A 57,671-nucleotide genomic window follows, 5' to 3' on the forward strand; every position below is an offset into this window, starting at 1 on the left:
TTATGTTGCCCTTCCCGCTCAAACGAGGTTTTTGTGACTGAAGAACAAGTAATCAAATCGGATCTTGCCGAGCTCACCGCAGATGTCGTCTCGGCCTATGTCGCCAACAATTCGGTGCCGGCCAACGAACTGCCGGCGCTGATCCAGCAAATACACCAGACGCTGTCCGCTCTGGTGTCGGGTGGTTCCGTCAAGGAACCCGAGGCGGAAAAGCAGAAGCCCGCCGTGCCGATCAAGAAGTCGGTTACGCCGGACTACATCATCAGCCTTGAGGACGGCCGCAAGTTCAAGTCGCTCAAGCGCTATTTGCAGACCAGCCACGGCATGACGCCCGACGACTACCGGGCCAAGTGGAACCTGCCCGCCGATTATCCGATGGTTGCGCCGAACTATGCGGCACAGCGCTCCGCGCTTGCGCGCAGCATGGGCCTCGGCCGCAAGCCGGCGCCCGCCAAGCCTGTCCGCAAGAAGGCCGCGGCCCGCAAGCCGGCCGGCAAGTAACGCGACAAAGCCGCAACGCCGGACCTGAAAGCAAGGGCCGCCTCCAACAGGGGCGGCCCGCTTTTGCTTTGCGGTGGTTGCGCCAAGCAGGGTAACGCCGCTCGCCCCGCCATGCTCTTGCGGCGTGCGCGATTTTCCCCATCTTAAATGCGGGTGCCGATTTCCCAAGGCTGTGCCGACCGAGGTCCCCATGATCGACAAGCTGGAATTCTTCATTGCGCTTGCCCGGGAAGAGCATTTCGGCCGTGCCGCCGAATTGTCGGGCGTCACGCAGCCGACGCTTTCGGCGGCGATAAAGCAGCTTGAAGATCAACTTGGCGTCATGCTGGTCAAGCGCGGCTCACGCTTCCAGGGGCTGACGCCGGAAGGCGATCAGGTTCTGGTGTGGGCGCGCCGCATCGTCGGCGACGCCCGCACGATGCATGAGGAAATGCGCGCCGCGCGCCACGGTCTCTCCGGCCGCATCCGCATCGCCGCCATTCCCACCGCACTCGCCATGATGCCCAAGCTCACCACCCCGTTTCGCGAAAAGCATCCCGGCGTCACCTTCTCCATCCTGTCGCGCACCTCGGTCGAGATCCTTTCGCTGCTCGGCAGTTTCGAGATCGACGCCGGCATCACCTACCTCGACAACGAGCCGCTCGGCCGCGTCGCCTCGGTGCCGCTCTACAGCGAGCGCTACCAGCTCATCACGGCTGCCGGAAACCAGTACTCCGACAGGCAATCGGTCAGTTGGGCCGAGATCAGCCGCCTGCCGCTCTGCCTGCTCACGCCCGACATGCAGAACCGGCGAATCATCGACCAGCACCTGGCCGAGGCCGGTGGAGAGGTACGGCCGACACTGGAGTCCAACTCAATGATCGTCTTGTTTTCCCATATCCGTACCGGGAAATGGTCGTCGATCATGCCCCTGACCCTTGCCGAAACGCTCGGGTTCAGCGAACCGATCCGCGCAATCCCCATTGTCGGGCCGGATGCCGGTCATTCCGTCGGGCTGGTCGTCGCCCCGCGCGAGCCGAATACGCCGCTGGTTTCGGCGCTCATCGACGAAGCGATGATCCTTGCCCGGAATTTTCAGGCGAAAAATTAGCTACAGTTTCCTGATAGTTAGAAGTTTTTACCCTGTGTTGATAGATATTTTCTATCGGCCGACGAAACACCTGTATTGATTCAGCCGTTTTTCTCTGTTTTCGTTATTACTTAGCGGGATAACGCTATGACGAGGGAGGGCGCTGCATGGTGTTGCAGCCGGCAAGTACCGAGATAGAGGCTCAGGCCGCATCGATCATCGATGGAATGAAGGACCTCGAGGGGCCGCTGCTGCCGATCCTGCACGGCATCCAGGAAGAATTCGGCTTCGTGCCGCAAGAGGTTCTTCCCGTCATCGCCTCGAAGCTCAATCTTTCGCGCGCGGAAGTCTACGGCGTCGTGTCCTTCTATCACGACTACCGCAAGCATCCGGCTGGACGCCACGTCTTGAAGCTGTGCCAGGCGGAGTCCTGCCAGTCCATGGGCAGCGATGCCGTCGCCGCCCGCCTCAAGCAGGCCCTTGGCATCGATTTTCACCAGACCACGACCGATGGCGCGGTGACGCTGGAGCCGGTATACTGTCTCGGGCTTTGCGCCTGTTCGCCGGCCGCGCTGCTTGATGGCGAGGTCATTGGCCGCATCGACGCCGAAAAGGTCGATGAGATCATCGCGGAGGTTCGCTCGTGAAACCTCGCATCTACATTCCCCGTGATTCCGGCGCGCTCTCGCTCGGCGCAGAGAAGGTTGCCAAGGCGATTGCTGCCGAACTGGCCGAACGCGGCATCAAGGCCGAGATCGTGCGCAATGGTTCGCGCGGCGCCTATTTCCTTGAGCCGATGGTTGAGGTCGAAACCGAGTCCGGCCGCGTGGCCTATGGCCCGGTCAAGCCGTCCGATGTGAAAAGCCTGTTCGACAGCGGCCTGCTTGCCGGTGGCAACCACAAGCTGTCGCTTGGCGATCCGGAAGCCATTCCCTTCATCGCCAGGCAGACCAGGCTGACCTTCGCCCGCTGCGGCATCATCGATCCGCTTTCGCTCGAGGCCTACGAGCACCATGGCGGACTTTCCGGCCTGCGCAAGGCCGTCGCGGTGACGCCCGCCGATGTTGTCGCGCAAGTGACGGAATCTGGCCTGCGCGGCCGCGGCGGCGCGGGCTTCCCGACCGGCATCAAGTGGAAGACCGTCCTCGACACCAATGCAGACCGTAAATACATCGTCTGCAACGCCGACGAAGGCGACTCCGGTACCTTTGCCGACCGCATGATCATGGAAGGCGATCCGTTCGTGCTGATCGAAGGCATGACGATCGCCGGCATCGCCACCGGAGCCACCAAGGGCTTCATCTACATCCGCTCGGAATATCCGCACGCCGTAGCAACAATGAGCAGGGCGGTGGAGATTGCCCGCAAGGCTGGCGTGCTGGGCATTCACGTGCTCGGATCGCCGAACACCTTCGACATGGAAGTGCGTGTCGGTGCGGGCGCCTATGTCTGCGGCGAGGAAACCGCGCTGCTCGACAGCCTGGAGGGCAAGCGCGGCATGGTGCGCGCCAAGCCGCCGCTGCCGGCGCACAAGGGCCTGTTCGGCAAGCCAACGGTGATCAACAACGTCATATCGCTGGCGTCCGTGCCGATCATCATGGACAAGGGCGCTGCCCACTACAAGGATTTCGGCATGGGCCGCTCGCGCGGCACCATCCCGCTCCAGATCGCCGGCAACATCAAGTATGGCGGCCTGTTCGAGACGGCATTCGGCCTCACGCTCGGCGAGATCATCGACGATATTGGCGGCGGCTCGGCAACGGGACGACCGGTCAAGGCTGTGCAGGTCGGCGGGCCGCTGGGCGCCTACTTCCCGCGTGACCTGTTCGACACGCCGTTCGACTATGAAGCCTTCGCGGCCAAGGACGGCCTCATCGGCCATGCCGGTATTGTCGTTTTCGACGACAGTGCCGATATGCTGAAGATGGCACGCTTCGCCATGGAGTTCTGCGCGGTTGAAAGCTGCGGCAAGTGCACGCCGTGCCGCATCGGCTCGACGCGCGGTGTCGAAACGCTCGACAAGCTTTCCGCCGGCATCGAGCCGCAGAAGCAGGTTGCGCTCATCACCGACCTTTGCAATACGATGAAGTTCGGCTCGCTCTGCGCACTGGGCGGCTTCACGCCTTACCCCGTCATGAGCGCGCTCACGCATTTCCCCGAAGACTTCAAGCCGGCGCCAGTTGCCGAAGCCGCCGAATAGGAGAAGCGGACATGGGTCTCATTCAAGAAATCGATTTTGGCACACCGGAATCCAAGGCTGCGAAGCAGGTTACCCTGACCATCGACGGCAAGTCCGTCACGGTTCCCGAGGGCACCTCGATCATGCGCGCTTCGATGGAAGCGGGCGTCGAAATTCCCAAGCTGTGCGCCACCGATTCACTCGATTCCTTCGGTTCCTGCCGTATCTGCCTTGTCGAGGTGGAAGGCCGCAACGGAACGCCTGCATCCTGCACCACGCCGGTCGCTGAGGGGATCGCGGTCCACACCCGCTCCGATCGTCTTGATGCCATCCGCAAGGGTGTGCTGGAGCTTTACGTTTCCGACCATCCGAGCGGATGGGACGAGCAGCGCGGCACCGGCCAGAGCGAGTTCGACCACGTCGCGGCCGTCGTCGGCCTCGATGAGAACCGCTACGGTCTCGATGGCCGCAACCACGTCGCGCCGGGCAATGGTTCGCTGAACATCGACTATCTCGTTCGTGACGAGTCCAACCCCTATTTCACCTACGATCCTTCCCAGTGCATCGTGTGCTCGCGCTGCGTGCGCGCTTGCGAGGACGTGCAGGGCACCTTTGCGCTGACCATCGAGGGCAGGGGCTTCGATTCCCGCATCACCGCGGGTGTCAGCGAATCCTTCATCGAATCCGAATGCGTGTCCTGCGGCGCTTGCGTGCAGGCCTGCCCGACCGACGCACTGCGCGAAAAGCCGGTGCTGGAAAAGGGCATGCCGGAAAGCTCGGTCGTCACCACTTGCGCCTATTGCGGCGTCGGTTGCTCGTTCAAGGCCGAGATGAAGGGCGAGCAGGTCATCCGCATGATGCCGTACAAGGACGGCAAGGCCAATCACGGCCATTCATGCGTCAAGGGCCGCTTCGCCTACGGCTATGCCACTCACAACGACCGCATTGTCTCGCCCATGATCCGTGAAAAAATCACCGATCCGTGGCGGGAAGTGTCGTGGGAAGAAGCGCTTACCCACACCGCGAACGAATTCCGCCGCATCCAGTACCAGTATGGTCGCGGCTCCATCGGCGGCATCACCTCCTCGCGCTGCACCAACGAAGAGACCTATCTCGTCCAGAAACTGGTGCGCCAGGGCTTCGGCAACAACAACGTCGACACCTGCGCCCGCGTCTGCCATTCGCCGACGGGGTACGGCCTCAACACGACGCTTGGAACCTCGGCCGGCACGCAGGACTTCGATTCCGTCGAAGAATGCGACGTGATGATCCTCATCGGCGCCAATCCTACCGATGCTCATCCCGTGTTCGGTTCGCGCATGAAGCAGCGGTTGCGCCAGGGCGCCAAGATCATCGTCATCGATCCGCGCCGCATCGACCTGGTCAAGAGCCCGCACATCAAGGCGGCTCACCACCTGCCGATCAAGCCGGGCACCAACGTCGCCATCCTGACCGGCCTTGCCCATGTCATCGTTACCGAGAAGCTCTACAACGAGGCCTACATCAACCAGTACTGCGATCGCGATGCGTTCGACGACTGGGCGGGGTTCGTCTCCGATCCGCGCTTCAACCCGGAGGAAACCGCCAGGATTTGCGGCGTTGATGCCGAATCCATCCGGCTGGCGGCCCGCCTTTATGCGACCGGCGGCAATGGTGCGATCTACTACGGCCTCGGCGTCACGGAGCACAGCCAGGGCTCGACCTCGGTCATGGCCATCGCCAACCTTGCCATGGCAACCGGTAATCTCGGCCGTCGCGGCGTCGGCGTGAACCCGCTGCGCGGACAGAACAACGTGCAGGGCTCGTGCGACATGGGTTCGTTCCCGCACGAATTCCCAGGCTACCGCCACGTTGCAGGCGACGCCGTTCGCAAGATCTATGAAGACCTTTGGGGCGTGAAGCTTGATCCCGAGCCCGGCCTGCGCATTCCCAATATGCTCGACGCCGCCGTCGAAGGAACCTTCAAGGGCCTCTATTGCCAGGGCGAGGACATCCTTCAGTCGGACCCCGACACCGGCCACGTCGCCGCCGGCCTTGCCGCCATGGAATGCGTTGTCGTCCAGGATCTGTTCCTGAACGAAACCGCCCGCTATGCCCACGTCTTCCTGCCGGGCTCGACCTTCCTCGAAAAGGAAGGCACCTTCATCAACGCCGAGCGCCGCATCAACCGCGTGCGCAAGGTGATGGAGCCGAAAGGCAAGTATGCCGATTGGGAAGCGACGCAGGAACTCGCCCGCGCGCTTGGCTTCGACTGGAACTACACCCATCCTTCGCAGATCATGGACGAGATCGCGTCGACCACGCCTACCTTCGCCGGCGTCAGCTTCGATTTCCTCGACGAGGTTGGCTCGGTCCAGTGGCCGTGCAACGAGAAGACCCCGATGGGCACGCCCATCATGCACACCACCGGCATCGTCCGTGGCAAGGGCAATTTCGTGCGCACCGAATATGTCGGCACGGACGAGAAGGTCGGACCGCGCTTCCCGCTGCTTTTGACCACTGGCCGCATTCTCAGCCAGTACAATGTCGGCGCACAGACACGCCGCACCGACAATATGGTCTGGCACGATGAGGACCGTCTCGAAATCCATCCGCAAGATGCTGAAGATCGCGGCATCCGCGACGGCGAACTGGTCAGGCTGTCCAGCCGTTCCAACGAAACGACGCTTCGGGCCCTGATTTCCGACCGTGTCGCGCCGGGCGTGGTCTATACGACCTTCCACCACCCTGATACACAGGCCAACGTCATCACTACGGACTACACGGACTGGGCAACGAACTGTCCTGAGTTCAAGGTGACCGCCGTCCAGATCGCTCCGTCCAACGGGCCAAGCGAATGGCAGCTTGAGTATGAGGAATTGAGCCGCAAGTCGCGCCAGATCGCGCCACTGGAAGCAGCGGAGTAACCATGGATGAGAAAATCGGGCAGCTTGCGGAAAGTAGCGTCGCGGTGACGCAACGGCCTGCGGTCGCCCGGATTTCGCGCATCGCGCACCGCGCCGCCGGTACCGGCGCCGCCAATCGCATGGTGCCGGAGGAAACGCCGATCGCGCTGTCCTATGGCGGCACGACCCATGCCGTCATGATGGCTTCGCCGGCGGATTTCGAAGATTTCGCGCTAGGCTTTTCGATCACGGAAGGCATCGTCGGCGAGCCTGACGAGATCGACTTCATCGAGGTCCAGGACCTCGGTGCCGGCATCGATATCCAGATCCGCCTGAAGGATACCGCCAACCGGCGTTTCGAGGCGCGCCGGCGTCGTCTGGCCGGCCCGGTCGGTTGCGGGCTGTGCGGCATCGAATCCATCGAAGAAGCCATGCGCAGCGTTGATGACGTCGATGCTTCCAGGGTTACTCTGACGGCTCAGGACATCGTGCAGGCGGTGCAGTTGCTGTCCAAGGTCCAGCCGCTACATTCGCAGACAGGCGCCGTGCATGCCGCGGGCTTCTACGTGCCCGGCGAAGGCATCGTCATGGCGCGTGAGGATGTCGGTCGTCACAACGCGCTGGACAAGCTTGCCGGCGCGCTGTCGAAGGCCGGCATCAAGGGTTCGACCGGCGCGGTCGTCGTCACCTCGCGCGTTTCCGTCGAGATGGTGCAGAAGACCGCCTCCATCGGCGCGCCCTTCATCCTTGCCGTTTCCGCGCCGACGGCGCTGGCCATCCGCACTGCCGAAAGCGCCGGCATGACCCTTGTCGCGCTGGTGCGCGGCGAGGATTTCGACATCTTCACTCATCCCGACCGGGTTGTTTTCGGAGCAGAAAAGAATGTCGCCTGACAAACTCGTCTACCAAGCCAACCAGATCGCGACCTTCTTCCGCTCAAAGCCGCGTGCCGAGGGCGTCGCCGGCTTCGCGGATCACATCAACAAGTTCTGGGAGCCGCGCATGCGCCGCCAGTTCTTCGAGATGATTGCTGCCGGCGGCAAGGGTTTCGACGAACTGGTTATCGAGGCTGCTCCCTCGATCAGGCAGCCGCCGCCGGCGGAAGTTCCGCCGGGCGCTGCGGAAGCCAGGCCCTCCAGCCACCACTAAGACCAAATCTTGCTATGCGCCGCCGCTTCTTGAGCGGACGGCCAGCAGCTTCCGTAGCTCCGCCTACTTCTTCTTGGCGCGCTCGATCGCCTCGACGATCATCTGCTTGGCGCGCGAGGCATCGTGCCAGCCGCCGATCTTCACCCACTTGCCGGGCTCCAGATCCTTGTAGTGCTCGAAGAAGTGCGAAACCTGCTCCAGCGTTATCTGTGGCAGGTCGGTGTAGTTGAACACCTTCTCGTAGCGCTTGGTGATCTTGGCCGACGGCACGGCGATGATCTTCTCGTCCTCGCCGGCATTGTCTTCCATGATCAGCACGCCAATGGGGCGCACATTGATGACGCAGCCCGGCACCAGCGCGCGTGTGTTGCACACCAGCACGTCGATCGGGTCGCCGTCGCCCGACAACGTGTGCGGCACGAAACCGTAGTTTCCGGGATAGCGCATCGGCGTGTAGAGGAAGCGGTCGACGAACAGCGTGCCGGCCTCCTTGTCCATCTCGTACTTGATCGGCTCGCCGCCCACCGGCACCTCGATGATGACGTTGACGTCTTCAGGCGGGTTGTTCCCGATGGCTATCGCGTCGATACGCATGGCTGATCCCTCTCGGCGTTGAAGCAATTCCGGCAAAAATGCCAGACCGGTCTTGCAACGGCAATTGTGTGAAAACTATGAAGCGAGGTCACCGCACCGCGCAACCGGAGTGCAACCTTCACGGAAGCTCCGATAGCGGCAGTTGCCGCGCCGGGCAATGCGACATGAACGCAACGGAAAGGTCCGGCAAGGACGGATCTATTCCCAGACGAAGGCGACCTTCTTCAGCGCCTTCTGCTCGAACACCTCGACGCCCTCGGCGATGTCGCGGCCACCGGCGCCGGCGTAGAAAGCCAGCGCGTTTTCGTTTTCCTCAAGCGCCCATACCACCATGCCCTTCAGGCCATGGTCCTTGAGACGCTGGCGGGCGGCGGCGAAAAGGCGGCTGCCAAGGCCGATGCCCTGATATTCAGGGCGCAGGTAGAGTTCGTAGATCTCGCCCTGCTGGCGAAGTTCGCGCGCACGGTTGCGGCCGATGGTGGCATAGCCGGCAATGGTACCGCCGATCTCCACCACCAGCACAGAGGCGGCACGCCGGATGGCGTTGGCCCACCAGTCCGCGCCGCGGCGGTTGATCATCGAGGTCAGCGTCTTGTGCGGAATGATGCCGGAATAAGCACCGCGCCATGCCTCGAGATGCACCTCGGCGATGTCGCGCGCGTCGCTCGGTTCCGCCTTCCTGATGTCGATCGTCAACGTGTTCATGATTTGTTAACCATAAACCCGCGCCGGTCGATTGCAAGGTCCAGTGCAAACCGCCGCTCATTTTCCCCCGGGTGTCGGAGACGTTTTCGGGTCGTTCAGATTTCGATCAGGCGGTCGTCCAGCTCGTTGGCGTCGCCGGGCGATACCGGGAAGTGCTTCGTCAGCACCACGCCCACGGCCTCGATCGCCTTGATGAAGCCGTCGGCAAGGCGGTCGTCGCGCGCCGCCGTGGTCAATTCGCGCACCACATCGTCCCATACGCGCTGTTCAACCCGGCTGTTGATGCCGCTGTCGGCAATCACCTCTGCGTAGTGCTCCGCCAGCGAGACGAAGATCAGCACGCCGGTGCGGGCGGCGGTGAGGTGGATGTTGCGGGCGAGGAACTGGCGCACCGCATTGTCGTGAGCGGCGCGATGACGCATCTGCCATGGCACCAGATGGATGCGCAGCGCCGGAACCAGCCACAGAAGCGCCAGCGCACAGACCGCCGCAAGGCACTCGGCCAGCACGAAATGCGGCAGGCGGATCGACAGCCACCAATATTCGGCGGCATAGGCAAGAACGAGCCCGACAAGCAGGATGCCGACCAGCGCCATGAAGGCCGCCGGGAAAAAGTAGCCGTCGCTGCGGTGGGCGACGACGCAATAGATTTCGCCGTCTGTCGTGGCTTCGGCGGCGCGTATGGCGGCCGCTACGCGCTCATGGTCGGCCTTGCTGATCGAACGTGTGGTCATCGTCACCATCCCCCCGATGCGCCGCCGCCGCCGGACGAACCACCGCCGCCCGAAAAGCCGCCGCCACCGCCGCCGGAGGACCAGCCGCCGCCACCGGAAGACCACCCGCCGCCGCTCGATCCGCCCGACGAGCCGCGGCTGTTCATGTCGAAGGTCATGCCGAGCCACCGGTAGCGCTTCGGGCCAATCTTCTGGCCGAAGATCGGCGGCAGGATCGCCATGGCAAAGCCGCCGAAGAACAGGATCGCCCAGATGGTGATGAAGATGATCGGAATCCAGTCGTCGATGTTCATCGACGTGTCCTGGTTGCGCGCGCCGCGCGCCTCCAGTTCTTCCGCATTGCCTTCCAGCACCATGATGATGTCGTCGACGGCCTTTTCGATGCCGCCGGAAAAGTCGCCGGCCCTGAAAGCCGGCACCATGTCGTTTTCGATGATCAGCTTGGAATGCAGGTCGGTCAGCGTGCCTTCAAGCCCGTAGCCCACCTCGATGCGCATCTTGCGGTCGTCGCGGGCCACCAGCAAAAGCACGCCGTTATTCTCGCCGCCCTGTCCCAATCCCCATGCGCGGAACAGCCGGTTGGCGTACGGCTCTATCGCCTCGCCATCGAGGTTGGGAACTGTCGCCACGACGATCTGGTCGCTGCCCTTCTTTTCGAAGTCGGCCAGCCTTTGCGTCAAAAGCACTTCGGTTGCCGCATCGATCATGCCGGCATTGTCGACCACCCGCCCGGTCAGCGCCGGCAGGCTGGCGGCGAAGGCGGCGAGAGGAAGCAGGACAAGGAATGCGAGCAGGAGGGTGAGTGTTTTCATCCCCCTCTGGCCTGCCGGCCATCTCCCCCTCAAGGGTGGAGATCGAACGCCCGCTACCTCGTCTCCGAATATCGGCGTTGCAGTGCGAATTGCAGCGCTAAAACTGCCGATCTCCCCCCTTGAGGGAGAGATGGCCGGCAGGCCAGAGGGGGGTGTTACGGAGTGCAAGGCTAGCCGATCTGGAATAGCTGCAACAAAGCCTTAGCCGCCTTGCCCCGTGCCGAAATTCACCTTGGGCGCGTCCATCTTGTCTTCTGCCACGGTGAAGTTCTGGAACGGCTGGTTGGAGCGGAACCAGAAGGTCGCCCACAGCACCGACGGGAAGGTGCGCAGCGTCAAATTATAGTCCTTCACTGCCTGGATATAGTCGCGGCGGGCGACCGCAATGCGGTTTTCGGTGCCTTCAAGCTGGGCCTGCAGGGCAAGGAAATTCTGGTTGGCCTTGAGGTCGGGATAGTTCTCCACTACCGCCAGCAGCCTTGAAAGGGCACTCGTCAGGCCGGACTGGTTTTCCTGGAATGCCTTGAAGGCATTGGGGTCTGACAGCGTTTCAGGCGTCACGGTCACTTGCGTTGCCTTGGCGCGCGCCTCGACCACGCCTTCCAGCACGTCCTTTTCGTGGCTCGCATAGCCCTTCACGGTCTCGACCAGATTGGGGATCAGGTCGGCGCGGCGCTGATACTGGTTGAGCACTTCGCTCCACGCCGCCTTGGCGTTTTCTTCCGCCGTCGGAATTGTGTTGTAGCCGCAGCCGGCCAGAAGCGGCAGCACGAAAGCCAGCATGAGAAAGGCCGGCAGGTTGCGAGGGAGGCGAGCAAGACGCTGGGCAAGCATGGAGTCAAATCCCTGAATGTGGATGGTGCCGAAGCATTACCATAAAGCGTGGCCAAGAAAACGACCTTCGCGCTTTCCGAGCGAATGCGAAAAGCTCTAAGGTAAGACCCAAACAGGTATCGTCATGGCTGAGAACCAAAATCCGGGCGGAGAAGAGAGCGAGAGCGAGCGTGAAGCGCGGCGTATCCTCAAAGGCATCGCCAGCGAAACCAACGTGTCCGGTCCCTCGTTCGTCAACCGCATGGCGAAGCGCACGCAAGATCATGTGAACGCAGCCGACACGGACCAGTCGGATCGCATCGAATATATTGGCACACGCATTGGCCGTGTGCTTGGACCTGTTATTGCCGTCGCATTGGTGGTCTGGTTCGTGATCTTCATTGTCCGGGGCGGGTAGCTTTTTCCATGACATCTGAAACCTCGGCCGCTCCTCCGGCCGTTATCGTCATTTCCAGCCATGTCGTGCGCGGTTCGGTCGGTGGCCGCCCCGAAATCTTTGCGCTGGAAAGCCTGGGCTTCCCCGTCTGGGCCGTGCCCACCATCGTGCTTGGCTGGCACCCCGGCCATGGCCGTTCAACGAGGATCGTCCCGCCGGCCGACCAGTTCAGCGCCTTGCTGTCGGATATCGAACAGGCGCCTTGGCTTGATGAAGTGGGTGCCGTGCTGTCGGGGTATTTCGGCAGCCCCGAACAGGCCGAGGCGGTTGCCTTGCTGGTCAATGCCGTCAAGCAGCGCAACCCACGCGCTCTCTATGTCTGCGATCCGGTGCTGGGCGACTATGCCGAGGGGCTTTATGTGCAGGCGAAAACGGCTGTCGCCGTGCGTGACCGCCTGATGCCGCTGGCCGACATCGCCACGCCCAATCGTTTCGAGCTGGAATGGATGACGGGCACGCCGCTTGCCGATCTCAAGTCGACCATAGAGGCAGCGGTGGCCGCCGCGCCTCCAACGATGCTGGTGACATCCGCACCGTCAATGATCGCCGACGGCATCGCAAACCTTTTGGTCGATCAAAAGCACGCTCTGTTGGCCGAGCATCGCATTATTCAGAGCCCGCCGAAGGGAACCGGCGACCTAACCTGCGCCACCTTTCTCGCCCGGCTTCTGTCCGGCCAGTCGCCGGAGAAAGCCTTGCAGTCGGCAACCGCCACTGTTTACGAGGCCGTGGCCCGCGCCGCCAAGCGCGGCAGCGACGAATTGCAGTTGCATCTCGATGCGCAAAGCCTGTCGCACCCGATGGCAATGGTGCAGATGCGCACGCTGTTGCACCCGTCGCGGACACGCAAGGCGTGATTTCCGGTCTGCCGGTAGCCATCGCCGGCGTGGATGGCTGCAAGGGCGGCTGGATCGCGGTTCGCGCCGATCCGGGGCAGGCGCCCATCGTCCGCATCTACGCGGCATTCGCAGCGCTGGTGGCCGATCTGCCTTCGGATGCAATTGTTGCCGTGGACATGCCGATCGGATTGCCCGATGTCACTCACAAGGGCGCGCGCGGTCCGGAAGGCATGGCAAGGCCGTTGTTGAAACAGCGTCAATCCAGCGTCTTTTCCATCCCGTCGCGAAGTGCCGTCCACGCCGAGACCGCGCCTTTCACCACCTTGGACGAATGGTACGCGGCGCACAGGCGGGCAAGCGAAGTTGCGCGCCGGACCTCTGATCCGCCACGCGCCATATCCATCCAGGCATTCGGCATATTTGCCAAGATTCGTGAAATCGACGCCCTTTTGATCGCTGAGCCGCAATTGCGCTCGCGCATCTGCGAATCGCATCCGGAAGTCGCGTTTTGCCGGCTCAACGGCGGCGAACCGATGAGTTTACCTAAGAAAATCAAGGGCAGCGTCAACCCGGACGGCATGGCGGAACGGCAGGCGCTGTTGTGCCGATGCGGTTACGACGCGGATTTCCTCGACCGGCGGCCGCCACGCGGCGCGGCATCGGATGATTTTCTCGATGCAGCGGTGATGCTGCTGGTTGCCGCGCGCATCGTACGCGGCGAGGCGCGGCCATTGCCCGATCCGCCCTTGCTCGACCGCCACGGGATACCGATCACCATCTGGTCATGAGTCTCTAAGGGCAAGCGGGTGCGACGATAGTATTGCCTCGTGGTGCGATTCTTTATTGATCGGCGGGCCCTTTTGCCGTTAGACCCACTCCCAGCTTGACCAAGCTATTGCCACCCACAGCGGAAAGGCCTCATTCCCCACCATGCCCCATCTTCCCGAACATCTCCTCACCGGACATCGCAACTTCATGACCGGCCGGTACTCGGCTGAAAGCGGACGATACGTTTCGCTGGCGCGCGAGGGCCAGGCGCCCGAGACCATGCTTATCGCCTGCTGCGATTCCCGCTCGTCTCCGGAAACCATCTTCGACGCCGGCCCCGGTGAACTGTTTGTGCTGCGCAACGTCGCCAACCTCATTCCACCCTATGAGCCGGACGGTGAATACCACTCCACTTCGGCCGCACTCGAATTTGCCGTGCAGAGTCTGAAGGTGAAGAACATCGTGGTCATGGGCCATGGCCGCTGCGGCGGCATCAAGGCTGCCTTGGCGCATGGCAAGACGCCGCCCTCCAAGGGCGACTTCATCGGCAAGTGGATGAGCCTGATCTATCCCGCCGCCGATGCCGTGACCTCCTCAACGCTGATGACGCCCGGCGAACGCCAGACGGCGCTTGAGCGCATCTCGATCCGCTATTCGCTGAACAACCTGCGCACCTTTCCCTATATCGCCGCGCTCGAAGCCAAGGGCAGCCTCAACCTCTACGGCGCCTGGTTTGATATCTCGACCGGCGAGCTTTGGGCGATGAACAAGGACAGCGGCGACTTTGAACGCCCGGAACTTGGCTGACAGCGACGCGTTTCGATCCATACGCCCGCCATTTGCCTGGAGGGACCACTTGATGGCGATCCGATGCATGAGAAACGGACTGGCGGCAGTGCTTCTGCTGCTGTCAGCCGTCGCCGCGCAAGCCGATGACGCGGCAGTCATCGATCGCTGGTATGCCGCGCTGCTCAAGACCGACCGCGCTGCGCTTGGCGAATTGCTGTCCGACGACGCCCGCATCAACCTGACCGATCTCGGCGTCGTCCAGACCAAGCAGGAATTCATTTCGTCCATGGATGAGTGGGAAAGTGCTGTCGCCGGCGGCAAGATCAGGCATCGCATCGCCAAGAGCGAGGCAGGCGTCGTCACCGTCGTCGCCTGCTACGATTTCCCGGCCAACGACATGCTGATGCAGGAAACCTTCGCGCTTGCCGGCGAACACATCACTGCGACCTCGCAGGCCGCTATGGCCGAGACCTGCGACGCCTATTGACGCCGCCTTGCGGTTGCGAACGTCGGTCGGCCGCCCTACATCGGGCCAAGCACCAGTCCTCACTGAAAGAACATCCATGTCAGCAAAGACCGTCGACCTCGCCTCGAACGCCCTGACGGCGTGGCAAGGGCCTCTCGACCTGCCCGATTTCACCCGTATCGGCGACGGCGATTTCGGGCCGGTCTTCGACGCTGCGCTGGAGGCCCATCAGGCCGAGATCGACGCGATTGCTGGCAATTCCGCCGAGCCCACCATCGACAACACGCTTGCCGCGCTTGAACTGTCCGGCCAGGCGCTCGACCGTGTTTCTTCGATCTTCTGGTGCAAGGCCGGCGCCAACACCAACGACACTATCCAGGCGCTCGAGCGCGAGGTTTCGCCGAAGATGTCGCGGCATTTCTCGGCCATCTCGATGAACGAGAAACTGTTTGCCCGCATCGATGCGCTCTACCAGAAACGCGCTTCGCTCGGCCTCGATGCCGAGACGCTGCGTGTGCTCGAAAAGACATGGAAGGGCTTCGTCCGTTCCGGCGCGAAGCTCGATGCCGATGGCAAAAAGCGGCTCGCCGCGATCAACGAACAGTTGTCCTCGCTCGGCACCAGTTTCGGCCAGAACGTGCTTGCCGACGAGCGCGGCTGGGCGCTGTTCCTCGACGAATCTGACCTCGCCGGCCTGCCGGATTTCGCCAGAAGCGCGATGGCGGAAGCCGCCGAGACGCGCGGCCAGCAGGGCCGCTATGCCGTCACCCTGTCGCGCTCGATCTACGAGCCTTTCACCACTTTTTCCGAACGCCGCGACCTGCGTGAAGCCGCATGGCGGGCGTTCACCATGCGCGGCCAGAATGGCGGCGCCAGCGACAACACCGCCGTCGTGCGCGACATGCTGAAGCTGCGCGCCGAAAAGGCGAAGCTGCTCGGCTACGCTTCCTACGCCGCACTCAAGCTCGACGACACCATGGCCAAGACGCCGAAGGCGGTGCATGGCCTGCTCGATCCGGTCTGGCAAAAGGCGCTGGAAAAGGCCGCAAGCGACCAGAAGGAACTGGAGCGGCTGGCGAACGAAGCCGGCAGCAACGAGACCTTCGCCGCGTGGGACTGGCGTTTCTACCAAGAGAAGCTGCGCGCCGAAAAATTCGCCTTCGATGAGGCCGAACTGAAACCTTATCTCCAGCTCGACCGCATCATCGCCGCCTGCTTCGACGTCGCGACCCGCCTGTTCGGCATCCGCTTCGAGGAGAAGTCGGGCATCGCCGCCTGGCATCCGGACGTGCGCGTCTTCGTCGTGAAGAACGCGGACGGCTCGGAGCGCGGCCTGTTCCTCGCCGACTATTTCGCTAGGCCCTCGAAGCGCTCCGGCGCGTGGATGAGTTCGCTCCAGTCCGGCTACAGGCTGGGCGAGGGGTCTTCACCCGTCATCTACAACATCATGAACTTCGCCAAGCCGCCGGCCGGCGAGCCGGCATTGTTGTCGGTCGATGAAGCGAAGACGCTCTTCCACGAATTCGGCCACGCGCTGCACGGCATGCTGACCGACGTGACCTGGCCAAGCGTCTCCGGCACCTCGGTCAGCCGCGATTTCGTCGAACTGCCCTCGCAGCTCTATGAACATTGGCTGACCGTGCCGCAGGTGCTGGAAAAGCACGCCCTGCACCACAAGACCGGCAAGCCGATGCCCAAGGCGCTGCTCGACAAGATGCTGGCGGCGCGCACCTTCGGTGCCGGCTTCGCCACGGTCGAGTTCACCGCCTCGGCGCTCATCGACATGGCCTATCATGCGCGCCCGGATGCCCCGGAAGAGCCGCTTCGTTTCGAAGCCGAAACGCTTGCATCGCTCGCCATGCCGGGCACCATCGCCATGCGCCACCGCACCCCGCATTTCGGCCACGTCTTTTCCGGCGACGGATATTCAGCCGGCTATTATTCCTACATGTGGTCGGAAGTGCTCGATGCCGACGCCTTCTCGGCCTTCGAGGAAACCGGCGATCCGTTCAATCCGCAGCTTGCCGAGCGGTTGAAGAAAAACATCTATTCGGCCGGCGGTTCGAAAGACCCGGAACAGCTCTACACCGCCTTCCGGGGCAAGATGCCGACGGCGGATGCGATGATGGTCAAGCGCGGCCTGGTTTAACCAGGCTGACGTCGATCAGCAGTTCGGCGTTCCTGGCCACCGTGCGGGCCGGGCCGCCGGCACCGAACAATTGCCCGGAAATATAGGCGCCCTCGATCAAAAGCAGCAGCCCGTCGCCCAGCGTGTCGGGTTCGTCCGCGCCCATCGCCTTTGCCATGGCGCGCAGTCGCCGGCGCAGTTCGCGCTTGTTTTCCTCGCTGACGAGGCGCGCCGGATGGTCGTGCTCGGGATACTCCACCACCGCGTTGGTCATGCCGCAGCCGCGATAGCCGGGCCTTTGCGTGCGCTTGCCGACACCGGTCAGGAACGCCAGTATCTGGGCGCGCGGATCGCCTGGATGTGCCACCACGGACTCGTCGAAACGCCCCCAGAACTCGCCGTCGTAGCGCCTGAGATAAGAGGCCGCCAATTCGTCCTTCGACGGAAACGAGCGGTAAAGGCTGGGCTTGGTGACGCCTGCCGTCTTCACGATCTCGTCGACGCCGATCGCGCGTATCCCTTGACGATAGAACAGGTCGCGCGCAACGTTCAAAATCTTCTCCGCCGCGCGCGGTTCGTGGCCGGTCTCGGCGGCTGGATCAATTTTGTTGGTGTCTGGCATCAGAGGACTTCACTTGACAATGTTACCGATCGGTACGTATACGGTCCGTAACGCAACGTACCGGTCAGTAACATGATAGCCCAGTCACGCCCGTTTGGCCAGCGCTACGCCTTCGTGGTCGTTGCCGTTATTTTCTTCTGCCTGCTTATCGCCGCAGGCCTGCGGTCGTCGCCCGCGGTGATGATGCTGCCGCTTGAGCACAGCCTCGGCTGGGGCCGCGATGCGGTGTCTTTTGCTGCGGCCATCGGCATTTTCCTCTACGGATTGGCGGGGCCTTTCGCGGCAGCCTTGATGGAGCGCTTCGGCCTGCGGCGCACGCTTTTGCTGGCGCTGTTGCTGATGTCGGGCTCGACCGCGCTCAGCTATTTCATGACCGAGCCCTGGCACATGGTGCTCACCTGGGGCGTGATGTCGGGCATTGGTTCCGGCGCTGTCGCCATGGTGCTCGGCGCCACCATCGTCAACCGTTGGTTCAAGACCAATCGCGGGCTGATGATGGGGCTGATGTCGGCGTCCAGCGCCACCGGCCTGCTCATCTTCCTGCCCATCCTGGCCGCGCTCGCGCAGTGGGGCGGCTGGCAGTTCGTCGTGCTCACGGTTTCCATTGCCAGCGCCTGTCTCATTCCGTTCGTCTACCTGCTCGTGCCGGAACGGCCAGCTTCCGTCGGTCTGGTGCGCTATGGCGCGGAGCCGGACGACGTGCCGCCGCGCTCGCCTGCGGCGCAAGGCAACTTCCTCAGCCACACCCTCAACACCTTGTGGCGGGCGGCGCATACGCGCACCTTCTGGTACCTCTTCGCCACCTTCTTCATCTGCGGCTTCACCACCAACGGTCTTGTCGGCACTCACCTGATCGCGTTTTGCGGTGACATGGGCATCACCGAAATCCAGGCGGCGGGGCTGTTGTCGCTGATGGGCGTGTTCGACCTCATCGGCACCACGCTCTCCGGCTGGCTCACCGATCGGTTCGACCCGCGCAAGCTGCTCGGCGTCTATTACGCCATTCGCGGCCTGTCGCTGATGTACCTGCCTTTCTCCGGCTTCTCCGCCACCAGCCTCATCATCTTTTCCGTGCTTTACGGTCTGGACTGGATCGCCACCGTGCCGCCGACGCTGCGCCTTTCCAACGAGGCTTTCGGCGATGGCCACGGCCCGCTGGTGTTCGGCTGGATACTTGCCGGCCATCAGCTCGGCGCTGCAAGTGCCGCCTATTTCGGCGGCATCATGCACGAAATGCAGGGGGACTATGTCCTCGCCTTCCTCATCGCCGGCATGACCGGCATCATCGCCGCCTGCATCTCTTTGCTCATTAACACCAGCAAGCCCTCGTTTGACCCCGAGCCGCAGCCTGCGTAGAAGCTGCGGCAACGGATGGCCGGGCTGCTCCCACTGAGATGGGGCGTCAGGCTTATCCGCAGTCTCGACGAGAATAGGGGGTCGGCTGTGCGCGCATTGATACAACGGGTTTCGCAGGCCAGCGTCACGGTTGACGGCAAGGTCACCGGCGAGGTCGGCCACGGCCTGCTCGTCCTCGTCTGCGCCATGCAGGGCGACAGCGAAAAGCAGTCGGAATGGCTGGCGCGCAAGGCGGTCAACTTGCGCATCTTCAGGGATGACGAAGGCCGCATGAACCGCTCGCTGCTCGATGTCGGCGGCGCGGCACTGGTCGTCAGCCAGTTCACGCTCGCCGCCGAAACCAAGGGCAACCGCCCGGGCTTTTCCACTGCGGCTGCACCAGATGAGGGCAAGCGCCTCTACGAGCATTTCTCGGCACAGATTGGCGGGCATGGCGTGACGGTCGCCAACGGCATCTTCGGCGCGGACATGCAAGTCGCGCTTGTCAACGACGGCCCGATCACCATCTGGCTGGATACGGAAGCTAAGTAGGACCGGTAGAAGCATCGCGCCGTCGCTAGCATCTCAACCATGTCATCCCGGAATTCACTTTCGAGCGGAGCTAGGAAGGAATATCGGGGGGCGTTCGCAAGCCTTTACCCCTCTGTCTTCTGCCTCGCCTGAGCATTGCCGCGATGTCACGGAATGGATCCCGGACAGCATCGCCTTCACTTCGTTCAGCTCGCTTCCGGGATGACGCGGTGGGTGAGTCTCGCCTTGATGGATGCAAGGCTGGCTAGCTCGGCCTGATGTCCGAAGCAGGCTAAAGCGCACACTCTCCGCATCGTCATGGTGGTCAAGAGAGCGCATCTCTACGCTTGGCCACCTGAAGTGGGAGCGCAACCTCCCCGCTTCGTCGTGTCCGCTAGGGGTGCAACCTCTCCGCTTCGTCATCCCGGAAGCGAGCCGAGCAAAGCGATGGCGATGCTGTCCGGGATCCATTCCGTGACATCGCGGCAGTGTTCAGGCATCTCAGAATGTGGATCGATTTGAGGCTGAAATTAATCCAACCCCTTGTTCCCGCTCACTTCCTCAAAAATCTCTCACCCCACTTATCCACCCCCTCTGCACCTCCCCCCATAATCTCCCCATCGCCCTTGCGGGAGACCTGGTGCGCACCGGGTATCAGGGAAGGGCGTCGGTGCCGGATTGGTCGCATGACGGTGTGCGGCTGGGTGATGAGCCCCCAAGTCCGGGCCTTGATCGGGGCCTTCGGCGTGAGTGCTGCCCCCGGTGAGGCAAGACCACCGGACGGGCGGCCGCAAGGCCGCATTACTATACTAAACGAGCGACCGACGGCCGCCCGTCCTCCCGACCTCTCAGACGAGGTCAGTTCTTTGACAATGGCCAGACGGCTTTCGCCGGGCGTGGTGATGAAAAGCCGTGGGAAAATTACCGCGGGTAGCAGGCAACCGGAATGTTCGGCCATTTGGCTTCGGCGCAACCGAACTCGTGCTGCTTCGTCTTGAAGCTCACGCTGACCGGGCCGGTCACCATCGGGTCAACCCCGTCCGGCGCATCGGCAAAGAGCTGTTCAGCCTCGGTTGCGGCCAACACGTTCCCAGACAATGGAGCGGTTGCGCTCACCATGGAATGCGCAGCGCCCGCGGCGAAAATCGCGGTGATCGCGATGGCCGCAAGGGAAAAACCGGATCGGGGCAGCAAGGTCTTTGTCATCGACAATCAATCGCTGGTAGCGCGGATGGTTCCGCTATTGGTTAACGAAACCTATCCGACAAGCTCTTAACAATCGGTGACCGGAAGTCTTTTGCCTGTGCTCCCCTTTCGCGGCTGCGAAAAAAGCTGTAAGAGCCGCGCAACCGAAAATGATGGCGCGCGCGGCTTCTACCCTTGTCGCCGCCGTCAGCATCCCAGAGAGACACGTATGAACCTCCGTAACATCGCGATCATCGCGCATGTCGACCATGGCAAGACCACGCTTGTCGACCAGCTTTTGCGCCAGTCCGGCTCGTTCCGCGAAAACCAGCGCGTCGCCGAGCGCGCCATGGATTCCAACGACATCGAGAAGGAGCGCGGCATCACCATCCTCGCCAAGGCGACTTCGGTCGAGTGGAAGGATACCCGCATCAACATCGTCGATACGCCCGGACACGCCGATTTCGGCGGCGAGGTGGAGCGCATCCTGTCGATGGTCGATTCGGCCATCGTTCTGGTCGATGCCGCCGAAGGGCCGATGCCGCAGACCAAGTTCGTCGTGGGCAAGGCGCTCAAGGTTGGCTTGCGCCCCATCGTTGTCATCAACAAGATCGACCGTCCGGACGCCCGTCACGTCGAAGTCGTCAACGAAGTGTTCGACCTGTTCGCCGCGCTCGACGCCACCGACGAACAGCTCGACTTCCCGATCCTCTACGGTTCGGGTCGCGACGGCTGGGTTTCGGAAAATCCGGAAGGGCCGAAGGACCAGGGCCTTGCCCCGCTGTTCGACCTCGTCTTGAAGCATGTACCGGCGCCGACCGTCGAGCCAGGTCCGTTCCGCATGATCGGCACCATTCTCGAGGCCAACCCGTTCCTCGGCCGCATCATCACCGGCCGCATCGCGTCCGGATCGCTGAAGGCAAACCAGGCGGTCAAGGTGCTGCACCACGACGGCTCGCTTCTGGAAAACGGCCGCGTCTCCAAGATCCTCGCCTTCCGTGGTCTTGAGCGCCAGCCGATCGACGAAGCGCAGGCAGGCGACATCGTGGCGATCGCGGGCCTGTCGAAGGGAACGGTCGCCGACACCTTCTGCGATCCGTCCGTGACCGAGCCGCTCCATGCGCAGCCGATCGATCCGCCGACCGTGACCATGAGCTTCATCGTCAACGATTCCCCGCTTGCCGGCACCGAGGGCGACAAGGTGACGAGCCGCGTCATCCGTGATCGGTTGCTCAAGGAAGCCGAGGGCAACGTCGCGCTGAAGATCGAGGAATCCGCCGACAAGGACAGTTTCTACGTTTCGGGCCGCGGCGAATTGCAGCTTGCCGTTCTCATCGAGACCATGCGGCGCGAAGGCTTCGAGCTTGCCGTGTCGCGTCCGCGCGTGGTGATGAAGAACGACGATGGCGGCCAGTTGCTCGAGCCGATCGAAGAAGTCGTCATCGACGTCGATGAGGAACATGCAGGCGTGGTCGTCCAAAAGATGAGCGAGCGCAAGGCCGACATGGTCGAGCTGCGCCCCTCGGGCGGCGACCGCCAGCGCCTCGTCTTCCACGCGCCGACGCGCGGCCTGATCGGCTACCAGTCGGAACTGTTGACCGATACGCGCGGCACCGCCGTCATGAACCGGCTGTTCCATTCCTACCAGCCCTACAAGGGCGAACTGCCCGGTCGCGTCAACGGTGTCCTGATCTCCAACGACCAGGGCGAGGCCGTTGCCTATGCGCTGTTCAACCTCGAGGATCGCGGCCCGATGGTCATCGACGCCGGCGTCAAGGTCTATCAGGGTATGATCATCGGCATTCACTCCAGGGACAACGATCTGGAAGTGAATGTGCTCAAGGGCAAGAAGCTGACCAACATCCGCGCCGCCGGCAAGGACGAGGCCGTCAAGCTGACCCCGCCGATCCGCATGACGCTGGAGCGCGCCTTGGCCTGGATCCAGGACGACGAACTGGTCGAAGTCACGCCGAAGACCATTCGCCTGCGCAAGCTCTATCTCGACCCGAACGAGCGCAAGCGCTTCGAGAAGTCGGCAAAGATCGCCGGCGCGGCTTAAGGCTGGACCTTCGAATTGGGGCCGGCTGCGCCCTTGGCTCGGTGCGCGATCCGATCTAACCGCTTTCGTGCAGTTGGATCGGACCGTGACACCCATCAAGACAACAACATCGACTTTGCTGGCCGTCCTCGTCTGCTCGATGGGCATCCTGCTGCTTTCGGCAATGGATGCTGCCGTAAAGGGGCTTGTCCTGGTGATAGGCGCCTACAACACCCTGTTGTGGCGCTCCCTCTTTGCAACAACGACGGCCGGCGCCATCTGGGTATCGACGCCGTCCCCGTGGCCCAGCGCCAAGGTTCTGAGGCTGCATGTCTTGCGGGGCGTCGTCGTCGCCTTCGTTGCCCTGAGCTTTTTCTGGGGTCTGGGGCGTCTGCCGCTGGCCGAAACGATTGCGCTCTCATTCATCGCGCCGCTGGTGGCGCTATTCCTCGCCGCCGTGCTGCTGGGCGAGAAGATTGGCCGCTCAGCCGTGTCGGCATCCGTCGTTGGCATGGTCGGCGTGCTGGTCATCATGATCGGCAAGTTCAGCGACACCGGCTATGCGCCTGACGTCGTGCTCGGCATGGCAGCGGTCATCGGCTCGGCAATCCTCTATGCCTACAACCTCATCCTGGCACGCCGGCAGGCGTTGATGGCAAAGCCGCTTGAAATCGTGTTTTTTCAAAATCTGGTGGTTGGCGTTACGCTTGGCCTTGCCGCCCCATGGCTCGGAATGTCGCTTCCGCAGGACCAGTGGCTGCCGCTGGCCGGGGTGACCGTGCTGGCGCTGGGTGGCCATTTCCTGATGAGCTGGTCCTATGCGCGTGCGGAAGCGCAATATCTTATCCCCACTGAGTACTCGGCTTTTGTATGGGCCATCATCCTGGGTTGGGTGCTTTTCGACGAGGCGGTTGGCTGGTCGACTTTGGCCGGGGCCTTCCTTATCATCGTCGGGTGCCTGCTGGCATCCCGGGCAAAGCCCAAGCTAGCCGAACCAATTGAAGTCGCTGCGGTATAAGCGATGTAGCCATCGGGAAGGATAGTTGTCGTGACCTTCACTTCTCTCCTCATCTTTGCCGCTGCGTTGTTCGTTGCTGCCGGCTCGCCCGGCCCTTCCATTGCAGCACTCGTGGCGCGGGTCATCTCCAAGGGGTTCCGCGACGTCTTCCCGTTCCTTTTGGCGATGTGGATCGGCGAGGGAATCTGGCTCTCGTTTGCGGTGTTCGGTTTGGCCGTCGTAGCGCAAACCTTCCATGCCGCTTTCGTCGCCGTGAAATGGGCTGGTGTCGCCTATCTCGCCTACCTCGCCTGGAAGATGTGGACAGCGCCCGTCGAGGCGAAGACCGGAGAATTGCCGAAGGAGGATTCGCCGCTGAAGCTATTTCTGGTCGGCATGGCCGTCACGCTCGGCAATCCGAAGATCATGATGTTTTATCTGGCGCTTCTGCCGACCATCATCGACATTGCCTCGGTCACCGTCGTCGGCTGGCTTGAACTGACGCTGACCATGGCGGTGGTGCTGGTCGCCATCGACCTTGCCTGGGTGCTGGCGGCGGCGCAGGCGCGCAAACTTTTGAAGAGCAGGCGGGCCATGAAGATCGCCAACCGTGTCAGCGCCGCCACCATGGCCGGCGCCGCTGCGGCGATCGCGGCGCGGTCATGATCGAAAGTTTTCGCTACGGGTTTCTCCCGTCACATCATCTGGATGATCGGAGCAATTTCGACGCTGCAATTCGGTACATTGAGGATCGGGCAGCCCTTGGCTTTCTCGGCGGCCTGGTCGATGTCGGCAGCCTCGATGATAGAGTAACCGCCTGTGGGATTGGTGCCGCCATTGTTCTCGATGCGGCCGCCGGGCAGTACCGTCTTCGACATGCCGACCGGGTTGCCGCCATCGACAACCGACTTGCCCAGCTTGCCAAACCAGCCGTTCCAGGCATCCATCATTTCCTTGCGCTCGACTTCCGTCGCCGGAATCTTGCCCGAGCCATGATAGACATAGAGAAACTTCGCCATGTTCTCCTCCTTGCTGATCAGCGGCCTCGAACCGGCGTGCGGCCCGGCCGCGCTTGGATCATCGGACCAAAACGGCGGGTACGCAATGAAAATGCGCAGCCGCTAATATTATGTGAAGTCGGCCGTCAGCGCGCCATCTTGTGGTATTCGGCGTTGGGTCGCATGTCGATCGCGGCAGCCAGCCGATTCGACATGTTGAAGAACGCGGCGGTCGAGGCGATGTCCCAGATGTCGCGATCGCTGAAACCCGCATCGCGCAGGGCCTGCCGGTCCTCTTCCACAATCTTGGCCGGCTCCTCGGTCAGCTTCACCGCGAATTCCAGCATGGCGCGCTGGCGAGCTGAAAGATCGGCGGCACGGAAGTTCATCACCATCATCTCGCCAAGCACAGGATCGCCGGAAAGCTGGCGTACCGCAGCGCCGTGGGCAGTGAGGCAATAGAAGCAGTGGTTGATCGAAGACACCGCCACCGCGATCATCTCGCGCTCCAGCTTGGAGAGACCCGAGTCACCCAGCATCAGGTCGTTGTAGGTGTCGGTGAAAGCCCTCAGCTTCTTCTCGTCGAAGGCGTAGGACAAGAGCACGTTCGGAACCATTCCGAGCTTTTCCTCGCACTTGGCGAAATAGGTCTTGGTCGCATCGCTCAACTGCGTTGCGGGAAGGTCAAGGGCAGTGATTTTCTCAGGCATGGGGTGTTCTTCTCCACTCGGTTTTTAGCGACGATCATGCATCGAGTTTATTTTCTTAAGGCGTAGTCAAACCTTTGTCGCCAAAACCTGCCCATCTGCTACGATAGTCGAAATTGCAGTCGGCGGAGGGAAAATTCGCATCATGGCCAGTCTAAAACCTGCTTCCAGGGCAAATTCGAAACCAGGAAAGGGCGGTGGGGCGAAGATTTCAGAAAAAAGGGGCAAGTTGGCGGACCACCTTCTTGCGAGGACTCCGGAAGAAGATCTGGCAGTTTACGACGCTGCAGACCTCGACCGGGCAGCCGTGCTGGCCGAGCGCGCGGTGCTTCGTCACAAGAAGGGCGAGAGCGTCGTAATCGTCGAAACCGAGTCCGGTGTTTCGCGTGAAGGCAAGCCGGTGACGGTAATCACCGTCGTCAACGACAACATGCCCTTCCTGTTCGATTCCATCATAGGTGAGATCACCGAAAGCGCGGGCGAGCCGCTTCTGGTTACCCACCCCGTCATCAGCGTGAAGCACGGCAAGGCCGGCGTCGCGGAAATCACCGGCGACGCAGGCTCGACAAAGGGTGAGCCCGGTCTCGACCGTTTGAGCGTCGTCCATGTCCATGTCGGTCGCCTGTCCGAGGATCAGGCAAAAGGCTTGGCCGAGCGGCTGGAAAAGACGCTCGCCCAGGTGCGTTCCGCCGTGGCCGACTGGAAGCCGATGCTGGCGCGTCTCGACCAGGCAATCTCGGAATTCCGCTATGCCCCGGTGCCGCTCGACAAGGCCCATGTTGCCGAAGCGATCGCCTTCCTGGAATGGCTGCGCGACGACAATTTCACTTTCCTCGGCATGCGCGAATACAAATACAGCGGCGGCGAAAAAAGCGGCACGCTGGAATTGGCGAACAAGGCCGGTCTCGGCATCCTGACCGACCCGAACGTGCTGGTCCTGCGGCGCGGCACCGAAGCCGTGACCACGACGCCGGAAATCCGCGCCTTCCTGCATGGACCGGAACCGCTGATCGTTACCAAGGCGAACGCCAAGTCGAGCGTGCACCGGCGTATCTACCTCGATTACATCGGTATCAAGACCTACACAGCCAAGGGCGCGCTTGCGGGCGAGTTGCGCATCGTCGGCATGTTCACTTCGACTGCCTACACACGCTCGGTGATGAAGATCCCCTATCTGCGTTCAAAGGTGGAAACGGTGATCGCCAAGTCGGGATTCAATCCGAGCGATCACTCCGGCAAGGCGCTCATCAATGTGCTCGAGAGCTATCCGCGCGATGAGCTTTTCCAGGTGCCGGTGCCGACACTGAGGAAGCACGCCGAGGCCATCCTAGGCCTGATCGAGCGGCCGCGCGTACGCGCGCTTGTGAGGGTCGACCAATTCGACCGCTTCGTTTCGATCCTCGTTTTCGTGCCGCGCGACCGCTACGATTCGGAAGTGCGGGAAAAGATCGGAAGCTATTTGAAGTCCGTGTTCGAAGGCCGGCTGTCCGCCTACTATCCGGCATTCCCGGAAGGCGGCCTGGCGCGCGTGCACTTCATCATTGGCCGCTCGGGCGGCAAGACGCCGAAGGTCGAGCAATCGACGATCGAAGACGCAATCCGCACGATCGTGCGGACCTGGGAGGACGCGCTTCGCGAAGCGGCGGCTGATGCAGGTTCTGATGCGTCGCTTGCCAGCATTGCGGGCCGTTTCCCGGAAAGCTATCGCAACAGCTTCTCACCGGCTGCGGCACTGGTCGATGCCGGACGCATCGCGACGATCACCGCGTCCAACCCGATTGCCATCGACTATTATCGGGACCCCAGCCAGGCGCCCGAGCAGGCATCGCTCAAGATCTACCATCATGGCAGTCCCGTTGCGTTGTCCAGGCGCGTGCCGGTGCTCGAAAACATCGGCTTCCGCGTCATCAGCGAACGGACCTTCGAGATTGGCGAGGACGGTGCCGACAAGGTTTTTCTCCACGACATGGAGTTGGAGAATTCCTATGGCCAGCCGATAGATCTTTCCAATGGCGGATCCCTGTTCGAGGACGCTTTCCTCTCGGTATGGCGCGGCGACGTCGACAATGACGGGTATAACGGGCTTGCTCAGACAGCAGGCTTGTGGTCGAGCGAAATCCTGGTTCTGCGCGCCTATGGCCGCTATCTGCGACAGGCCGGTATTCCGCAGAGCCAGGACTTTATTGCTGCCGCCTTGAACCGCTACCCCGACATTGCGCGCGGACTGCATTCGCTGTTTGTTGCCCGCCTTGGGACGGGCTCCCGGGAAGATGGCGCAGTCGCGGCCAAACATCTCAAGGCCAAGATCAAGGATGCGCTGGAAGACGTCCCGAATATCGACGACGACACCATCATCCGCCGCTACCTGAACCTGATCGAAGCCTCCTTGCGGACCAATCATTTCGTTGAAGGCAAGAAGGAGCGTGGCCAGTCGCTGGCGATCAAGCTTGAACCGCGCGCGATAGACGGTCTGCCTGAGCCTCGGCCATGGCGCGAGATTTTCGTCTATGGGTCGGAAGTCGAGGGCGTGCATCTCCGCTTCGGTCCGGTCGCTCGCGGCGGCTTGCGCCTTTCCGATAGAGCCCAGGATTACCGCACCGAGGTGCTGGGTCTGGTCAAGGCGCAGCAAGTCAAGAATGCGGTCATCGTGCCTGTTGGCGCCAAGGGCGGGTTCTATCCCAAGCGTCTCCCCGCAGGCGGCAGCCGCGATGCGGTTTTTGAGGCAGGGCGCGCTGCCTATATCAACTTCGTCTCCAGCCTGTTGTCGATCACCGACAATATCGGCATCGATCAGGTCATTCACCCTGACGGCGTGGTGCGACACGACGGTGACGACCCCTATTTCGTTGTTGCCGCCGACAAGGGCACGGCTACATTTTCAGATACCGCCAACGCCATCAGTGAAAAGCACAACTTCTGGCTCGATGATGCCTTCGCCAGTGGTGGTTCCGCCGGATATGATCACAAGAAGATGGGCATCACCGCCAAGGGTGCGTGGGAAGCCGTCAAACGCCACTTCCGAGAGATGAACCGCGACATCCAGACGGCACCGTTCACCGCGGTGGGTGTCGGCGATATGTCGGGTGACGTGTTCGGCAACGGAATGCTGCGCTCTGAGCAGACCCGCCTGATTGCCGCTTTCGACCATCGCGATATCTTTGTCGATCCGGACCCGGATATGGCATCGTCGTTTGCAGAGCGCCAGCGGCTGTTCGATCTTCCGCGTTCGAGTTGGCAGGACTACGACAAGTCCAAGCTGTCGAAGGGCGGAGCGGTGATATCGCGCGCCCAAAAGTCGGTGACGCTGAGCTCCGAAGCGGCTGCCGCCATCGGCATCGGCAAGACGATCGCCACGCCAGTTGAGATCATGCGTGCGATCCTTTCCGCACCCGTCGACCTGCTCTGGTTCGGGGGTATCGGCACCTATCTGAAAGCGTCCAGTGAAACCAACCAGGACGCCGGTGATCGCGCCAACGACGCCATTCGCATCAATGCCGCGGATGTTCGCGCCAAGGTTATCGGCGAAGGCGCTAATCTCGGTGTCACGCAACGTGCGCGCATAGAATTTGGTCTCAAAGGAGGCCGCAACAATTCCGATGCCATCGACAATTCCGGCGGCGTCAATTGCTCTGACGTCGAGGTCAACATCAAGATTGCGTTGGCCGCTGCCATGCGCAAGGGCGCACTTGCAAGGCCGGCGCGCAACAAGCTGCTTGCCGAGATGACCAACGAAGTCGGTGAACTGGTGCTGGCCAACAACTATGAGCAGACGCTGGCGCTTTCCTTGGCCAGCAAGCGCGGCTTGGCCGACATTGCGCATCAGGGCCGCTTCATGGCGGCGCTGGAAGCGCGCGGGCTGCTCGATCGTGTGGTCGAGACCTTGCCTTCGCCGGCGGCGCTGGCCGAACGCGAGGCGCGCGGCGAGCCATTGACGCGGCCGGAACTCGGCGTGCTTCTGGCTTATGCCAAGATCGTCCTGTTCTCCGACATCGTCGCCTCCGACGTGCCGGATGGCCCGCATTTCGATCAGGATTTGATGGGCTACTTCCCGGACCGCATGGCGAAGAAGTTCTCGGCCGAAATCCATGGCCATCGCCTGCGGCGTGAAATCATCGCCCGCGTGGTTGCCAACGATCTCGTCAATCGCGGTGGACCCTCTTTCGTCAATCGCTTGATGGAATCGACGGGGCGCACGGCAGCGGAGGTGGTGCGCACCTTCGCGCTGATCCGTGACGGCTTCGCGCTGCCTGCGCTCTACAAGGAGATCGATGCGCTCGACAACAAGATCGACGGAGAAATCCAGCTCGACCTCTACCAGATGGTCAGCCGCCTGATCTATGTGACCAGCGGATGGTATCTGAAGAACGACACCGGCACTGTGCCGCTTGCCCAACGCATTGCTGAGCTGCAGGAAGCGCGCAAGGTGCTCGAGCCGAAACTGCTTTCCGTCCTGCCGGCATTCTCGCGCGAACGGATCGAAGAACGGCGGCATGGCTTGTTCAAGGGCGGTGCGCCGGAGAAACTGGCGGAAAGGCTGGCGCTTACCGACGTTGCCGATCTCATTCCCGATATCGCATTGACGGCAAAGCAGGCAAACGCCGACATCATCGGCGCTGCCAGGGCGTTCTTCGCCGTCAGCGATGCGTTCCGAATCCCGCGCGTGGAGGATGCCGCGCGCTCGATCATGCCGTCCGACTATTATGACCAGCTTGCGCTGTCGCGGGCAACCGACACCATAGGTGCGGCTCGTCGCGGCATCGCGGTTGCAGCGCTGACCGATCACGCCAAGGCAGCCGATCCAGTGGCGGCATGGATGGAGGCTGGCGGTGAGCGGGTCGCTCGTACCAGGGAGCGCTTGCAGGCCCTGACAGAAGGCGGAGACATCACCGTTTCGCGCCTGTCTGTCGCGTCGGGTCTGATGAGCGATCTTGTCGGACCAACCGCATAGCAACCGGCGCTGGAGGGACCATGGCTGACACAGGTGTGCAGCGGGCATCCGGCCGCGGTATCTGGGGGTGGATGCTGTTCGACTGGGCAGCGCAACCGTTCTTTACGGTCGTAACCACTTTCATCTTCGGTCCCTATTTCGTCTCCCGCATGGCGAGCGATCCGGTGGCCGGGCAGGCCGCATGGGGCTACGGCATTGCGGCGGCAGGTTTCGTTATCGCCATCCTGTCGCCCATACTTGGCTCCATCGCCGACCAGACCGGCCCCCGCAAGCCGTGGATCGCCTTCTTCGCGGCGATCAAGATAGTCTGCCTGTGCCTGTTGTGGCTGGCGGCTCCAGGCTCCAGCCTTTTCATGATCGTCGTGCTGTTCTCGCTGGCGTCGGTGGCGGCGGAATTCTCCACCGTCTTCAACGATTCCATGATGCCGCGCCTGGTTCCCAAGCAGGACATTGGCAGAATCTCCAATGTTGCCTGGGGCCTAGGCTATCTCGGCGGCATGATCGCGCTCATCTTTGTCGTCGCGCTGATGGCCGGGTCGCCGGAAACCGGAAAGACGATCATCGGTGCCGAGCCGCTGTTCGGTCTCGATCCGAAGCTTGGCGAGGATGCGAGAGCTACGGGTCCGCTGGCCGCTCTATGGTACTTCGTCTTCATCTTGCCGATGTTCTTCTTCACGCCCGATGCCATCAAGGGCATGGCGATCGGCCCTGCCGTGCGCGAAGGGCTGGCGGAACTCAAATCAACCCTGGCGGAAGCGCGTCATCGCGGCGGGATATTTCGCTTTCTCGTCGCCCGCATGGTCTACCAGGACGGGGTCAATGCGCTTCTGGCGCTTGGCGGCGCATTTGCCGCGGCGATGTTCGGGTGGTCTATCACCGAGATCGGCGTCTACGGCATCATCCTCAACATTGTCGCCATCTTCGGCTGCTGGATCGCGGCTCGTCTCGACACCAGGTTGGGATCGAAAGTGGTGGTGATGATCTCGCTGGTGCTTTTGTCGATCGCCACCGTCGGTATCGTCTCGACAGGCCCGGGCTTTACCCTTTTCGGCGCGCTGCCGTTACCGGCAACGGATTCCGGATCGCTGTTCGGCACGGCCGCCGAAAAGGCCTACATCCTTTACGGGCTTTTGATTGGCTTCGCGTTCGGACCGGTGCAGGCATCGTCCCGATCCTACATGGCGCGGTCGGTGACGGCTGCCGAATCCGGCCGTTATTTCGGCATCTATGCGCTGGCCGGACGGGCAACGAGCTTTGCCGCGCCCTTTCTGGTCGCTACCATTACCGCCGTCAGCGGATCGCCCGCCCTCGGCATGGCCGTCATCATCCTGTTTCTTGTCGGCGGCATGTGGCTGCTCGCGGGAACACCCTATCCGGCAGATAAGGTGGAGTAGGAAGTCAGTCAGTGCCGGAAGTGCCGCACACCTGTGAACACCATCGCAATGCCATGCGCATCGGCCGCGGCGATGACGTCGTCATCGCGCATCGAACCACCTGGCTGGATGACTGCGGTTGCGCCGGCTTCAATCGCCGCCATCAGCCCGTCGGCAAACGGGAAGAACGCATCTGAGGCAACCACCGAGCCTTTCGTGAGCGGCTCGGCAAGACCCATGGCCTCAGCGGCGTCCTGTGCCTTGCGCGCGGCGATCCGCGAGGAATCAACCCGGCTCATCTGGCCGGCGCCGATACCTACGGTAGCGCCGTCCCGAACATAGACGATGGCATTCGACTTGACGTGCTTGGCAACGCGGAAGGCGAATTTCAGGTCGGCCATTTCAGCATCCGTCGGTGCGCGTCTGGTCACAACCTTCAGGGCGAGGTCATCGATGACCGCGTTGTCACGCCCCTGAATAAGAAGGCCGCCGGCGACCGATTTTACCGTAGTTGCAATCGTGCGGGGATCTGGCAAACCACCGGTAACCAAAAGGCGCAGGTTCTTCTTTGCGCCGATAATGTTGATCGCATCGCCGGTTGCCTCTGGCGCGATGATGACTTCGGTGAAGGTCTTGACGATCTCCTCTGCCGCATCGGCATCGAGCAGCCTGTTCACGGCGACGATGCCGCCGAATGCCGAAACGGGATCGCAGGCCAGCGCCTTCACATAGGCGTCCTTCAATGTGGTGGCTTCGGCAACGCCGCATGGGTTGGCGTGCTTGATGATGGCCACCGCAGCAGACTTGGACGGATCGAATTCTCCCACCAGTTCGAAGGCGGCATCGGTGTCGTTGATGTTGTTGTAGGACAATTGCTTGCCCTGCAATTGGCGTGCCGTGGCGACGCCCGGGCGCTGCTCGCCCGTAGCGTAGAAGCCAGCCGATTGGTGCGGGTTCTCGCCATAACGCATCACGCTCTCAAGCTTTCCCCCGAAGGCGCGCCACGTCGGGTGCTCGATCTCGAGCGCTTCGGCAAACCAACCCGATATCGCCGAATCGTACGCAGCCGTGCGTGCAAATGCCTTTGCCGCCAGCTTCTTGCGAAAATCGAGTGAGAGGGAGCCGAAATTCATTTCAAGCGCGTTCAGAACGGGTGCATAATCTTCGGGGTCTGTAACGATGGCCACGTAGGCGTGGTTCTTTGCCGATGCGCGCACCATAGCCGGGCCGCCGATGTCGATGTTCTCAACAACCGCCGGGTAGTCCGCACCCGATTGGCGCACCGTCTCGAACGGATATAGGTTGACGACGACGAGATCGATTGGCTCGATCTTGTGCTTGTGCATCGCCTGCGTGTGCTCGGGGTCATCGCGCACACCAAGCAGCGCGCCATGAACGGCCGGATGCAAAGTCTTGACCCGGCCATCCATGATTTCCGGAAAGCCCGTGAGTTCAGACACGTCGCGAACGGCAATGCCCGCTTCTGCTATCGCCTTGGCGGTTCCGCCGGTGGAAACAAGCTCGACGCCGGCGTGGGCGAGCGCTTGTGCAAAGTCCACGAGGCCTGTCTTGTCGGAAACCGACAGCAGCGCGCGGCGAACTGGTACGAGGTCGGGGGCTGGGATGTTCTTGGAGGCGACTGCCATGGGAGCGGCCCTTCATCTGGGAATAGGTGGGCCGTAACACATGACACCTGTAAATCAAGCAGGGATCAGTTTTTCACGGCACGGGGGCTCAATTCCAGCTGGAACGGCCGCCGGTGCGAACACGCGTCAATCGCCAGTGAACCTGCGGATGCTCCGATGCCTTGAGTGTCAAAACGAGCTGGCGGCTGATGCGTGGGCCGCCAAGGCCGGCAAAATAGATTGATTCCTCGACCTCGGGGGCCACATCAGCGCAAGCAAAAGCCCAACTGTCGGCATTGTCTGCGGTCAGCACCAAGCGATCGTCACTGTCCTTGAACAGCTTGATTTCAGGATGGAGGTGGAAACGAATGGTCACAAAGTCGCGGCCATTGTTGTTCGCTACCTCGCCTCCCGGACGTAGGAAGCTGTCCTTGCCTTGAAGCAAATTGCCCCTATCGGACAAGGTTAGCATTCGTTCGTGAACTATGCCGAAGCGCTGGACGTAGGCGTCGTGGCTTGCGGTGAATCCTTGATGCTCGTGACCATCGTCGCGATGGCAGGGTACGTTGCGCGGGCCCCCGACGAGCGGCGAACCGACAAGATTGCTCACGCGCGGCGAATGGCTAAATCGCGCCGATGAAGTGTCATTCAGCGTGGCGGTGGAGTGGGCTGCAGTGGCGCGCGCCAAGGGTCGGAATTCGGGATCGCCATAAGTATCCACGCCCGCATTGACGATAAAATGCTGCCGGCCCGACGACAATTCGAAGGAGAGGCACCCGGCATGAGCCGTTGTGGACAGGTCGGGTGGAGGAGAGAGGCCAGTGTCGGCAATAACCGTCACATCGCCCATGGATAGCCGTTCGTAGCCGGAATGCGGAGCATGCAGCAGCGGGGCGCCAGCCGTGTCGTCATGGCGCAGGATCGCAGCTATGCGGTCATGGATAGTTGCTCCCATGCCGTTAAAGCGGGCCAGGCTGCCGTCCTGGTGACGGAAGAACCGCAGCGCCGGCAACATGCGGTCTATGGCGCCCATCAATGCAGCGGGAGGAGCTTCCGCCTGGTTGGCATAGGTTTGGCGCAGAGGCAAAAGATCAGCCAGGATTTCGAGAACCGTCAATGGATTGCGGGAGATGTGACCGCCATCAGGAAGGATCTGACGACCTAGTTCATCGCTGAGATTACGGGTCGCCGCGCGCAATGCCGAGGCCGGTGTCGGCAGCGACAATGCAGCAAACGCCAGCGCGATACGGGCCCTGAGCCGGTCCTTGCCGTCCGGCATTTCGCGCACGATGGAGCGCAAGTAGCGGATCTGGATCGCCAGTGATTTCAGAAACGCCCGGTAGAATGGGAACTCTGCGCCTTGCAGTACCACAGAGGAGTGCTGCAACCACGCAATGATGCGCTTGGAGGTCACTCCGGGGTCCCAGGCAATGCCGCTGATGTGGCTGCCATGCATTGCGATCCAGTCGGAGACCAGGGCACGAGCATTGGCGGACGCCAGTTCGGTTCCGGCAGCGCGCATATGGCGTAGCCAGCGGAAGCCGTGCAGGGAGCGTTGCCAGCCTCGATTGGCGACTTCAATCTGAAATGGAGATTGTCCGCCTGTTTCGACCAGTCGCCCCGATAAAGGATAACGGCCATAGTAGATTTCGAGCGCGATCTGGGGATCGGCCAGGCGCAGGTCGGGTGGTGCAATCAGAACACGTTCGGGCGTGCGGCCGGAGTACCGCCAACGGTAAGCCGGGCCCGCACGCAGGCGTCGGCGTGCCTTACGCCAAAACTCCCGCGCGACGAGCGCCCATAGGCGCGTCGTGTTGATGGCAGCGGCAGCCAATGATCCTCCAGATGTCCCAATTCCCCTCGCAAGGGTAGATGATTCAAGAACTTATGCGAAGGCCCAATCGAATCAGAACGACGACAGGTGGGCTCGCTTTCCACATGCATTTGCACGCCCAGAGGGAAAATTGCGGTAGGCCCGTTTTGACGGGCTATGCCTTGCGAAGGCGGGCGGCAAAGAAGCCGTCCAGCCCTGATAGTGAGGCGCTGCCGAGTTTCAAACCGGCTGGTGTGGTGCGCAACGTCCCTTGTTCGGTCACGAAAGGTGCGATGCCTGCCACCTCGGATATCGAGATCGGATCCAGGCGAAGCCCAGGCGTTTCGGCAAGGAAGGCCGAAAGCAGGCCCTCGCCCTCGATAGGGTCAAGCGAACAATTGGAAAAGACGATCGTGCCGCCTGGCTTGGTGATTGCCACGGCCTTGGCAAGCAGCCGACGCTGCAGTTCGGCAAGTTTAACAATGTCATCGGGTGTTTTCGACCATGGCACATCCGGGTGCCGCCTAACCGTGCCGGTCGAGGAGCAAGGCGCATCAAGCAGCACTGCGTCGAACAACTCTTTCGGCTCGAACTTCAGGAGATCGGCTTGGACCACGTCAGCAGAGAGGCCAAGCCGGTCAAGGTTCTGTCGTAGCCTTGCCAGCCGGTTCTTGGATGTATCAATGGCGGTGACGCTGGCCCCGGCAAGAATGAGTTGGGCTGTCTTGCCGCCAGGCGCTGCGCAAAGGTCGGCAACGCATTGTCCCTTGATGTCGCCAAGCAATCGCGCCGGCAGGCTTGCAGCGGTGTCTTGTATCCACCACGCGCCGCCATTGAAGCCTGGCAACTCGGTTACCGGCATAGTCAGTTTTTCCAACCTGAGAGAGCCAGTCGGCAGTACAATGCCGCCGAGACGCGTTGCCCACATTTCGGAATCGGATTTCACGCTTATGTCGATTGGTGCTTCCAGGCGATGTGCGGCGAGGATAGAGCGTGCTTCGTCGCCGCCATATGCCTCAATCAACCTCGAGCGGAACCACTCCGGCGCGTCGTCGGTTGCAGCCAATGTCTTGGCAAGTTCCGTTTCCTTGGTGCGTACCAGGGCCCGCAACACCGCGTTTACCAGCCCCGAAAAGCGGACGGTCCGGGGGTCGGATTTTGCGTGCGTGACTGCAATATCAACGGCTGCGCTATCCGGTACGTCGAGGAATAGAATCTGTGCCGCCGCGACGTGCAATATGTGGGAGAGAGCCGTGGCGTTTGCCGGCAAAGGCTTGTCGAGCCTGCGGGAAACCAGCGTACCGATGGTAATGCGATGGCGCAGCGCGGTTGCGAGAATAGCGCGAACCAGTGCGCGATCGCGCATATCCAACGACATGTATTGTGGATGGCCATGCTCGTTGTCGGTTAGCCCGTCGAGCGGGGTGAGGGCGTCGACGACGGCTGCAAGCAGACGTGCCGCTGTCTTGCGCGCTGCGAGACCCGGTACATTAGTGGTCGGGTCGCTGTCTGGCTGTTGCCTTGGAAGGCGTCTTCGTGGCGGCGCGTCCTGGCTGGTCACTTCCAGCGACCTTTCGGTCCGGTTGGATTGCGACCCCAAGGATTGGCTTTCGGTTTCGATGTTTGTTCAGTTTCGGGATGCGATGCGCCGCCCCACGGACCTGTCGGGGCTTCACCTACATTTGGCTGCGTCGTCCGCTCTTGCGGGATAGGTTGTTCGGCCATTTCCGCAGCCATCGCTTGCAGCGCGGCGATGCGGTTGCCCGTGGCGGGGTGGGTGGAGAACAGATTGTCCATGCGCTCGCCGGAAAGCGGATTGATGATAAAAAGATGAGCTGTCGCGGGGCTTCGCTCCGCATCGGCATTGGGAATGCGTTCTGCGGTTCGGGCGATCTTGTCAAGGGCGGAAGCAAGCCAAAGCGGATGACCGCATATTTCCGCACCGCGCCGGTCAGCCGCATATTCGCGGGTACGGCTTACAGCCATCTGCACGATCATTGCGGCAAATGGGGCTACGATCATCGCAATCAGAACACCAACAAAGCCGAGTGGATTGTTGTTGTCGCGATTGCCACCAAAGAAAAACGCAAAGTTGCCGAGCATGGAAATGGCGCCTGCCAGCGTCGCTACGATTGTCATGGTCAAGGTATCGCGGTTCTGCACATGAGCCAGTTCGTGTGCCATGACGGCTGCAACCTCTTCATGCGAAAGCCGTTCCAGCAAGCCGGTAGAGGCCGCGACGGCGGCATTTTCCGGGTTGCGACCGGTGGCGAAGGCGTTCGGCTGGGGCGTGTCTATGATATATGTGCGGGGCATCGGTAGCCCGGCGCGCGAGGCTAACTCGCGGACGATCGCGTAGAATTCCGGCGCGTTCTTCTCGTCGACCTCGACGGCGCGATGCATGGCCAACACCATCTTGTCAGCATTCCAATAGCTGAAAAGGTTTGTGGCGGCGGCTATGACGAGCGCTATCATCATGCCGCCTGAACCACCGATCATGTAGCCTACGCCCATGAAAAGCGCGGTCATCGCGGCAAGAAGCATGGCGGTGCGAAGTGTATTCATCGTCTGCTCCATTTGGCCAATGCGGAAAGGGTCGATCCCGCGCACTGGTTCCGCTATATGATGGGAGAGAGTTTGCGGCGTTTCAATGCATGGGCAGATGACATGACTGAGGAAAACAGCGGGTTGACGCAAGACGATGGCTCGAACCTGCCAAAGAAGCTGCCGGCCGCCGCGCAGCGGGCGCTTGCCGAGGCCGAAGCCCGGCGCAAGCAATATGTTGCAGCTGAGGCAGCGCGACCCAAGGAACTGGGCGGGCGAGGCGGCATGGAACCAGGCCGCTACGGCGACTGGGAGGTGAAGGGCCTCACCGCCGATTTCTGAACGTGACGCGCAATCTCGATGAATGTGTCTAGATCGTCGGGAACAATAGACCACGGAATGCGTTGCAGAGATGGACTTTCCTCTCTGACAATCGACGCTACGAGGTACTGCGATGCTGATCCGGCTTGGCTATGAAATCGCTGTCGAATGCGATCAGGACACGCCCATCGTATCAATGCTCGAAATCAGCAAGGGGCGACAAGGCGATATTACGCGCCAGACAGAGGTGCTGACTTCGCCGGAAGTTCCAAGCACCCTCTATTTCGATATTTACGGAAACGCCTGTCGCCGTTTCATGGCGCCTGCGGGCAGTTTCCGCATCATGTACGACGCGATGGTCCAGGATTCCGGCCTTCCGGATGAGGTGAACACCTTGGCGATGGAAACACCGGTACAGGATCTGCCGAACGAGACGCTCGGCTTCCTTCTCGGCAGCCGCTACTGCGAAACCGATCATATGAGTAATCTTGCCTGGCAGTTGTTCGGAGGGATTCCTTCCGGATGGGCCAGGGTGCAAGCGATTGTCGACTATGTGCATAACCGGCTTTCGTTCGGATACGGATATGCGCGTGCCACGAGGACGGCAGCGCAGGCCCATGAGGAGCGGGTTGGAGTGTGTCGGGATTTCGCTCATCTCGCGATTACGCTCTGTCGCTGCATGAACATTCCCGCCCGCTATGTGAACGGGTACCTCGGTGACATTGGCGTGCCGGCAGATCCGGCGCCGATGGACTTTTCCGCATGGCTTGAGGTTTTCCTGGACGGCAAGTGGTACACGTTCGACGCTCGGCATAACGTGCCGCGCGTCGGCAGGATCGTGGTTGCGCGTGGGCGTGACGCTACTGATGTTCCGTTGCTGCACAGCTTTGGGCCGCATCGCCTCAGCCTCTTCAAGGTATGGACCTACGAGCAGGACACCCATCCGGCGTCGCCTCCGTTTCATGGCGTAGACCGAACGATGGGCGTGGAAGCCCTTTCATAGGAGCCAATCGCAAATTTGCGCTTGTGTGCGGCAGGTAATAGGAATAATTTCCTTGTATGGAAATACTTGGTACCTCGCAATTGGTGGCCGCTGCATGGTTGTTGGCGGTAGGACCTTTGTTCACCTCTCCGGTTAACGCGGCCAAGTTGTTTCACGGCCCTGTCGAGGCCAATGTGGTCGATGTCATTGATGGAGACACGTTCCTGGCAGACGCCTTGGTTTGGCCGGGCCAATCCCTGCGGATAAACATTCGAATTCGCGGTATCGATGCGCCGGAGATGAAAAGCCAATGCCCAACAGAGCATGATGCGGCTCTGCGCGCCCGAGATGGGCTTGTGGACATCCTTGGTGTCCAGCCGATCCTGATCTCTAACATCGCGGGAGCAAAATACTATGGACGCGTCCTGGCAGACGTCGTTGCAGCAAATGGGAAAGAGGTTGCCGAGGAGATGATCCTGCGCAGCCTCGTCAGGCCTTACGGCGGCGGCAAGCGGGCGGGTTGGTGCGACTGACCCGTTTCGATACGTGCCCCGTTTCGACACAGGCAATGGTGTCCCGGAATGGACTGTTTCAAACGCGTTGGTCGAGGGTGGCGCAGGACATGGTAGGCGCAAAGTAAACATCCATGCGAGGCAGCCAAATCGTTTACAGCGCTTTTACCATTCGTGTGTGCGAATACTAATAAAAACAATGGGTTGGTTGGTTGCGCCTCGTTTCGGCGCTCCAACTCACGGCAATCGGCCAGAATCCTGCAATGCACCAGACAACGGCAATCGATGCCGTATCATTTGGAGGCAGGACAATGCGGCGGAATGGGATAGTGGGTCGATCGACAGTGTGCTTCGGGGCAGATCGGCGCGGTAACTTCGCTATTGTCTTTGGCATGGTCGTCGCGGTGCTCGCTCTCGCCGTCGGCTTCGGCGTAGACACGGCACAGCTCATGAACGCCAAGTCTGCTTTGCAGAATGCAGTGGATAGCGCGGTGACTTCCACAGCTCGCGATCTTACCACTGGTTCGGCTACTGAAGAGGAAGCGCGCAAGACGGTTTCTGCATTCCTCACGGCCAACAGTGCAGGCGGCGCTTTGCCTTACGACAAGATCGTACTCGACAAGCTGGTCATCGACAGGGCTGCCAAGACGGTTACGGCGAGCGCCTATGTCGACGTGCCGTTGTATTTTGCGTTGTTCGGGCAAAACAATGTCAAACGCATCCACAACACCGGTGCAGCCGTCTACTCTGACAAGCACATCGAAGTTGCGATGATGCTCGATGTCACCGGCTCGATGGGTGGTCAGAAGATCAAGGATCTCAAGACTGCTGCCACGAATGCGGTCGAGGCTCTGTTCAAGAACCAGAATCCCAGCAACCCGCGTGTACGCGCTGCGATTATTCCCTACGCGGAAGCGGTCAATACAGGTTTGCTAGCTGATACAGTTTTTATCGAACAAAAGGGAGGGGCTGATCTTCCGCCACCTGATGATCAGCCAATTTTGGCGTCGGCAGCCAGTTCGACGCGGCCCGATAAATGCGCGACAGAGCGCAAAGACAAGGACGGGGCAGCAGACTTCACCGACGATGGGCCGTACACCAAACGTAACAATAACGCCGGCAAGATCTATACCGCTAGGATCAATCGTGACGACCGCATCTCGCTCGTCAAGGATGGGCGCGGCGTAGTGGTCGGCACCAAATGCCCCAAGGCCGAAGTTATTCCCCTGACAACGGACAAGCAGAAGCTGCTCGACACAATTACTGACTTTGCCGCCGACGGGGTCACGGCAGGCGGCATCGCTGCACAATGGGGCTATTACATGTTGTCACCGAAGTGGCGAGCTGCCATTCAAAACGCTGGTGCTGGCGACGGCCCGGCTGACTTCAATAAAGAAAAAGTCGGCAAAGTGGCGATTTTGATGACCGACGGCCAGTTCAACACTGCCTTCGCCGGGGTGCCGGTCAGCAATAACTCGTCCAATCAACCCCAGAACGATCAAGGAGCCAAGGCGCGCCTTTATGCCGAAAGTATCTGCGCCAACATGAAGCGCGACGGTATCGAGGTCTATACGATTGGGTTTGCCCTGAGCAGCAAGGAGCAGAATGAGGCCAGGGCAGTACTGCAGAATTGCGCTACCAAAGATACCTCCGCCATCAGGCATTTCTTCGATGTTTCGACCGGGCCTGAACTCGACGCGGCATTCACAGAGATCATCGCCAACACCGAAAGGCTGGCGCTGACGCGATAAACAGTTAGTGGGCGCGGAGCTTGCGCGGCCGGGGATAGAGCCAGACAAGCAAAAAGGCCGCCGCTTCTTTCGAAGCAGGCGGCCTTTCCGTGTCTTCGTCCAGTGCGTAGCCCGTCGCGGGTTCCTGAGAACTCTCGCCAGGCGGCTCGACATTTAGCGGAGAGGTTGCTCCCCGCAAAGGCGATCCGCCGGGACCATACGCATGGAAACGAAATCACTCGACATCGGATCACCTCCTTTCAATTGGTTGAACACAACCACATGATGGGGTGCGTCGCCGGCGATTGCAAGAGGACGACGGTGGGAGCAGGCTTGCGGGCGCTCCTGTCACTCGGGCAACAGGCGCATGGTGTCGCCGATGTCAATGTCTCCCGTGTGGTCGACGCGGCAATAGACACCGAAGTTGTGCCTGTTGTGACGAACGAGCGTTCGCAGGATATTTGGATCATGATCGATCCCTTCCTGGGCGATGATTGTAAAGCCACAGCGGCGGCACGGTTCCACAATTGTCAACTCGACCGGACCGATTGCGATCCGGCGCCCCATCCATTCTGTTTCTGGAAAAGAGCCGTCTATCTCGGGAATGTCGACCAGAACGCTTGGGCGAAATCGCCTCGTGTCGACATTGCCGGTCGGATGGAGCGCCTGCAATCTTGCCAGTGAAGCGGTGGTCAGAAGATGGATCGGCGCCTTGTCATAGCGCGCCTTTGTGACGGCGCCGGCATATCCGGACACTGGCGTTTTCTCAAAGGGTTGGATGGCAACGTCGAAGCCAAGATATGCGGATATGGCCGCATCGGTTTCTGCGCTTGGGGCCGGTATCCATGTGTCGGTTCCTGGCACCGAGATTTCCAGCGATCGATCCGGTGCCAGCCTGGCGAGGATACGCGGTACCTTTTGCCATCTGGATACGGTGTCTGGGCGGGCGATCTCGCCACTTGCCGCATCAATCAACCCGAAAAGCCTGTCACCGTCGGCCCCGCTCGTGCCGACGGCCATCGTGCCCAAGATCTCTCCGCCAAGCGAACTGGCAGGGTAGCGCCACAATTCCCTGACGTGCCCAACGTCGGCCATCATCGCCTTCAGCATCTGCAACATTGGAGGTGGTAACCACCCCCAATGCGTTAGCTTTTGTCTCCTGCCGGCGCGAAATCGAAACCGTTTCGCGCCTCTGCGGGATTTACCTAGGCACTTTCCCTCTTGTTCTGCCTGTTGGCAATGAGGTCGTCAACGACGCTGGGGTCGGCAAGCGTCGAGGTGTCACCCAGCGAGGTGTACTCGTCCTCGGCAATCTTGCGCAGGATGCGGCGCATGATCTTGGCCGAGCGGGTCTTGGGCAGGCCAGGCGCGAACTGGATCTTGTCCGGCGTGGCGATGGCCCCGATCTCCTTGCGCACATGGGCTATCAGCTCCTTGCGCAGGCCTTCGCTGGGCGTCTCGCCTTCGGCCAGCGTGACATAGCAATAGATGCCCTGTCCCTTGATGTCGTGCGGATAACCGACGACTGCGGCTTCCGAAACCTTATCATGGGCAACCAGCGCCGACTCGACTTCCGCCGTGCCCATGCGGTGGCCGGACACGTTGATGACGTCGTCGACGCGGCCGGTGATCCAGTAGTAGTCGTCGCCGTCGCGGCGGCAGCCGTCACCGGTGAAGTACTTGCCCTTGTAGGTGGAGAAGTATGTCTGCACGAAGCGGTCGTGGTCGCCGAACACGGTGCGCATCATGCCGGGCCAGGGATGCTTGATGCAGAGATTGCCGCTGCCTTCGCCCTCGATGACATTGCCATCGCCGTCGACGATCTCCGGCACGATGCCGAAGAAGGGCCGCGTTGCCGAACCTGCCTTCAAGTCGGTCGCACCGGGCAGCGGGGCGATCAGGATGCCGCCGTTCTCGGTCTGCCACCAGGTATCGACCACCGGGCATTTTTTCTCGCCGACGACGTTGTAATACCACTCCCAGGCTTCCGGATTGATCGGCTCGCCGACCGAACCCAGGACGCGCAACGACTTGCGCGACGACTTCTTGACCCACTCGTCGCCTGCGCCGCGCAGCGCCCGGATGGCAGTCGGCGCGGTGTAGAAGATGTTGACCTTGTGCTTGTCGACGACTTCCCAGAAGCGCGACGGCGTCGGATAATTCGGCACACCCTCGAACATCAGCGTCGTCGCGCCGTTGGCGAGCGGGCCGTAGAGGATGTAGGAGTGGCCTGTCACCCAGCCGACGTCAGCGGTACACCAGTAGACGTCGCCATCGTGGTAGTCGAAGATGTACTGATGGGTCATCGAGACGTAGACGAGGTAGCCGCCGGTGGTGTGCAGCACGCCCTTCGGCTTGCCGGTCGAACCTGATGTGTAGAGGATGAACAGCGGGTCTTCCGCCTTCATCTTCTCCGGCTTGCAGTCGGGCTTTACCGAAGCCGCTTCCTGGTGCAGCCAGACGTCGCGGCCTTCCTTCCAGTCGATCTTGCCGCCGGTGCGATGCACGACGACGACCTTGTCGACCTTGATGCCTTCCCTGGCGGCGATCTCGATGGCCTTGTCGGTGTTCTCCTTCAAGGGGATGTGCTTGCCGGCGCGCAGACCCTCGTCTGCGGTGATGACGAAGTTCGACTTGCAGTCGACGATACGCCCTGCCAGCGCGTCAGGCGAGAAGCCGCCGAACACGACCGAATGGATGGCGCCGATGCGCGTGCAGGCGAACATCGCGTAAGCCGCTTCCAAGATCATCGGCATGTAGATGGTGACGCGGTCGCCCTTCTTGACGCCGTGCTTCTTCAACACGTTGGCGAAGCGGCAGACATGCTCGTGCAGTTCGTTGTAGGTGACCTTCTTCTCATCATAGGGATTGTCGCCTTCCCAGATGATGGCGACCTGGTTGCCGCGCTTCTTCAGGTGGCGGTCGATGCAGTTGTAGGAAACGTTTGTCTGGCCATCCTCGAACCACTTGATCGAGACCTTGCCGTCGAAGGAAGCGTTCCTCACCTTGGTGTAGGGCTTGAACCAGTCGATGCGCTTGCCATGCTTGCCCCAGAATTTGTCCGGGTTCTTCACGCTGTCGGCATACCACTTCAGATAGGTGTCGTTGTCGATCAGCGCATTCTTCTTCCAGCCGGGTTGTACACGGTGGACATGAACGTCGGACATTGCCTGCTTTCCTCCCGAAATCTGCTATCTGGGGTTGCGGGCGATGACGAAAGCCTCGCGCCGCGAAGATGAGGCATTATTAACAGTTCCGTTCAATCGGCAATATTAGACGTTCGGTTGCATGGCGGCTTGTCGCAAGAATCGTACACAGTGCAGCGTCCGGTGCGAAATCTCGTAAGCGACCGACTTGACAGCAACAAAACCTTGCGCTCGCGCGTTGCAACGAACAGTTAACCATGTGGGCGCAGAGTTTGCGTCAGGCAGGTACACGTTGTGAGGCAACCATGCGTGACCAAGGCGAACTGGAACTGATGCTCAAGGGCTATGGGCTGACGACGGCAAAGATTCTCTACCACTTTCCCGACCATCCCCATCTGCTGCAAACCTTCATATGGCAGGACTACGACATCGCGCCGAAGTTCCCGGTGTTGGTGAAGTTCATCGAGTTCTGGAAGGCAAAGCTCGAAGGACCGCTACACTCGGTGAGCTATTCCCATAAGGCGCTGATCGGCCCGAACGAGTGGCGAAAGGTGGACGGCGAGTTTTTGCTGCACTGAGGGCAAGACATCCCGCCGGGCATGTGTGCAGGAGGCCCGTAACGGCAGGAATGCCTGCGTCTGGGCGCAGGTGGCTGGGACGGTCTTTCTCCCCTGCCTCCCTCACACGCTGGCACAACCATTGATGTGCGTTGCGTCACTCTGGGTCGATTGCAAAGGTCGACCGCAGAGGCTATGGCTCGACCAGAATTCGCTGAACCCCGTGGTTCGCGAAAGAAGGAGAAAGCCATGAAAAACAAGCTTTTAGCCGGCGTCGCGATGATCGCATCGCTCGCTTTTGCAACCGTTGCGCAGGCTGATATCGTCATCGGCCTTGTTGCCCCACTCACCGGCCCTGTCGCGGCTTATGGCGACCAGGTCAAGAACGGCGCCCAGGCTGCCGTGGATACCATCAACGCGAAAGGCGGCATCCTTGGCGAACAAGTCGTGCTGAAGCTCGCCGATGATGCCGGCGATCCCAAGCAGGGCGTCTCTGCCGCTAATCTGCTCGTTGGCGATGGCGTGCACTATGTCGTTGGTCCGGTCACGTCCGGCGTTGCCATTCCGGCATCGGATGTGTTTGCCGAGAACGGTATCCTGATGGTGACTCCGACAGCTACGGCGCCTGATCTTACAGCGCGCGGTCTCACCAATGTACTGCGCACCTGCGGCCGCGATGACCAGCAGGCCGAGGTTGCTGCTGCCTACGTTCTCAAGAACCTGAAGGACAAGCGCATCGCCGTCATCCACGACAAGGCGACCTATGGCAAAGGCCTCGCCGATGCCTTCAAGGCGGCTATCAATGCCGGCGGCGTTACCGAGGTTGCCTACAATTCGCTCAACCCAGGCGAGAAGGATCTATCGGCGCTGGTCACGCGTCTCAAGGCCGACAATGTCGAGGTGATCTATTTCGGCGGTTATCACCCCGAGGGTGGCCTGCTTGCCCGCCAGCTCGCGGATGCAGGCGTCAAGGCGACGATCATCGGCGGCGAGGGTCTGTCCAACACCGAATTCTGGGCTATCGGCAATGAAGCTGCCGCCGGCACGATTTTCACCAACGCATCCGATGCCTTGAAGAACCCGGATTCGGCCGATGCCGTGCAGGTGCTGAAGGACAAGGGCATTCCGCCTGAAGCCTTTACGCTCAATGCCTATGCTGCGGTCGAAGTTATCAAGGCCGGCATCGAGAAGGCCGGCAAGGCCGACGACACTGCCGCAGTTGCGACCGCACTGAAGTCTGGCGAGCCGATTGCGACCGCCATCGGCAAGTTGACCTATGGCGAGAATGGCGACCTCACCTCGCCGAGCTTCTCGCTGTTCAAGTGGGAAGGCGGCAAGATCGTTTCGGCCGAATAAGCCTTCCTCAAAATTCTTAAAAAAGGCCGGGGCGTTTCGCTCCGGCCTTTTTCGTATGCGTGATTTTGCTGGTAAAGCGTGTCGCGATCTTTCAGATTCGCTAAATGCGCTTTAGCTCCTTGATTTTATGCATGTCTCCCGAAATCGGTTCCCACTTTCGGGAGACATGCATTAACGGCTGCCGAAGATCGCCGAGCCGACACGCACGCTGGTGGCGCCAAAGGCAATCGCCAGTTCATAGTCGCCGGACATGCCCATCGAAAGCTTGGCAAGGCCTGCCTCGTGCGCCAGCTTTTCGAGCAGAGCGAAGTGGGGACCAGGATTTTCATCGGCGGGCGGAATACACATCAGACCTTCGATGGTGAGGCCGTGGGTCTCGCGACAACGCTTTACGAAGGCAACCGCTTCAGTTGGCTCGATGCCGGCTTTCTGTGGTTCCGAACCTGTGTTGACCTGTACGTAGAGTTTGAGAGTGCGGCCCTGCCTGCCCATTTCCTTGGCTAGTTCGGCAGCGATCTTCTCACGGTCCACGGTTTCTATGACGTCGAACAGGGCGACGGCTTCCTTTGCCTTGTTGGATTGGAGCGGGCCGATCAGGTGCAACTCGATGTCGGGACATTCCTCTTTTAGCGCCGGCCATTTGCCCTGCGCTTCCTGGACACGGTTTTCGCCGAATACGCGCTGGCCAGCCTCGATCACGGGGAGAATCGTTTCGGCGTCGAATGTCTTGGAAACAGCGACCAAGGTCGTTGATCCGGCTTTGCGATCGCCTTGGCGTTCTGCATTCGCAATCTTGGCTTTGACCAGCGAAAGCTGTTCGACCGCACTACCCATATCGTGTTCCTGTCGCCCCGAAGGTGTCGATTTTGTCCCGGCTTTGCACCATACGGTTGACGGGTTCTCCAAACCGTGGTGAAGACCGGGGCCATGTTCCGCAGCCAGCGCAAGCTGGGCTGCTTTCCGCATGCTTTTAAAAGAAAAACCGGTCATGGCAACCGAACGATACAATCCGCGCGCGTCCGAACCCAAATGGCAGAAGGCCTGGGATGTCGAGAAGCTGTTCGAGACGAAGAACGAAGATCCGCGGCCGAAATACTACGTGCTTGAGATGTTCCCTTACCCATCAGGGCGCATCCACATGGGCCATGTCCGCAACTACGCTATGGGCGACGTGGTCGCCCGCTACCATCGCGCCAAGGGCGAAAACGTGCTTCACCCGATGGGTTGGGATGCGTTCGGGCTGCCGGCCGAAAACGCTGCGCGCGACAACAAGGTAAACCCGCGCGACTGGACCTATTCCAATATCAAGACGATGAAGGGCCAGTTGAAGACGATGGGCCTTTCGCTCGACTGGGCGCGCGAGTTCGCGACCTGCGACCCGAGCTACTATCGCCATCAGCAGAAGATGTTCCTCGATTTCTGGAAGGCCGGGCTGGTCGAGCGCAGGTCGGCGAAGGTCAACTGGGACCCAGTCGACATGACTGTGCTTGCCAACGAGCAGGTCATAGACGGCAAGGGCTGGCGCTCCGGCGCGCCGGTCGAGCAGCGCGACCTGACGCAGTGGTTCTTCAAGATCACGTCTATGTCGCAGGATCTGCTGGACGGGCTGGGTACGCTTGACCGCTGGCCCGACAAGGTCAAGCTGATGCAGGCCAACTGGATCGGCCGCTCGGAAGGACTGCTGCTTCGCTGGCCCCTGGTCAAGGAAACGGCGCCAGCGGGCGAGAGCGAGCTTGAAGTCTACACCACTCGCCCCGACACGATTTTCGGCGCGTCCTTCCTGGCGATCGCCGCGGACCATCCGCTGGCAAGGAAGGCGGCCGAGGGCAATGCCGAGCTTGCCACCTTCATTGAAGATGTGCGTCATCGCGGCACCTCGGCAGCAGAACTGGAGACGGCGGAAAAGCGCGGCTTCGATACCGGCGTCCGCGTGGCGCATCCGTTCGATGCGAACTGGACGCTGCCAGTCTATGTCGCCAATTTCGTCTTGATGGACTATGGCACCGGCGCAATTTTCGGCTGCCCGGCGCATGACCAGCGCGACCTTGATTTCGCCAACAAATATGGCCTGCCAGTAGTGCCGGTGGTGAAGCCGGAAGGTGTCGATGCAGCCTCTTTCCAGATCACGGAAGAAGCCTATTCCGACGACGGCAAGATGATCAATTCGCGTTTCCTCGATGGCATGAGCCCCGATCAGGCGTTCAACGAGGTGGCGACGCGTCTTTCCGGCGTGACCATGGGCAATCGGCCGCAGGCCGAGCGCAAGGTACAGTTCCGCCTGCGCGACTGGCTGATCTCGCGCCAGCGCTATTGGGGTTGCCCAATTCCCGTCGTGCATTGCGACGATTGTGGCGCGGTTCCCGTTCCATTCGAGCAGCTGCCCGTGGAACTGCCGTCCGACGTGACCTTCGACAGGCCGGGCAATCCGCTCGACCACCACCCGACGTGGAAGCACACCGATTGCCCGAAATGCGGCAAGAAGGCGAGGCGCGACACGGACACGATGGATACGTTCGTGGATTCGTCGTGGTATTTCGCACGCTTCACCGATCCCTGGAACGAGAAGGCGCCGACGACGCTTTCCTATGTCGACGGCAAGGGCGGCTGGCTGCCGGTCAACCAGTATATCGGTGGCATCGAACACGCGATCCTGCACTTGCTGTACTCGCGTTTCTTCACCCGCGCCATGAAGGCGACGGGCCATGTCAATGCTGTCGAAGAGCCGTTCGAGGGCCTGTTTACGCAAGGCATGGTGGTGCACGAGACATACAAGGGACCGCAGGGCTGGGTAACGCCCGCCGAGGTCAAGGTCGAGGAGGCAGACGGCGCGCGCAAGGCGAGCTTGCTTGCCGATGGCACGCCGGTCGTGATCGGCTCGATCGAGAAGATGTCGAAGTCGAAGAAGAACGTCGTCGATCCGGACGACATCATCGCCAGCTATGGTGCGGATACTGCCCGCTGGTTCATGCTGTCGGATTCACCGCCTGAACGCGACGTGATCTGGACCGAGGCCGGTGTCGAAGGTGCGCACCGCTTCGTGCAGCGCATCTGGCGGCTGGTGGCGGATGCCGCGCCTGCCTTGCAGGGTGTCGCGCCGAAGGCAGGTGCCGATGGAGATGGGGCGGCTGTTTCGCGTGCTGCCCACAAGATACTGAAGGCCGTGGGCGAGGACATCGAGCGGCTGCATTTCAACAAGGCCGTGGCTCGCCTTTATGAACTCACCAATGTGCTTTCGCCGCAGGTTGCGGCGGTGAATGGCGGAGGCGTGGAACGCGCGGGCGCGGTGCGGCAGGCGCTCGAGTATCTCATCATCATGATTGCGCCGATGATGCCTCATCTGGCTGAGGAATCCTGGCAGGTGCTGGGCGGCGAGGGGCTGGTCGCGGCGGCACGCTGGCCTGTCTTCGATCCGGCGCTCGTCGTCGATAACGAGGTCGTTTTGCCGGTGCAGGTGAACGGCAAGAAGCGCGGCGATTTGACAATTGCCCGCGACGCGGATCAAGCTGCGGTCGAAAAGGCGGCACTGGCTCTCGACTTCGTTCAGAAGGCGCTCGAGGGAAAGGCGCCGCGCAAAGTCATCGTCGTGCCCCAGAGGATCGTCAATGTCGTTGCATGAGAACAGCAAGCCGGCTGTGACGCCCCGTTTGCGCCCGGTATTGCTGGCTGGGGTGTTTTTCTGCGTGGCGCTTGCATCGGCTTGCACCGTGCGCCCCCTCTATTCCAACGCGCCGCTATCACCAGGAAGCACCGTTGGCGCAACGGCGGAGATGGCGTCGATCGCCGTCAAGCCGGTCAAGACGCGCTATGCGCAGCAGGTGCGCAACAATCTGATCTTCGGCTTGACGCGCGGCGCCGGCGAACCCGCCACGCCGGCCTATTCGCTCGATCTCGATGTCAGCGAACTGGTCCAGTCGGCGGCAACGATCCAGGTCACGACGGATCAGGACGAGCCGACGGCCGGAACGGTGACGCTGACGGCAGCCTACAAGCTTGTCGAGGCCGGCACCGGCAAGGTGGTCGGTGCGGGCAAGCGCTCGATTTCATCTTCCTTCGACAGGCCAGCTCAGGAGTTCGCCTCCTATCGCGCCCAGATCGATGCCGAGAATAGAGCAGCGCGGGAATTGGCCGAGCTGTTGCGCTTGGCTATCGGGCAGGATCTGGCGAAGCGCAGTTAGCGCTTCGCCGCTCCAGTTCAGCCGATTTTCTGGCCTGTTTTTGCCCAGTCGGCGAGGAATGTCTCGAGACCCTTGTCGGTGAGCGGATGCTTGACGAGAGCACGCAAGGTCGCCGGCGGCACGGTGGCGACATCGGCGCCGATCAGGGCCGCATCCTTGACATGGTTGATGGTGCGCACCGAGGCGACCAGGATCTCGGTGGCGAAATCGTAGTTGTCGTATATCTGGCGGATCTCGGAGATCAGGTCCATGCCCTCGATGCCGGTGTCGTCGAGGCGGCCGACGAAGGGCGAGATGAACGAGGCGCCGGCCTTGGCGGCCAGCAGCGCCTGCGTGGCCGAGAAGCACAGCGTGACGTTGACCATGCGGCCTTCGGAGCGGATCGCCTTGCAGGCTTTCAGCCCGTCGAAGGTGAGCGGCACCTTGATGGCGACGTTGTCGGCGATCTTGGCCAGCACCTTGGCTTCAGCCATCATGCCGGCATAGTCGGTGGCGGTGACTTCGGCCGAGACCGGACCGGAGACGATGTCGCAGATCTGGCGGGTCACCTCGTCGATCTTGCCGCCCGACTTCAGGATAAGCGAGGGATTGGTGGTGACGCCGTCGACAAGGCCAAGCTCGTTCAGCTCGCGGATTTCCTTGATGTCGGCGGTATCGACGAAGAATTTCATGTCAGTCTCCTTGGAATTCTTGCGTGAGGGAGGGGCGCGCGCGGCGTTGGCCTTTGCTCTAGACCAAAGTCGGGGCAAGGTCACGCTCGATGAGTAAAGATTCGCCCTTTCGCACGGCGGCGCCCGTACTGGTGCCGATGCCGGCAGAACGCCCGTACACTTATGCGGTTCCGGAGGGAATGCGCGTGGTGCCGGGTTCGATCGTGCGCGTGCCGCTCGGGCCGCGGCAGGTTGCCGGTATCGTCTGGGACGGCGCGGTCGAAAACATTGATTCGAAAAAGCTGAGGCCAATCGAGCAGGTCTTCGATTGTCCGCCCATAGATCATTCGACACGCCGCTTCGTCGACTGGGTGTCCCAATACACGCTTTCTCCTCCCGGCATGGTGGCGCGCATGTTGTTGCGCGCGCCAGAGGCCCTCGATCCCGAGCCATGGATCGAGGGGCTGAGGCGCACGATGGCGGAGCCGGATCGACTTACAGCCGCGCGCTCCCGCGTTCTCGAAACGGCGTCGGATGGACTTGCCTGGACCCGTTCGGGCCTTGCCCATGCCGCTGGCGTGTCTTCGACCGTCATCGACGGCTTGAAGGCGCAAGGCGTGTTCGAGCAGGTTATGATACCGCCGCGTCCGGTCGTCGCTTTGCCCGATACTGCCTATGCAACGCATGACCTGATGCCGGACCAACGCGATGCTGCCGAAATGCTGCGCGAAGGTGTCGCGACCGGCGGCTTCGGTGTCACGCTGCTTGACGGAGTGACCGGCTCCGGAAAGACGGAGGTCTATTTCGAAGCCGTGGCGGCGGCGCTCGACAAAGGGCACCAGGTGCTGATCCTGCTGCCCGAAATCGCGCTTACCCACGCATTTCTCGAACGCTTCCAGAACCGGTTCGGGACCAAGCCGGGAGAATGGCATTCCGACCTGCCGCCACGTATGCGCGAGCGGGTCTGGCGGCAGGTGGCGGAAGGAACGGTGCGAGTAGTCGCCGGCGCACGCTCGGCCCTGTTCCTGCCGTTCAAGGAGCTTGGCCTGATCGTTATCGACGAGGAGCACGACCCGGCCTACAAGCAGGAAGATCGCGTTTTCTACAATGCGCGTGACATGGCGGTGGTTCGCGGCCACATCGGCAGCTTCCCGATCGTGCTGGCATCGGCGACACCGTCTGTTGAAAGCCGCGTCAATGCCATGCAGGGCCGCTACAAGCGCGCCGTTCTGTCGTCTCGCTTTGCCGATGCGGCACTTCCCGACCTCAAGGCAATCGACATGCGTCGTGCCCCTCCTGCGCGCGGTGGCTTTCTGTCGCCGGTATTGCTTTCTCATATTCGCCAAGGGTTGGAGAAAGAAGAACAGTCGTTGCTGTTCCTCAACAGGCGCGGCTACGCTCCGCTTACGCTCTGCCGCGTGTGCGGGCATCGCTTCGGTTGCCCGGTTTGCTCGTCCTGGCTGGTCGAGCACCGCTTTCGTGGCCAACTCGTCTGTCACCATTGTGGCCACGCCGAAAAGCGACCGGAAGCATGTCCCGAATGCGGAACTTTCGATCATCTCGTTGCTTGCGGGCCGGGTGTCGAGCGCATTGCCGAGGAGGTTGTGACGCATTTTCCCGACGCTCGCACCATCGTGCTTTCTTCCGACATAATGGGCGGGGTGCGGCGACTGCGGCTGGAACTCGAGGCCATCGCCAACGGTGAGGCTGATATCGTCATCGGCACGCAGCTCGTCGCAAAAGGCCACAACTTCCCCAACATGACGCTGGTCGGCGTGGTTGATGCGGATCTGGGCCTTGCCAATGGCGACCCGCGCGCAGCCGAGCGGACTTTTCAGCTGTTATCGCAGGTGACGGGCCGAGCGGGGCGGACCGGCAAGAAAAGTCTCGGTCTATTGCAGACCTATCAGCCCGACCATCCGGTGATGCAGGCAATCGTGTCGGGGGACGCAGAAAGCTTTTATCAGCGCGAGATTGCGGAGCGCGAGCGTGCTGCACTGCCGCCTTTCGGACGCCTTGCCGGGATCATAGTAAGTGCGGCGACGCGTGCCGAAGCAGAATCTCACGCACGTGGACTGCGTCACGTAGCTCCTGAAAGCTCTGGCATCCATGTGCTGGGACCGGCGGAGGCGCCGCTGGCGCTGGTGGGTGGACGACACCGGTTCCGACTGCTTGTGCATGGCGACCGGCGCTCTGACATGCAGGCTTTCGTGCGGGAACTGCTTGCGGCAGGGCCGAAGCCGCGCGGCTCGGTGCGCGTACAGGTGGATGTCGACCCGCAAAGCTTCTTGTAGAGTTCCTGCGGCTCTCCGCTTGCCGACCTAACGTCGCAGTGTCCTCGAGATCAGGTACAAGTGCAGGGCGTGCGCGCCGACAAAGCAGCCCGATATTGCAGCTGTGGCCGTCAAGCTTTCTCTGGAGCCCAAAGCTTCGGATATGGCGAAGGTGAGACCGACAAAAAGCAGCGTGAGGGCTGCAAGAACTGGCGTAAAGATAAGCGCAAGATGGCGCGAAGCCGACCAGTTGACTTCGCCAGTCAGCGACCATTGCATGGGCAGGCGCTCGAACATGGCGAAGTGCCTGTTTGCCCAAAGGGACATGCCGCCGAGCACGGCTATCGAAAAGGCAGAAATTGCAACCTCTAGCATTCTCAACCGTCGCAATTAGCAGATAAGGCGCCCGCAAACTCATCTACGCCGGATGACGACAGTGCCTTTGGGTTCAGATATTCTTAACGACGATTCGGTTGGAGGGGTAGGGATGGAGTTTTCGTTTCCGTGGCCAATGAGCCAAGGCGAATGGTTGGCATGGTCGAGCGCGATCGTAACGGCCGTACTCGGACTTTTCCTTTTCCTGGCGCCCGGCCTTGCATTCAAGGCGTTGCGCCTGCAGCCGCACCCGGACAAGCCGGAAGCCGTCACCGAAGGGCGCAGTCGCGTCGCCGGCTTCTATCTCGGCCTTGGTTTGTGCTCGATTTTGCTGGCGCAACCGCTGCTTTACATGGCGCTGGGTTTTTCATGGTTGTTCACCGCTTTCGGCCGAATTCTCGGTATGATGACGGACGGAGCAAACACACCCTACAATTGGGTGGCGTTGATTGTGGATCTCGCGCTGGCGTTGTTTCCGCTTGCGTTTGCCTTTGGCTTTCTGCCCTGAATCCACCGCCCGTGACGGACGCTTGTTGCCAGATGCGACAATAGTGCCAGAAAACCTTGCCCGTCTGTGATTGCGGTCTGAAAAGGCCTGTGCTAGACGGCAATCGACTTTCAGCCGGGGGAAGCGAAAGCCGTTCCCTTGGGCTTCAGAAAACCTAAGTAAGGTCAAAGATTTAGCCAGAGTTTTTGCTCGCGCCAACAATCTGCGGCCTGTCAAACAAGAGAAAAGACGGACCGTGGCTCAGTCGTCCTCGCCAATCTCGGGTGTTGCAGAACGTTACGCAGGCTCTCTTTTCGAGCTCGCGCTCCAGGAAAATTCGGTTGCCAAGGTCGAGGCCGCTCTGACGAGTTTCGAGACGATGCTCGCAGGAAGTGCTGATCTCAAGCGGCTGATCGAAAGCCCGGTATTTGCCGCCGAAGATCAAGAGCGCGCTATCTCCGCAATCGTGGACAAGGCAAAGATCGCTGGTCTTGCCGGTAATTTCCTGCGCGTCGTTGCGCGCAATCGCCGGTTGTTCGCCGTTCCCGGCATGATCCGGGCTTTCCGCAAGATCGCCGCGGAGCACCGTGGCGAGGCTTCGGCTGAGGTTACTTCTGCGCATGCCTTGAGTGCGGCTCAGCAGGCTGAACTCAAGGCCGCACTGAAAAGTGTCGCCGGCAAGGATGTGACCTTCAACGTCACAGTCGATCCCTCGTTGCTCGGGGGCCTCATCGTCAAGATGGGCTCGCGTCAGATCGATACGTCGCTTAAAACCAAACTCAATTCGCTCAAGCTTGCACTTAAAGAGGTCGGCTGATGGACATCCGCGCCGCGGAAATCTCCGCAATTCTGAAAGACCAGATCAAGAATTTCGGCAAGGAAGCCGAAGTTTCCGAAGTCGGCCAGGTTCTGTCGGTCGGTGACGGCATTGCCCGCGTTTACGGCCTCGACAACGTCCAGGCCGGCGAAATGGTCGAATTCCCTGGCGGCATTCGCGGCATGGCACTCAACCTTGAAGCCGACAATGTCGGCGTCGTTATCTTCGGTAACGACCGCGACATCAAGGAAGGCGACACCGTCAAGCGTACCGGCGCCATCGTGGACGTCCCGGTTGGTCCCGAACTGCTCGGCCGCGTCGTCGACGCGCTCGGCAACCCGATCGACGGCAAGGGCCCGATCAAGGCCAAGGAACGTCGCCGCGTTGACGTCAAGGCACCCGGCATCATTCCGCGCAAGTCGGTGCACGAGCCGATGTCGACTGGCCTCAAGGCCATCGACGCTCTGATCCCGGTTGGCCGCGGCCAGCGCGAGTTGGTCATCGGTGACCGCCAGACCGGCAAGACCGCCATCATCCTCGACACCATCCTGAACCAGAAGGCCATTCACGAGAGCGGCCCGGATTCGGAAAAGCTCTACTGCGTCTACGTCGCCGTCGGCCAGAAGCGCTCGACCGTCGCGCAGTTCGTGAAGGTTCTGGAAGAGCGCGGCGCGCTCGACTATTCGATCATCATCGCTGCCACCGCGTCCGACCCGGCGCCGTTGCAGTACATCGCGCCGTTTGCCGGCTGCACGATGGGTGAATATTTCCGCGACAATGGCAAGCATGCGCTGATCGCGTATGACGATTTGTCCAAGCAGGCCGTCGCCTATCGCCAGATGTCCCTGTTGCTGCGTCGCCCGCCGGGCCGCGAAGCTTATCCGGGCGACGTTTTCTACCTGCACTCCCGCCTCCTGGAGCGCGCTGCGAAGCTCAACGAAGACAATGGCTCGGGTTCGCTGACGGCCTTGCCGATCATCGAAACGCAAGCCAACGACGTGTCGGCCTACATCCCGACCAACGTGATCTCGATTACCGACGGCCAGATCTTCCTGGAAACCAACTTGTTCTTCCAGGGTATCCGCCCGGCCGTGAACGTCGGTCTGTCGGTGTCTCGCGTCGGTTCGTCGGCCCAGATCAAGGCGATGAAGCAGGTTGCCGGTTCGATCAAGGGCGAACTCGCACAGTACCGCGAAATGGCGGCATTTGCGCAGTTCGGTTCCGATCTTGACGCGGCTACGCAGCGTCTTCTCAACCGTGGCGCGCGTCTGACCGAGCTGCTCAAGCAGCCGCAGTTCTCGCCGCTCAAGACGGAAGAGCAGGTCGCGGTCATCTTCGCAGGCGTCAACGGCTATCTCGACAAGCTGTCCGTTGCCGATGTCGGCAAATTCGAGCAGGGCCTGCTGGCGCATATGCGTTCTGCTGGCAAGGACGTGCTCGGCGCGATCCGCAAGGAAAAGGCGCTCTCGGACGATCTGCGCGGCAAGCTCAAGGCCGAGATCGACGCGTTCGCCAAGACTTTCGCCTGATTTAGCTCCTGGACAGGGATCGGACGCGGGAACAGAGTTTGAAGCATGGCGTCACTGAAAGACCTTCGTAACCGCATCGCCTCGGTCAAGGCGACGCAGAAGATCACCAAGGCGATGCAGATGGTCGCCGCGGCGAAGCTGCGTCGTGCGCAGGAGGCCGCCGAGGCTGCGCGCCCCTACTCGGAGCGTATGGCGGCGGTTCTGGCCAACATCACCCAGGCTGTGGGTGGCGGCGGTGATGCTCCGGCGCTGATGACCGGCACCGGCAACGACAACGTGCACCTGCTTGTTGTCTGCACCGCCGAGCGCGGCCTGTGCGGCGGTTTCAATTCCCAGATCGCGCGTTTTGCCCGCGATCATATCCGCAAGCTGCTTGCCGACGGCAAGACTGTGAAAATCATCTGCGTCGGCAAGAAGGGCTTCGACATCCTTCGCCGCGACTATGCTTCGCTGATCATCGAGCGCGTCGATCTGCGTGAGGTCAAGACGCTCGGCTTCGTCAATGCCGATGCGATCGCCAAAAAGGTCATCACGCTGTTCAACGAGGGCGGCTTCGACATCTGCACGCTGTTCTATTCGCAGTTCAAGTCGGTGATCTCGCAGATCCCGACCTCGCAGCAGATCATCCCGGCGGCTGGCACCTCCAATGGTGACCAGGCGAATGGCAGCGCGGTCTACGAATATGAGCCGGAACCCGGCGAAATTCTTTCCGACCTCATTCCACGCAACATCTCGGTACAGATTTTCCGTGCGCTGCTCGAAAACGCGGCCGGAGAGATGGGTGCCAAGATGAGCGCGATGGACAATGCGACGCGCAATGCCGGCGACATGATCAACAAGCTGTCGATCACATATAACCGGCAGCGTCAGGCGCAGATTACCAAGGAACTCATCGAAATCATTTCGGGCGCCGAGGCGCTCTAGCATGTGCCGGGAAGGCCAGTGGCCTTCGCGGAAGCGTGTAAGAAACAAACGGACGAAAAAGGGTAAAGACGATGGCGAAAGCAGCGACCCCCGCAAAGGCGACCGCTAAGAAGGCAGCTCCGGCCAAGGCTGCCGCACCGGCAAAGGCCGCGGCACCGGCCAAGAAGGCGGCAGCACCTGCCGCCGCGGCCAAGGCTCCGCGCGTGGCTGCGAAGGCCAGCGGCGCTGCCGGC

Annotated in this window: 52 protein-coding genes (1 of these 52 cut by a window edge); 34 read left to right on the forward strand and 18 right to left on the reverse strand. The window is 61.3% G+C overall.

Features of this window, described 5'->3' with window-relative positions; genetic code table 11:
• The first annotated feature begins 33 nt into the window (after positions 1–33).
• From ACODTY_RS11010 to ACODTY_RS11040, 7 genes are all read left to right on the forward strand, one after another.
• Positions 34–501 carry a Ros/MucR family transcriptional regulator gene (locus ACODTY_RS11010; protein ID WP_488994310.1) on the forward strand — a complete coding sequence of 156 codons (468 nt, stop codon included), beginning with the start codon at positions 34–36 and terminating at the stop codon, positions 499–501.
• 190 nt (positions 502–691) lie between these two features.
• A complete protein-coding gene (locus ACODTY_RS11015) occupies positions 692–1,591 on the forward strand; it encodes a LysR family transcriptional regulator (protein ID WP_488994311.1) in 900 nt (299 codons plus the stop codon).
• A gap of 146 nt (positions 1,592–1,737) precedes the next feature.
• Positions 1,738–2,217, forward strand: a complete 480-nt coding sequence (locus ACODTY_RS11020) for a formate dehydrogenase subunit gamma (protein ID WP_488994312.1) — start codon at positions 1,738–1,740, stop codon at positions 2,215–2,217.
• On the forward strand, positions 2,214–3,770 hold the full coding sequence (locus tag ACODTY_RS11025; RefSeq protein WP_488994313.1) for a formate dehydrogenase beta subunit: 1,557 nt from the start codon (positions 2,214–2,216) through the stop codon (positions 3,768–3,770). Before ACODTY_RS11020 ends, ACODTY_RS11025 begins: the two co-directional genes overlap by 4 nt.
• 11 nt (positions 3,771–3,781) lie before the next feature.
• Positions 3,782–6,655 (forward strand): formate dehydrogenase subunit alpha, encoded by a 2,874-nt coding sequence (fdhF, locus tag ACODTY_RS11030; RefSeq protein WP_488994314.1) that lies wholly within the window; start codon positions 3,782–3,784, stop codon positions 6,653–6,655.
• Positions 6,656–6,657: 2 nt separating this feature from the next.
• A complete protein-coding gene (gene fdhD, locus ACODTY_RS11035; protein ID WP_488994315.1) occupies positions 6,658–7,527 on the forward strand; it encodes a formate dehydrogenase accessory sulfurtransferase FdhD in 870 nt (289 codons plus the stop codon).
• Complete coding sequence (locus ACODTY_RS11040) at positions 7,517–7,783, forward strand: formate dehydrogenase subunit delta (RefSeq protein ID WP_488994316.1); 267 nt, start codon at positions 7,517–7,519, stop codon at positions 7,781–7,783. Before fdhD ends, ACODTY_RS11040 begins: the two co-directional genes overlap by 11 nt.
• Positions 7,784–7,846: 63 nt before the next feature.
• On the opposite strand, the gene ppa is transcribed toward ACODTY_RS11040, so the two are convergent.
• The 5 genes from ppa to ACODTY_RS11065 form a co-directional block, all read right to left on the reverse strand.
• Positions 7,847–8,377, reverse strand: coding sequence for an inorganic diphosphatase (ppa, locus tag ACODTY_RS11045; protein WP_488994317.1), 531 nt, complete (start codon positions 8,375–8,377; stop codon positions 7,847–7,849).
• A 198-nt stretch (positions 8,378–8,575) separates the two neighbouring features.
• A complete protein-coding gene (locus ACODTY_RS11050; protein ID WP_488994318.1) occupies positions 8,576–9,082 on the reverse strand; it encodes a GNAT family N-acetyltransferase in 507 nt (168 codons plus the stop codon).
• Between the two features lie 95 nt (positions 9,083–9,177).
• Positions 9,178–9,816: a TPM domain-containing protein gene (locus ACODTY_RS11055; protein WP_488994319.1), complete on the reverse strand. Its 639-nt coding sequence runs from the start codon at positions 9,814–9,816 to the stop codon at positions 9,178–9,180.
• 2 nt (positions 9,817–9,818) lie between these two features.
• Positions 9,819–10,628, reverse strand: a complete 810-nt coding sequence (locus ACODTY_RS11060) for a TPM domain-containing protein (protein ID WP_488994320.1) — start codon at positions 10,626–10,628, stop codon at positions 9,819–9,821.
• 201 nt (positions 10,629–10,829) lie between these two features.
• Entirely contained in the window at positions 10,830–11,462 is a 633-nt protein-coding gene (locus ACODTY_RS11065; protein WP_488994321.1) for a LemA family protein, read from the reverse strand.
• Positions 11,463–11,586: 124 nt separating this feature from the next.
• Here ACODTY_RS11065 and ACODTY_RS11070 point away from each other — a divergent pair, with 124 nt between their 5' ends.
• The 6 genes from ACODTY_RS11070 (at position 11,587) to ACODTY_RS11095 (ending at position 16,909) form a co-directional block, all read left to right on the forward strand.
• A complete protein-coding gene (locus tag ACODTY_RS11070; protein ID WP_488994322.1) occupies positions 11,587–11,859 on the forward strand; it encodes a hypothetical protein in 273 nt (90 codons plus the stop codon).
• An 8-nt stretch (positions 11,860–11,867) separates the two neighbouring features.
• Positions 11,868–12,755, forward strand: a complete 888-nt coding sequence (pdxY, locus tag ACODTY_RS11075) for a pyridoxal kinase PdxY (RefSeq protein ID WP_488994323.1) — start codon at positions 11,868–11,870, stop codon at positions 12,753–12,755.
• On the forward strand, positions 12,755–13,525 hold the full coding sequence (locus tag ACODTY_RS11080; protein ID WP_488994380.1) for a DUF429 domain-containing protein: 771 nt from the start codon (positions 12,755–12,757) through the stop codon (positions 13,523–13,525). Before pdxY ends, ACODTY_RS11080 begins: the two co-directional genes overlap by 1 nt.
• Positions 13,526–13,667: 142 nt before the next feature.
• Complete coding sequence (locus ACODTY_RS11085; RefSeq protein WP_488994324.1) at positions 13,668–14,312, forward strand: carbonic anhydrase; 645 nt, start codon at positions 13,668–13,670, stop codon at positions 14,310–14,312.
• 67 nt (positions 14,313–14,379) lie between these two features.
• A complete protein-coding gene (locus tag ACODTY_RS11090; protein WP_488994325.1) occupies positions 14,380–14,781 on the forward strand; it encodes a DUF4440 domain-containing protein in 402 nt (133 codons plus the stop codon).
• Positions 14,782–14,857: 76 nt separating this feature from the next.
• Positions 14,858–16,909, forward strand: a complete 2,052-nt coding sequence (locus ACODTY_RS11095; RefSeq protein ID WP_488994326.1) for a M3 family metallopeptidase — start codon at positions 14,858–14,860, stop codon at positions 16,907–16,909.
• Here ACODTY_RS11095 and ACODTY_RS11100 read toward each other — a convergent pair.
• The gene (locus ACODTY_RS11100) at positions 16,890–17,510 is read right to left on the reverse strand and encodes a TetR/AcrR family transcriptional regulator (protein WP_488994327.1); all 621 of its coding nucleotides are present in this window, start codon (positions 17,508–17,510) and stop codon (positions 16,890–16,892) included. The two genes, ACODTY_RS11095 and ACODTY_RS11100, sit on opposite strands and share 20 nt — an antisense overlap.
• Before the next feature lie 72 nt (positions 17,511–17,582).
• Here ACODTY_RS11100 and ACODTY_RS11105 point away from each other — a divergent pair, with 72 nt between their 5' ends.
• Both ACODTY_RS11105 and dtd read left to right on the forward strand, forming a co-directional pair.
• On the forward strand, positions 17,583–18,866 hold the full coding sequence (locus ACODTY_RS11105) for an MFS transporter (protein WP_488994328.1): 1,284 nt from the start codon (positions 17,583–17,585) through the stop codon (positions 18,864–18,866).
• An 87-nt stretch (positions 18,867–18,953) separates the two neighbouring features.
• A complete protein-coding gene (gene dtd, locus ACODTY_RS11110) occupies positions 18,954–19,397 on the forward strand; it encodes a D-aminoacyl-tRNA deacylase (protein ID WP_488994329.1) in 444 nt (147 codons plus the stop codon).
• 900 nt (positions 19,398–20,297) lie between these two features.
• Here dtd and ACODTY_RS11115 read toward each other — a convergent pair.
• Positions 20,298–20,582 (reverse strand): hypothetical protein, encoded by a 285-nt coding sequence (locus ACODTY_RS11115; protein ID WP_488994330.1) that lies wholly within the window; start codon positions 20,580–20,582, stop codon positions 20,298–20,300.
• A 208-nt stretch (positions 20,583–20,790) separates the two neighbouring features.
• On the opposite strand from ACODTY_RS11115, the gene typA reads away from it, so the two are divergent.
• The 3 genes from typA to ACODTY_RS11130 all read left to right on the forward strand — a co-directional run bounded on the left by typA (position 20,791) and on the right by ACODTY_RS11130 (position 24,262).
• Positions 20,791–22,620, forward strand: coding sequence for a translational GTPase TypA (typA, locus tag ACODTY_RS11120; protein ID WP_488994331.1), 1,830 nt, complete (start codon positions 20,791–20,793; stop codon positions 22,618–22,620).
• An 85-nt stretch (positions 22,621–22,705) separates the two neighbouring features.
• Positions 22,706–23,617, forward strand: coding sequence for a DMT family transporter (locus tag ACODTY_RS11125; RefSeq protein WP_488994332.1), 912 nt, complete (start codon positions 22,706–22,708; stop codon positions 23,615–23,617).
• A 30-nt stretch (positions 23,618–23,647) separates the two neighbouring features.
• Positions 23,648–24,262, forward strand: a complete 615-nt coding sequence (locus ACODTY_RS11130) for a LysE family translocator (protein ID WP_488994333.1) — start codon at positions 23,648–23,650, stop codon at positions 24,260–24,262.
• Between the two features lie 29 nt (positions 24,263–24,291).
• Here ACODTY_RS11130 and ACODTY_RS11135 read toward each other — a convergent pair whose 3' ends face one another.
• Complete coding sequence (locus tag ACODTY_RS11135; RefSeq protein WP_488994334.1) at positions 24,292–24,615, reverse strand: YciI family protein; 324 nt, start codon at positions 24,613–24,615, stop codon at positions 24,292–24,294.
• A 125-nt stretch (positions 24,616–24,740) separates the two neighbouring features.
• Positions 24,741–25,304, reverse strand: a complete 564-nt coding sequence (locus tag ACODTY_RS11140; protein ID WP_488994335.1) for a peroxidase-related enzyme — start codon at positions 25,302–25,304, stop codon at positions 24,741–24,743.
• Between the two features lie 142 nt (positions 25,305–25,446).
• Here ACODTY_RS11140 and ACODTY_RS11145 point away from each other — a divergent pair, with 142 nt between their 5' ends.
• Entirely contained in the window at positions 25,447–30,249 is a 4,803-nt protein-coding gene (locus ACODTY_RS11145; RefSeq protein WP_488994336.1) for an NAD-glutamate dehydrogenase, read from the forward strand.
• A gap of 20 nt (positions 30,250–30,269) precedes the next feature.
• The gene (locus ACODTY_RS11150; protein ID WP_488994337.1) at positions 30,270–31,643 is read left to right on the forward strand and encodes an MFS transporter; all 1,374 of its coding nucleotides are present in this window, start codon (positions 30,270–30,272) and stop codon (positions 31,641–31,643) included.
• Between the two features lie 8 nt (positions 31,644–31,651).
• On the opposite strand, the gene purH is transcribed toward ACODTY_RS11150, so the two are convergent.
• From purH to htpX, 4 genes are all read right to left on the reverse strand, one after another.
• Positions 31,652–33,268 (reverse strand): bifunctional phosphoribosylaminoimidazolecarboxamide formyltransferase/IMP cyclohydrolase, encoded by a 1,617-nt coding sequence (gene purH / locus ACODTY_RS11155; RefSeq protein ID WP_488994338.1) that lies wholly within the window; start codon positions 33,266–33,268, stop codon positions 31,652–31,654.
• An 88-nt stretch (positions 33,269–33,356) separates the two neighbouring features.
• Positions 33,357–35,081: a heparinase II/III family protein gene (locus tag ACODTY_RS11160; protein WP_488994339.1), complete on the reverse strand. Its 1,725-nt coding sequence runs from the start codon at positions 35,079–35,081 to the stop codon at positions 33,357–33,359.
• A 154-nt stretch (positions 35,082–35,235) separates the two neighbouring features.
• Positions 35,236–36,621: an RsmB/NOP family class I SAM-dependent RNA methyltransferase gene (locus ACODTY_RS11165; RefSeq protein WP_488994340.1), complete on the reverse strand. Its 1,386-nt coding sequence runs from the start codon at positions 36,619–36,621 to the stop codon at positions 35,236–35,238.
• Positions 36,618–37,625, reverse strand: a complete 1,008-nt coding sequence (gene htpX, locus ACODTY_RS11170; RefSeq protein WP_488994341.1) for a zinc metalloprotease HtpX — start codon at positions 37,623–37,625, stop codon at positions 36,618–36,620. The genes ACODTY_RS11165 and htpX overlap by 4 nt, the downstream gene beginning before the upstream one ends.
• Before the next feature lie 102 nt (positions 37,626–37,727).
• Here htpX and ACODTY_RS11175 point away from each other — a divergent pair, with 102 nt between their 5' ends.
• From ACODTY_RS11175 to ACODTY_RS11190, 4 genes are all read left to right on the forward strand, one after another.
• Positions 37,728–37,946 carry a DUF1674 domain-containing protein gene (locus ACODTY_RS11175; protein ID WP_488994342.1) on the forward strand — a complete coding sequence of 73 codons (219 nt, stop codon included), beginning with the start codon at positions 37,728–37,730 and terminating at the stop codon, positions 37,944–37,946.
• A gap of 112 nt (positions 37,947–38,058) precedes the next feature.
• Entirely contained in the window at positions 38,059–38,928 is an 870-nt protein-coding gene (locus tag ACODTY_RS11180; RefSeq protein WP_488994343.1) for a transglutaminase-like domain-containing protein, read from the forward strand.
• A gap of 83 nt (positions 38,929–39,011) precedes the next feature.
• A complete protein-coding gene (locus tag ACODTY_RS11185; protein WP_488994381.1) occupies positions 39,012–39,440 on the forward strand; it encodes a thermonuclease family protein in 429 nt (142 codons plus the stop codon).
• A gap of 308 nt (positions 39,441–39,748) precedes the next feature.
• A complete protein-coding gene (locus ACODTY_RS11190) occupies positions 39,749–41,170 on the forward strand; it encodes a pilus assembly protein TadG-related protein (protein WP_488994344.1) in 1,422 nt (473 codons plus the stop codon).
• Positions 41,171–41,497: 327 nt separating this feature from the next.
• On the opposite strand, the gene ACODTY_RS11195 is transcribed toward ACODTY_RS11190, so the two are convergent.
• Together ACODTY_RS11195 and acs are read right to left on the reverse strand one after the other, a co-directional pair.
• Positions 41,498–42,268, reverse strand: coding sequence for an MOSC domain-containing protein (locus ACODTY_RS11195; RefSeq protein WP_488994345.1), 771 nt, complete (start codon positions 42,266–42,268; stop codon positions 41,498–41,500).
• Positions 42,269–42,354: 86 nt separating this feature from the next.
• On the reverse strand, positions 42,355–44,316 hold the full coding sequence (acs, locus tag ACODTY_RS11200; RefSeq protein WP_488994346.1) for an acetate--CoA ligase: 1,962 nt from the start codon (positions 44,314–44,316) through the stop codon (positions 42,355–42,357).
• Positions 44,317–44,600: 284 nt separating this feature from the next.
• On the opposite strand from acs, the gene ACODTY_RS11205 reads away from it, so the two are divergent.
• Complete coding sequence (locus ACODTY_RS11205) at positions 44,601–44,873, forward strand: usg protein (RefSeq protein WP_488994347.1); 273 nt, start codon at positions 44,601–44,603, stop codon at positions 44,871–44,873.
• Between the two features lie 228 nt (positions 44,874–45,101).
• Positions 45,102–46,208, forward strand: coding sequence for a branched-chain amino acid ABC transporter substrate-binding protein (locus ACODTY_RS11210; RefSeq protein WP_488994348.1), 1,107 nt, complete (start codon positions 45,102–45,104; stop codon positions 46,206–46,208).
• A 171-nt stretch (positions 46,209–46,379) separates the two neighbouring features.
• Here ACODTY_RS11210 and ACODTY_RS11215 read toward each other — a convergent pair whose 3' ends face one another.
• A complete protein-coding gene (locus tag ACODTY_RS11215) occupies positions 46,380–47,042 on the reverse strand; it encodes a YggS family pyridoxal phosphate-dependent enzyme (RefSeq protein ID WP_488994349.1) in 663 nt (220 codons plus the stop codon).
• Positions 47,043–47,196: 154 nt separating this feature from the next.
• Between ACODTY_RS11215 and leuS the strand changes: the two genes are divergently transcribed.
• Positions 47,197–49,824: a leucine--tRNA ligase gene (leuS, locus tag ACODTY_RS11220; protein WP_488994350.1), complete on the forward strand. Its 2,628-nt coding sequence runs from the start codon at positions 47,197–47,199 to the stop codon at positions 49,822–49,824.
• Positions 49,811–50,383 (forward strand): LPS assembly lipoprotein LptE, encoded by a 573-nt coding sequence (locus ACODTY_RS11225; RefSeq protein ID WP_488994351.1) that lies wholly within the window; start codon positions 49,811–49,813, stop codon positions 50,381–50,383. The genes leuS and ACODTY_RS11225 overlap by 14 nt, the downstream gene beginning before the upstream one ends.
• Before the next feature lie 17 nt (positions 50,384–50,400).
• Here ACODTY_RS11225 and fsa read toward each other — a convergent pair whose 3' ends face one another.
• Positions 50,401–51,054 (reverse strand): fructose-6-phosphate aldolase, encoded by a 654-nt coding sequence (gene fsa, locus ACODTY_RS11230; RefSeq protein WP_488993921.1) that lies wholly within the window; start codon positions 51,052–51,054, stop codon positions 50,401–50,403.
• An 89-nt stretch (positions 51,055–51,143) separates the two neighbouring features.
• Between fsa and ACODTY_RS11235 the strand changes: the two genes are divergently transcribed.
• Positions 51,144–53,327, forward strand: a complete 2,184-nt coding sequence (locus ACODTY_RS11235) for a primosomal protein N' (protein ID WP_488994352.1) — start codon at positions 51,144–51,146, stop codon at positions 53,325–53,327.
• A 27-nt stretch (positions 53,328–53,354) separates the two neighbouring features.
• Here ACODTY_RS11235 and ACODTY_RS11240 read toward each other — a convergent pair whose 3' ends face one another.
• A complete protein-coding gene (locus ACODTY_RS11240) occupies positions 53,355–53,681 on the reverse strand; it encodes a hypothetical protein (protein ID WP_488994353.1) in 327 nt (108 codons plus the stop codon).
• A gap of 112 nt (positions 53,682–53,793) precedes the next feature.
• On the opposite strand from ACODTY_RS11240, the gene ACODTY_RS11245 reads away from it, so the two are divergent.
• The 5 genes from ACODTY_RS11245 to atpD all read left to right on the forward strand — a co-directional run.
• On the forward strand, positions 53,794–54,189 hold the full coding sequence (locus tag ACODTY_RS11245; protein WP_488994382.1) for an AGROH133_08824 family phage infection protein: 396 nt from the start codon (positions 53,794–53,796) through the stop codon (positions 54,187–54,189).
• Between the two features lie 235 nt (positions 54,190–54,424).
• Entirely contained in the window at positions 54,425–54,985 is a 561-nt protein-coding gene (locus tag ACODTY_RS11250; RefSeq protein WP_488994383.1) for a F0F1 ATP synthase subunit delta, read from the forward strand.
• Positions 54,985–56,514, forward strand: coding sequence for a F0F1 ATP synthase subunit alpha (atpA, locus tag ACODTY_RS11255; RefSeq protein WP_488994354.1), 1,530 nt, complete (start codon positions 54,985–54,987; stop codon positions 56,512–56,514). The genes ACODTY_RS11250 and atpA overlap by 1 nt, the downstream gene beginning before the upstream one ends.
• Positions 56,515–56,559: 45 nt before the next feature.
• Entirely contained in the window at positions 56,560–57,438 is an 879-nt protein-coding gene (locus ACODTY_RS11260; protein WP_488994355.1) for a F0F1 ATP synthase subunit gamma, read from the forward strand.
• Between the two features lie 71 nt (positions 57,439–57,509).
• A protein-coding gene (atpD, locus tag ACODTY_RS11265; RefSeq protein WP_488994356.1) for a F0F1 ATP synthase subunit beta crosses the window boundary here: on the forward strand, positions 57,510–57,671 show its 5' portion. 1,404 nt of this gene lie beyond the right edge of the window; 162 of the gene's 1,566 nt are visible here — the first part of the coding sequence; its start codon is at positions 57,510–57,512; its stop codon lies beyond the right edge, outside the window.

It is taken from the genome of Mesorhizobium sp. FG116, assembly GCF_057809835.1.

Coding starts and splice junctions, on each gene's coding strand:
- ACODTY_RS11015 (WP_488994311.1), top strand. CDS start 692: ATGATCGACAAGCTGGAATTCTTCATTGCGCTTGCCCGGGAAGAGCAT.
- ACODTY_RS11020 (WP_488994312.1), top strand. CDS start 1,738: ATGGTGTTGCAGCCGGCAAGTACCGAGATAGAGGCTCAGGCCGCATCG.
- fdhF (WP_488994314.1), top strand. CDS start 3,782: ATGGGTCTCATTCAAGAAATCGATTTTGGCACACCGGAATCCAAGGCT.
- fdhD (WP_488994315.1), top strand. CDS start 6,658: ATGGATGAGAAAATCGGGCAGCTTGCGGAAAGTAGCGTCGCGGTGACG.
- ACODTY_RS11040 (WP_488994316.1), top strand. CDS start 7,517: ATGTCGCCTGACAAACTCGTCTACCAAGCCAACCAGATCGCGACCTTC.
- ppa (WP_488994317.1), bottom strand. CDS start 8,377: ATGCGTATCGACGCGATAGCCATCGGGAACAACCCGCCTGAAGACGTC.
- ACODTY_RS11050 (WP_488994318.1), bottom strand. CDS start 9,082: ATGAACACGTTGACGATCGACATCAGGAAGGCGGAACCGAGCGACGCG.
- ACODTY_RS11055 (WP_488994319.1), bottom strand. CDS start 9,816: ATGACCACACGTTCGATCAGCAAGGCCGACCATGAGCGCGTAGCGGCC.
- ACODTY_RS11060 (WP_488994320.1), bottom strand. CDS start 10,628: ATGAAAACACTCACCCTCCTGCTCGCATTCCTTGTCCTGCTTCCTCTC.
- ACODTY_RS11065 (WP_488994321.1), bottom strand. CDS start 11,462: ATGCTTGCCCAGCGTCTTGCTCGCCTCCCTCGCAACCTGCCGGCCTTT.
- ACODTY_RS11070 (WP_488994322.1), top strand. CDS start 11,587: ATGGCTGAGAACCAAAATCCGGGCGGAGAAGAGAGCGAGAGCGAGCGT.
- pdxY (WP_488994323.1), top strand. CDS start 11,868: ATGACATCTGAAACCTCGGCCGCTCCTCCGGCCGTTATCGTCATTTCC.
- ACODTY_RS11085 (WP_488994324.1), top strand. CDS start 13,668: ATGCCCCATCTTCCCGAACATCTCCTCACCGGACATCGCAACTTCATG.
- ACODTY_RS11090 (WP_488994325.1), top strand. CDS start 14,380: ATGAGAAACGGACTGGCGGCAGTGCTTCTGCTGCTGTCAGCCGTCGCC.
- ACODTY_RS11095 (WP_488994326.1), top strand. CDS start 14,858: ATGTCAGCAAAGACCGTCGACCTCGCCTCGAACGCCCTGACGGCGTGG.
- ACODTY_RS11100 (WP_488994327.1), bottom strand. CDS start 17,510: ATGCCAGACACCAACAAAATTGATCCAGCCGCCGAGACCGGCCACGAA.
- ACODTY_RS11105 (WP_488994328.1), top strand. CDS start 17,583: ATGATAGCCCAGTCACGCCCGTTTGGCCAGCGCTACGCCTTCGTGGTC.
- ACODTY_RS11115 (WP_488994330.1), bottom strand. CDS start 20,582: ATGACAAAGACCTTGCTGCCCCGATCCGGTTTTTCCCTTGCGGCCATC.
- typA (WP_488994331.1), top strand. CDS start 20,791: ATGAACCTCCGTAACATCGCGATCATCGCGCATGTCGACCATGGCAAG.
- ACODTY_RS11135 (WP_488994334.1), bottom strand. CDS start 24,615: ATGGCGAAGTTTCTCTATGTCTATCATGGCTCGGGCAAGATTCCGGCG.
- ACODTY_RS11140 (WP_488994335.1), bottom strand. CDS start 25,304: ATGCCTGAGAAAATCACTGCCCTTGACCTTCCCGCAACGCAGTTGAGC.
- ACODTY_RS11145 (WP_488994336.1), top strand. CDS start 25,447: ATGGCCAGTCTAAAACCTGCTTCCAGGGCAAATTCGAAACCAGGAAAG.
- ACODTY_RS11150 (WP_488994337.1), top strand. CDS start 30,270: ATGGCTGACACAGGTGTGCAGCGGGCATCCGGCCGCGGTATCTGGGGG.
- purH (WP_488994338.1), bottom strand. CDS start 33,268: ATGGCAGTCGCCTCCAAGAACATCCCAGCCCCCGACCTCGTACCAGTT.
- htpX (WP_488994341.1), bottom strand. CDS start 37,625: ATGAATACACTTCGCACCGCCATGCTTCTTGCCGCGATGACCGCGCTT.
- ACODTY_RS11175 (WP_488994342.1), top strand. CDS start 37,728: ATGACTGAGGAAAACAGCGGGTTGACGCAAGACGATGGCTCGAACCTG.
- ACODTY_RS11180 (WP_488994343.1), top strand. CDS start 38,059: ATGCTGATCCGGCTTGGCTATGAAATCGCTGTCGAATGCGATCAGGAC.
- ACODTY_RS11195 (WP_488994345.1), bottom strand. CDS start 42,268: ATGTTGCAGATGCTGAAGGCGATGATGGCCGACGTTGGGCACGTCAGG.
- acs (WP_488994346.1), bottom strand. CDS start 44,316: ATGTCCGACGTTCATGTCCACCGTGTACAACCCGGCTGGAAGAAGAAT.
- ACODTY_RS11205 (WP_488994347.1), top strand. CDS start 44,601: ATGCGTGACCAAGGCGAACTGGAACTGATGCTCAAGGGCTATGGGCTG.
- ACODTY_RS11210 (WP_488994348.1), top strand. CDS start 45,102: ATGAAAAACAAGCTTTTAGCCGGCGTCGCGATGATCGCATCGCTCGCT.
- ACODTY_RS11215 (WP_488994349.1), bottom strand. CDS start 47,042: ATGGGTAGTGCGGTCGAACAGCTTTCGCTGGTCAAAGCCAAGATTGCG.
- leuS (WP_488994350.1), top strand. CDS start 47,197: ATGGCAACCGAACGATACAATCCGCGCGCGTCCGAACCCAAATGGCAG.
- ACODTY_RS11225 (WP_488994351.1), top strand. CDS start 49,811: ATGTCGTTGCATGAGAACAGCAAGCCGGCTGTGACGCCCCGTTTGCGC.
- fsa (WP_488993921.1), bottom strand. CDS start 51,054: ATGAAATTCTTCGTCGATACCGCCGACATCAAGGAAATCCGCGAGCTG.
- ACODTY_RS11235 (WP_488994352.1), top strand. CDS start 51,144: ATGAGTAAAGATTCGCCCTTTCGCACGGCGGCGCCCGTACTGGTGCCG.
- ACODTY_RS11240 (WP_488994353.1), bottom strand. CDS start 53,681: ATGCTAGAGGTTGCAATTTCTGCCTTTTCGATAGCCGTGCTCGGCGGC.
- ACODTY_RS11245 (WP_488994382.1), top strand. CDS start 53,794: ATGGAGTTTTCGTTTCCGTGGCCAATGAGCCAAGGCGAATGGTTGGCA.
- atpA (WP_488994354.1), top strand. CDS start 54,985: ATGGACATCCGCGCCGCGGAAATCTCCGCAATTCTGAAAGACCAGATC.
- ACODTY_RS11260 (WP_488994355.1), top strand. CDS start 56,560: ATGGCGTCACTGAAAGACCTTCGTAACCGCATCGCCTCGGTCAAGGCG.